This window comes from Mucilaginibacter sp. cycad4 (genome assembly GCF_034263275.1).
GTDB lineage: Bacteria > Bacteroidota > Bacteroidia > Sphingobacteriales > Sphingobacteriaceae > Mucilaginibacter.
In genome coordinates this window covers 6,573,381-6,631,051 of the sequence record NZ_CP139559.1, presented here as the reverse complement: position 1 = coordinate 6,631,051, position 57,671 = coordinate 6,573,381, and the positions used below count along the sequence as shown (strand labels likewise).

Genomic DNA, 57,671 nt, shown 5'->3' with positions numbered 1-57,671 from the left:
TTTTATAATTAACCTCTTTGCTGGCGTAAGTATATATATAGCTGAACGGCTTTTTAATATAAACGCTTTGCAAACGGTTAATGATCATAATACTATCGGGTGTTATTACTGCGCGGGCTGCTTCAATACCTAAAACCGCAGTGATAGAAACCCAGATCCGTTTATCTTTTGCAATCCTGATATTCAGGGTAACATCATTGCTGTTATTATTGATACTGAGCTTAGTTTTTGCCTTGCCTGCAAACGTTGTAAAATTTACCTGGCTTGCCCTTATGGCAGCCAGCTTACTGCCGATGTCATTCGGCCTTGCGGTCGAATCTGCTTTACGGGTAACCAAAACCTGTTTACGTGCCTTACAGCTTACCATTACCAGCAGGCAGCAAGCTATAAGTAAACTATTCGCTATATTTCTTTTCATTTATCTTACGATCTAAAACAGGTGACTGCTCACCAAAGCCTTTCGCCTTTTTCCAGTTAGTTACGGCAGCATCAGTATTCCCAAGGAAAAACAATATATCGCCATAATGTTCGTACTTAACCCCACTATTTTCTTTATCATGCGTCAGTGCCTTCTCCATCCATTCTTTTGCCTGCGCATACTTTTTTTGTTTAAACAGGATCCAGGCATAAGTATCTTCAAACGATGCTGTGTTAGGCTGCAACTCGTTAGAATGTGCCGACATTGTTGCCGCCTTTTCCAACTGCTCATTCCTTAACGATAAATAATAAGCATAATTGTTTAAAGTAAATGCATTATCCGGATTGTAGGTTAAAGCCTTCTCATAGCTTTCGTCAGAGCTTTTAATATTCTTTAATTCATGATAACAATCGCCCAATAATGAAAAACTTAACGAAAGTAGTTCCTTATCCTGAAGTTCTAATGAAGTAGCGTTTTTAAGATAACCAACCGCCTTATTGTTATCCTTTTTTTGCGCCCAGGCAACACCAACAAGATAATTCATCCAGGCCTGGTTCGGGAACAATGACAATGCGTTTTCACCATCTTTAATAGCGGCATCAAGGTCATTGTCGCCTAAATCCAGGCGCACCAACTGTTCCTGAACATTGTATACCTGGTTATTAAGCTGTGCCGATTTTTTTAGTACCGGTTTTGCCTCTTTGTATTTGGCATTCTGGATCAGCATATCGCCATAAATAGCATAAGCTTTAGCATCATTGGGATGGGCAACAGTTAAAATACGGCTCAATTCAAGTGCGCTGGCTTTGGCATTGGCCTCAGGGAACTTAGGGAAGTATCCCGATATAATATTAATTTTCTGATCGATGCCTATATCCGGAATGGCAAATCCTTGGGTAAGCTCATTAAAACTGGCTTCGTTGTTCTTTTTATCGCGATAGATATCAGCCAGCGCGAAGTGCGCCATGCCATTGCGCGGATCAAGCTTTTCGGCCTGCTGCAATACTTTAAGCGCCTTATCGGCAAACCCGTTCGAATTATAAACTTCGCCAAGGGCCAGGTAATAACGGATCTCCCCGGGATTAGCGGCTATCTGCTTTTCCAGTTCGGAAGTTGCCAGTTCAATTTTGCCCTGCTTTAGATAGATTTTTTGACGATTAGCTAAAACATCATCGCTCGGGCCGTTCAATTTTTCAATCTCGTCATACACCTTCAGGGCATCATCATACCTTTTCAGGATGGTAAAAGCATTGGCCTTGTCAAAATAATACGCTGATTTGTCCGGGTTAAGCCTGATCAGCTGGTTAAAAACATTTTCAAGCTTATCAATGGTGTTGGTTTTTTCATAGCTATCGGCCAATGCCGCCCAATACCATTCGTTATCCTTATTTATTGCTACAGCCTGCTCTAAAAGGGGCTGGGACGCTGCAAAATCATTTTGCTGCCTTTTAAGGTTGGCCAGTTCATATAAGGAAGCATCATTTGCAGGGTCGGCCTGTAAAACGCGCTCAAACATTTCGGTAGCAAGCTTATAGTTCTCAACCGTTTTTTCGCGCAGGGCCGAAAAGAAAAGCTGCTTAACCATAGCGCTGTCCTGGTAGCTCATTACTTTACCTGCCGATGCAAGTGTTTTATTATCGCCGCCCTTTTTACGCTGAGCCTGAGATTGTAGAGGCAAGACGGCAAGAAGCAAGATTTCAAGAGCCAGGAATAAAGAAGCAGGAAACAGAGCAGAAAAAAAATAAATTTTCCGTGAGCCGTTTAACCCAATATTGTTTCTATCTAACTTCATTCTTCTTGTGTCTTGACTCTAACAGTCTTGATTCTATCACTTTCTTGTCTCTTGACTCTAAAAGTCTTGATTCTAAACTCTACCTGTGTGCCCGTAACCGCCTTCGCCCCTTTGGGTTTCGTTCAGTACTTCTACCTGCTCCCAATTAACACGCTCGTGTTTGGCAACTACCATCTGCGCTATCCTGTCGCCGGTGTTGATCTCAAAATCATCCGACGAGAAATTGATCAGCAATACTTTGATCTCTCCGCGATAATCGGCGTCAATAGTACCCGGCGAGTTAACGATGCCAATACCATGCTTAAATGCCAGGCCGCTTCGCGGGCGGATCTGCGCTTCAAAGCCTTCGGGCAATTCGATATACAAACCTGTTGGAATGAGTTTACGTTCCATTGGTTTAAGCACTACAGCAGTTTCCACATCAGCACGCAGGTCCATACCTGCCGCATGCGCGGTTTCATAAGCCGGCAAAGTATTTTTTGATTTGTTAATTACACGGATGATCATCGTTTAAATATAGCTTTTAACTCCTTGCGTTCAAAGTAATACGCCCCGGCCGCAAATAAAAGTAAAAGCCCGTTACCAACAAAAATATTACGTTTAAATACCGTGAACGACAAGAAAACAAACAATACCGAGACAATTATATACGCGAGGTTCTTTTTTAAGTTGTACGGAATAGGATAGTTTTTTTGCCCCCACAGATACGACAGTACCATCATGGTAGCATAGGCCGCAAACGAAATCCACGCCGAAGCCATATAGCTGTATTTAGGGATAAGCAGCCAGTTTAAAATAATGGTTAATACCGCCCCTATACCAGAAATATATAAGCCATACCTGGTTTGGTCAGACAATTTATACCACACCGAAAGGTTCATATAAATACCAAGGCTCAGGTAACCGAACAGCAAGGGCGGTACAACGCCAAGGCCCTGCCAAAACGGATTGTAAACTATTTGATGTTTCACCTCATGAGTTTCCTTCCCTACTATAAAAGTGGCCAGGATATCAACATTTGCAATAAGCGCAACGCATATAATGGCCACCATAATTACAAAGTATGTCATGATGCGGGCATAGGTTTCGCCCGAGTTTTTGTTTTTTGCATGGCTGAAGAAAAAGGGTTCGGCGCCTAACCTGAAAGCCTGCACAAAAAGGCTCAGGAATAATGCTATTTTGGCGCAGGTGCCATAAACACCCACATGCCTGTCGGCAATACTTTGGGGCAGCATCTGTTTCAGCATCACTTTATCTAATGACTCATTGATGATGAATGATATGTTGGCGATCAATACAGGCCAGCTGTATGCAAACATTTCGCTTAACATGGTGCTGTCAAACTTCAATTTCAGCTGTAATACTTCGGGCAATAGCAATAGTATGGTAAGCCCGCTCGCTATGGCGTTAGCTAAAAATACATACCCTACCCAATTGGGCCTGTACCAACCGGCCATCCAGATGCCGCCGGGTAAATGATGACTTATTATATACGGAACGCCAAACAGAAAAAACAAGTTGAGCGTCATTACAAGACCGATATTTGAGCATTTAATAATGGCGTATTTTATCGGGCGGCCTTCTGCCCTGATGCGGGCAAAGGGGATCACGCAAAAAGCATCCAGCACTAAAATCACAAGGAAGCATTTTACGTAAAAAGTATAGTCGGCATGATCTTTAGCGACACCGGCCTGCATGTAATTGACAATAGGATTTAAAAACAGCACACAAAAAACCAGAAATATTATTGATACCATTATAACAACGCCAAACGCGTTATTATAAACCTGCTGTTTGTTGTCTGAACGTTTTTGCAGATACCTGAAATAAGTAGTTTCCATACCAAAAGCCAAAATGGCATTAATGATAGAAGCACTTCCATATACAGTTGTAAAAACACCATTGGCATTAACCGGTAAAGTACGGGTATAAATCGGCGTTAAAACAAAGTAGATCATTCGGGAAATGATAGTACTTAAACCATATATAGCAGTTTGCCCGGCGAATTTTTTTATAGTAGACAATGGAGATATTCGATTTAATGGGTCTGTATTTAATTACAGACGTCTTTTAACAACCTCAAAATTACGATAGTTTTTCAATTCGCCTTCATGGCTTTCAATGAAAGTTACCTCTGCATCTTCAGGGCCTTCGTTACACCAGTCAATGAACATATCAAGAAATGTGTCATCAGCTTCGGCTTCAATATACACATCGCCATTGGGTTCATTCAATACAAAACCGCGTACGCCAAGCTGATCGGCAACTGCTTTGGTTGATTTACGAAAAAAAACGCCCTGCACTTTGCCTTTAACTGTAATATTAAGATGTTTTATCATCAGTTTTATTGGATATTAAATAGAAGCTGTAAAGCGGAATGCCCAAAGCCTAAAGCTGATAGCCTGATTATTAATATTGTTTAATTGAATTATATGAAAACAATTAACGACCTCCACATAAACACCGCAAAGTTAACTTTTTTCCGGCTAAGCAACCTGTTTTACTTAACAAGCGTAATTACTAAAAAACGCATCACAGTTTAATTGATTGATATAACACTAAAAATCTATTTTATGAAAAAAATTATTTTTTCTGCCCTGATCATTGCTCTTACCACCTTTTCGGCATTCGCTATTTTTGGCAACTGGAAAGTTAAGGGCGATGAAGCCCAGGTAACTTTTGAAGGCCACAGGGTAAGCGGTTCATTCAGCGGTTTAAAAGCCGATATAACATTTGATAAAGACCATCCCGAACAAGCTAAAATTTCGGCAACTATTGATGTTACAACCGCGGCAACCGGTTTTTTTATTAAAACCAGCCACGTAAAATCGGCCCTTGGCGCTGATGATTATCCAACCATCAGGTTCGAATCAACCTCGGTATCAAAAAGCGGTAATGGCTATGTAGCCAGCGGCAAGCTAACCATGAAAGGTAAAACTAACCCCGAATCGATCCATTTTACGTTTGATGAAAAAGGGAGCGAAGGAACTTTTAAAGGAGATTTTAAAGTACAGCCTCCAAAATATGGTATTGACAGGAGCGGTACGCCGCCCGAAGTCACTATCCATTTGACAGTGCCGGTGAGTAAAGGATAATATAATAATCTCACACCCGTTCGTCATGTTGAACTTGTTTCAACACCCCATAGGATAGAGGTATAAGATTTGATTAGCGGGCGGCTTAGCAATTGAGGTGTTGAAACAAGTTCAACATGACGGTATTTTTTACGTCGGTAACTATTCAACTAAAAAAGAAAAACCGGCAGCGCTGTCGGTTTTTCTTTTTTATATCAGTTTCTTTACTTTGGTTTCGGGAGTAATCTTAAATCCATCGAGGCCGCTGATCAGGTTCAGGCCCGGGGTTTTGCCTGCCTCAAGCGTGCCTTTTTCATCGTCGATACCCAGGTACTGGGCACCGTTACGGGTGCCCCATTCCACCAGGCGGGGTAAGCTTATGGAAGGGAACTTTTGCTGAATAGCGCGCATCTCGCTCAGTAAGCATAATTTGCTGTTTGATGCAAGGCTATCGGTACCAAGGGTAATATTAAAACCCTGGTCAACAAAAAGATCAATTTTAGGTAAACGCCCTTCAATATAAAGGTTTGCGTTAGGGCAAAAGCACCAGTTTATCTTCCTGTCAAACCGTTTGATGAAGTAAATATCTTTTAAATTGGTACAAGTATTATGTACCAGCAAAACCTTTTGCTTGTTAGAGAGCAGCGGGATAATAGATTGTACCGAGTTACGGGCCTGTGGCTTAAAATAGGATATATCCATACCAAAATGCTCGTACAACTCTAAAAAAGCACCAAGTTTATACCGGTAAAATTTATTCTCATCCTCGCACTCCTGGTTATGGATACTGAGCAGGTTCTCATCGTCGGTATCGCTGTGCTTTTTAATCAGCTTAAATAATTCTTTTGATACCGAATATGGCGCATGCGGGGTTACAGAACATGAGCCGGGTTTAAATTCGTTGAGCAGGGCCAGCGCTTTTTCAAAAACTTCGGTAGCCTTTTCGGGCAAAAAACCAAAAGTTTCAACAAAGGTATGATAGTATAGCTTGCTTTGCCTTTTCATCGCAACACTGTTATTAGTATTGGAGATATCGCCAACGGCTACAATGCCGTTATCATACATTTCCTGATCGGCTTTGGCAATTGCATCAAGAACCTCCTGCTGATCGGTATTGCGTAAGGATTGTACGTCTTTTATAAAATTTACCAGGCCGCCTTTCGGCTTTACTTTATCTTTTAAGTGAGAAAGTTCGGTATGACAGTGGGTATTAATAAATCCGGGACAAATAACACCGCTTACCTGCTGTATTTGCCCGCCAGGGGACTTATTACTATCGGTAACAGCTATGATCTTACCCTGATCATCAACAGTCACTATTCCATTTTTAATCGGATCGGCATAAACAGGAAAAACGTAATCGGCTCTAAAACTTTTCATTAAAATTTAAACTTGGTATCGTAACACATAACGTTTTTCAAAACAATCTGTCCTGCAAAATAAGTACAATTAACTTTTAGTTATTGTTTTTTATTAGCCAAAAAGAATGACTTTAAAAAAAGATAGATTTTTTTAAATTTAAGTACTTTTGCACTGTGAACAATACAAAAGATAAAATTGACATCCGCAGCCTGAGCCTGAATGCTTTACAGGAGCATTTTATCCGTATGGATGAAAAAGGCTTCAGGGCAAAACAGGTGTATGAATGGCTTTGGAAAAAATCTTGCTTTTCTTTCAACGAGATGAGCAATATTTCAAAAGAACTCCGTGCTAAACTGGATGCAAATTTTGTAATTAATAATGTAAAAATTAATTCTTCACAGGTTAGTGCTGATAAAACTATAAAAAATTCTTTTATTTTACATGATAACCACTTAATTGAGGGCGTTTTAATTCCAACTCCCGGCCGTATGACAGCCTGTGTATCATCACAGGTGGGTTGCAGCCTTACCTGTAAATTTTGTGCCACCGGTTATATGGAGCGCAAAAGGAACCTAAACCCCGACGAAATTTACGACCAGGTGGTTTTAATTGATCAGCAGGCGCGCGAAAACTACAATCAGCCTTTATCAAATATTGTTTATATGGGCATGGGCGAGCCATTGCTTAACTATGCCAACATGATGAAGTCGATAGAGCGCATCACCTCCGAGGACGGGCTTAATATGGCTGCCAAACGCATTACCGTATCAACAGCCGGCATCGCCAAAATGATCAAAAAACTGGGCGATGACCAGGTGAAATTTAATCTTGCTCTTTCCCTGCATGCGGCAAACGATGAAAAGCGCAATACCATTATGCCCATCAACGAGCAAAACTCGTTAAAAGCATTGGCCGAAGCGCTGAAATACTATTACGCTAAAACCAAAAACCCGGTAACTTATGAGTATATTATTTTTGACGGTGTAAACGATGGCATCCAGGACGCTATAGAACTGGCCAAATTTTGCAAACATCTGCCCTGCAAGGTTAACATCATTGAATATAACCCGATTGCCTTTGCCAGCTATATCAACGCCGGCGAAGATAAAGTTGAAGCATTTGCCGATTATCTCACTAAACAGGGCATTAATACACACCTTCGCCGGAGCCGCGGCAAGGACATCGACGCTGCTTGCGGACAGCTTGCCATCAAAGAAAAAGATAAACTGGCCGAAGTTTAAAAAATCCGTATTAAATTGAGGGCATGAAATTATTGCGTGCCTACCTTGCCGATTTTGCCGCCCTGCTGTTCCCGGAACTTTGCCCGGCCTGCCAGGCCATCTTAGTAACAGGTGAGCATATTATTTGCAGCGATTGCCGTTTTAATTTACCTTTTACCAATTTCCACCAGCAGCCTGCCAACATTGTAGCACAGCAATTTTGGGGCAAGGTTAATGTCGAAGCAGCCTACGCGCTTTATTATTTCCATAAAGGAGGAAAGATCCAAAACCTTATGCACCATTTTAAATACAAAGGTATGCACCAGATTGGCAATTTGCTGGGCAATATAGCGGGGGCACAGCTGGTTGCAAATGACATTTTTAATACGGTAGATGTAATTATTCCCGTTCCGTTGCATAAACGCCGCCTGCGCGAACGCGGCTATAACCAAAGTGCCTGCTTTGCTTATGGTGTTGCCGAAAAATTAAAAGCGGTTGTTGATGAGCAGAGCCTTATACGTACGGTGGCTACCAAAACGCAAACCCAGCGGTCGCGCTTTGCCCGGTTTGAGAATATGCAGAATGTATTCGCCGTTAAAGATCCGGCTGCACTTGAAGGTAAACACGTTTTATTAGTTGACGATATAGTAACCACCGGCTCAACCCTTGAAGCCTGCGGCGCGGAGTTGTTGAAAGTTCCTGGGTTGAAGTTGAGCATAGCTGCGATAGCTTATGCGGTGTAGAAGGCCCCCTCTAAATCTCCCCCGGAAGGGGAGACTTTTTCTTTTCACCTGAATCTTTCTTTTCAAAGCCCTCCCTTCCGGGGAGGGTTGGGTGGGACTGTTTCCCTCCAGCGGGTTAGGGTTAGGGTTACTGCTGCTGGTACCTGCTTAATTTATCGTACAGAACCCTCGGGTCGAAGGGTTTAAGAATGTAATCATTCATTCCGGCATCGTTAATCTCACCCATTTGATTGCTGAGCATAGAGGCCGTAAGGGCAATGATTGGTAATTGCTGGAAATAAGTTTCTGTTTTAGCGCGGATAATGCCTGTGGCTTCCAAACCACCCATTTCGGGCATGTGGATATCCATCAGCACCACGTTGTAGCTGCGGTTGGCTTCAACCTTTTCAATAGCTTCAATCCCGTTTTCGGCAAAATCGGCATTGGCGCCCCATTTCTTTAATATTTTATTAATGAGCAGGCGGTTTATCTGGTTATCATCAACTACTAAAACATTTATTTTAAGTCCTTCTTCCACGTTATTACTATTTCTGTTTAACTGGTAATCTCCTTTTTTAAAACCTATGGTAAACCAAAATGTTGATCCCTGCCCCGGTACGCTGTCAACATTTATACGCGAGTCATGCAGTTCAATTAACCGCTTGCTGATTGCAAGGCCAAGGCCGGTACCACCAAACTTGCGTGTAGTATCAAGTTCGGCCTGCTTAAACTGCTCAAATATAGTACCCAGTTTATTTGCGGCAATGCCTATGCCGGTGTCAATTACGGCAAACCTGATGCGCACATCCTGTTCTGTTTCCTGTATCACTCTCAGATCGATGGTAACACCACCTTTTTCGGTAAATTTAATGGCATTACCAGCCAGGTTTAATAATATCTGGATCAGCCGGGTGCGATCGCCCAGAATTACTTTGGGGATAGCCTCATCAATGCTTTTGCTAATATATATATTTTTTTCGGCGGCTTTATATTGCATGGAGCTTGTTATACTTTGAACAAGCTCGGTTAAATTAACCCGCTCCTTTTCCAGCTCAACATTGCCGGTTTCAATCTTGGCAAAATCAAGCACATCGTTGATCAGGGTCATCAGGTTTTCGGCCGAGAATTTCAGGATATTAAGGTTCTCCTTTTGCCCATCGAGCGGATTATCCTCCAGTAACAAATGTGACATACCAATTACGGCATTCAGCGGTGTGCGGATTTCATGGCTCATTACCGATATAAACATATCCTTAGCGCGGCTCAACTGCACGGCTTCCTCACGGGCATTGATCAGTTCAATTTCGGCTTTTTTCTTAGCTGTTATATCAATGATAACCTCTATATATTTATCAACCTCGCCCTTACTGTTAATGATCACCGAGTTGATCACCGAGATCCACAAAGGCTGCCTGTCTTTGCGGTAAACCAGCAGGTCAACCTCGAATGACTGCTTATTGCGGGACAGCTCGCGTGCCTTTTGAATGATAGATACGTCTGTAAGCTCGCCTTTAAGCACGTCACCAAGGTGGTTGTCTTTTACATCAAGTAAACTATAGCCGGTTATTTGCTCAAAGGCTTTATTTACCCATTCAACCTTACCATCGCTGTTGTTAATTACCACGCCACTTGCGGTACTGCTGGCCACTAACGACAGCATGGTTACCTGCTCTTCTGTTTTCTTGCGTTCGGTAATGTCAACCATGACAGCTATCTGCCGTTCAACACTGCCTATTTCATTAAATAAAGGGCTATTTGACAAAAAGATCCAGATGGGAGTTTTGTCCTTTTTATAAACTTTTATTTCAACCTCATATCCCCGTTTCTCTTCTACAGCCTTTACTGCCGCCTTAAATACGTTAAGGTCGGTATCTTCGCCAACCAGCATAGTGCCAAACATTTTACCACGCATTTCATCAAGCGTATAACCTGTTATATTCTCCAGGGCTTCATTCATCCAGATCACCTCGCCCGTATTACTGCGGATCAGGATGCCGCTTGGCGATTTACGGGCCGCGAAAGACAGGATCCCCAGTTCCTGCTCTATCTTTTTACGCTGGGTTATGTCAATAATAACCCTGATGAATTTATCTGTTTGCCCGGCGCTATCGCGGATTACCGAGTTAAATACCGAGATCCATACCGGTTCGCCATCTTTCTTATCAATCAGCAAATCTACTTCGTAGGATATCTGGTTGCGGATGGCTTCATCCAGCCGTTTTACAGCTTCGGCATCCAGTGGTGCGCCTTTAAGCACATCGCGCAAACGTCGGTTCTCCACATCGGCCTGGCTGTAGCCTGTTATCTGCTCAAAAGCTTCGTTGGTCCATATTACCTCATCTGCCGCGTTGCTGATCACTACACCACTGGTAACTTTACTTGCTACCAATGATAGTAATGCCAGGTCATCAGCTACTTTTTTTTGATAGCTGATATCGCGCCCGCTGGCAAACCATTTATCACTTTTAAAAGTCACCGACCAGCTAATGCATTTAATATCGCCCGATGGTGTTATAATATTTGCTTCTATTTCAAAATGGCGTTGCTGCCTGCCTAACCCTTTTTTCAGGACCGACAGCGATTTTGCCTGTTCTTCTTCAAGGAAAAAACTCCAGATGGGCTTGCCGATAACCTCAGCAGCTAAATAACCCAAAACCGGTTTGGCAGAGCGGTTGATTTGCTCGATGTTAAAATCCCTGTCCATGATGCAATGGATATCGGGCGAGCTATCAAAAAGGTCATGAAATTCCTGGTGGCTTTTCAGGTTTCGCTCCAGTTCAAGCTTCTGTTTTCGGAGCAGCAGGTGCGACATGACCTCATCGGCCAGCGTACGCAGCGCATCACGCTGTTCGGCCGTGAGCTTACGCGGCTTGGTATCAATCACGCATAATGAGCCAAGCCTGTGGCCATCCGGATCAATCAATGGGGCGCCGGCATAAAAGCGTACGCCCATTTCATTGGCTATGGGGTTATCCTTAAACTCCTCATCGGCTTTAGAGTCGGTTATTTCAAGAAGCGTGTCGGACTGGATAGTGCGGTTGCAAAAAGCGTCGGCGCGGGGTGTTTCCCCCACGTCGACGCCGTATGTTGATTTAAACCACTGCCTTTCGGCATCAAGCAGCGATATCAGCGCTACCGGTACCTGGCATATATAGGAAGCCAAACGCGTAATTGCGTCGTATTCCTTCTCGGGCATGGTATCCAAAACATTGTATGATCTAAGCGCGGCTAAACGCTTATCTTCTATGCTTGATGGATCTTCCTGCCTTAGTGTCATTTTTATTCCGAATCCTTATCTCTGTACAACGGGAAGTCGTACATTAACTTGTGAACCCTTTTACGGATTTTCTTGATAGAATGTTCATTTTCAGGATCAGAAATTACGGCATCTATCAATTCAACAATATGTTCCATATGTTTTTCCTTCATCCCGCGGGTGGTGATAGCCGCAGTACCTACGCGGATACCTGAAGTTACAAATGGAGATTTATCATCATATGGCACCATGTTTTTATTCACGGTGATATCGGCAGTTACCAAAGCATTTTCAGCAGCTTTACCTGTAATATTTTTATTACGAAGATCGATCAGCATTAAGTGGTTATCCGTACCGCCTGATATAATCTGGTAGCCAAGTTTCACAAATGCTTCGGCCATAGCTTCGGCATTCTTTTTAACCTGTACTATATATTTCATGTAGTTTTCGCTCAAAGCTTCACCAAAAGCTACTGCTTTAGCAGCAATGATGTGCTCAAGCGGACCACCTTGCGTACCCGGGAATACAGCCATATCCAACAATGACGACATCATCCTGATTTCGCCTTTTGGAGTTTTAATGCCAAATGGGTTTTCAAAATCCTTACCCATCATAATTAAACCACCGCGCGGACCACGCAAAGTTTTGTGGGTAGTGGTAGTAACGATGTGGCAATGCGGAAGCGGATCGGTCAATAAACCGCGGGCAATTAAGCCTGCCGGATGTGAAATATCGGCCAGTACCAAAGCACCAACCTCATCAGCTACCTTACGGATAAACTCATAATCCCAATCACGCGAGTATGCCGAAGCACCGGCAATGATCAGTTTCGGTTTTTCGCGCAGTGCTACTTCTTTAAGCTGGTCATAATCAACCAAGCCGGTTTCTTTTTTAACCCCATAAAAATGAGGCTCATATAATTTACCCGAAAAGTTAACCGGCGAACCGTGTGTTAAGTGACCACCATGTGAAAGATCAAACCCTAATATTTTATCGCCCGGCTGCAGTATTGCAAGCATCACCGCCGCGTTTGCCTGTGCACCAGAATGCGGTTGTACATTAACCCACTCGGCGTTAAACAATTGCTTAGCGCGTTCAATAGCTATGGTTTCAATTTCGTCAACCACCTGGCAGCCGCCATAATAGCGCTTGCCCGGTAAACCTTCGGCATATTTGTTAGTTGCAACAGAACCTGCAGCTTCCATAACCTGCCTGCTTACAAAATTCTCAGATGCTATAAGCTCAATGCCCTCTTCCTGGCGTTGCTGCTCTTCATCCAATAGCTTAAATATCAGTTTGTCTCTTTTCATTGTGTGTTTTTAACGGCGCTAAGTTAGCGAAAAAGATAGATTTGAGATGTGAGATATTAGATTTGAGATGTAAGCAATGGTAGATTTTACTTAATTAAAAGTAAACACAATATTATTTGCCGCTCAGGCGCTTATGGCAAATAAATTATCAGAAAGCTTTATCCAAACACAATGATCGTAAACCACTTACGAATTGTGGGTGAGATTATTCAGAAAACGGGATTTTATTTTAGCCATCACTTCTTTGTGAGGAGTACCTTCGCCCTGATCGAGCTGATTTTTTGCTTTATCAATAGCTTGTTGAACCGGCATTGGGAGGTCTGACCAAAAATCATTTTCGGACAGACCCAATAATGACTTTATTTCATTGCAGCGCAATAAAACCTCTTTAACCAGAATAAGTAAAGGTCACAAATGGTGATAACGGCAAATCAATACGATAAGCATAATTATTCAACCATTTTTCGCATAATGACGTAGGCCAATGGGCAGGTTATTAAAAAAACAGGCAATGATCACCAATTTTAAAGTAGGACTCAGCATAGGTTAAAGCATTGACAAAAAAATGCGATACAATAACCGATATCCGCTGCCAATAAATTAAGTAATAAATAATGTTATTATTTAAAGCCGAGTGTTAAATGTTCAAATCAGTCAAAATACAACGACACCTTATAAATATATTATCTTAAAACAGTCAGGTAACCAGCAAACTTATTTGCTGTTCCATCATTAGGGTTAATAACGTAATAATAGCTACCTGTCGGCACTGGTTTTCCTTTGTAAGTACCATCCCAGGGATGACTGTAGCCTCTTGAAAAATATATTTGCAACCCATAACGGTTAAAAATATCTACTGTACAATTTGAGTAGTATTGCAAATCGTTAATAATCCACTGATCGTTAACCCCATCACCATTAGGGGTAAAGGTGTTATATATTTTAATGTCTTTCGACGATAAAAAAACTGTCAGTTCACCGGGAATATAACTGATAATATAATCATCTGATTGGGCACCACTAACTATTATTGGGTATTTACCAGGGTTTGAACTGGTTTCGGCGGTTGTACTAATTACAGGTTGTTGTATTATTTGCGCAGGCCCGTCATTATTAACAAAACCTGTATAGGTTACTGTTAAAGTTGGATTAGATTTGAGGAACGCCTTCGATAAATCGTCAGCTTTAATGGTTAGGGGCGCTTTATTGATCGTTATTGCACCAGGAACATACTGTATTATGTAATTATCCGGGTTAAAAGTGCCTCCGGTAGCCCCCGACGGGGTTATTGATAAATCATAAACACCGGTATGCGCAGCAGCGTTACCTCCTTCACCGTAGTTAAGCGTGACACTGTTAATAGTTTCTCCGTTTTTAAGCCCTATCTCATCAAAATTAGCAGAACTACCATTAACTAATTTTTCCCCATAAATTTTAAGAACCGGTATTGCTTTAACAACGAGCGGAGCGGGTGTGACGTTGCCAATAACCGGTATTACAAGATCCTGTGCGCCCGCAGAACTCGCGTTCAAATTACTGGTATGATTACCAGCCGTGGCATCTGAAGTTAACCTGATATAAACCATTGAAGAAGCTGAACCGCCTACCGGCGACAGCGTAACAGAGTTATTAAAAATATTATTATCGTTGCTTACCTGGAAACCTGACGGCGCTGTTACGATAATATTACCCGTAAGATTAGAGCCTGAAATATCGATACCCTGCGCCATTGAAGCTGTACCATATACCGTTTGAAGTGTTACCTGCTGCCCCGCATAAGATATAGACGGTGCCGGCGGACCAACAGTTAAATCGGCGGGTAAATATGTTATTGTGTAATTATCCGGCGAGAACGTGCCGCCACCCGCATTATAAGGTATAACCGAACCCGAGTAAAAGCCCTGCGCTGCTGTTGCCTGTGCACCATCGCTATATTTTATAGCGATGGTGCCTACCGTTTCATTATTTTTTAACCCCAAAACTGTAAAATTGCTTGTCGACGGGATATTGGCAAGTGTGGTGCCATAAGGCTTGGTTACATTGATAACGGTTATAGTAAGCGGGGCCGGAATAACCGTACCTACCACATGTGCGGTTAAACTTGTTCCGGCTGTAGTAAATATTACGTTACTATCATAGGTTTGTTTAACCTGTGCGGTAGGCATTAACCTGATATAAATGGTGGCCCCCGGTATAGCTCCGGAAGCATTTGGTGATAATTGAACCGTTTTGCCGAAGTTTCTGTCATCAAGGCTAATAATAAATCCATCCGGTGCGTTTACAATAACATTATCAGTAAGATACTCGCCCGAGACACGTATTTTGGCAGACGACGACCCGACACCATCGCCATAAACGATTTGCATAGTGTATAATTGCCCAAGGTCGTGCAATATTGGGCCTGTCGGCAGTACTTTTAAATCGGCAGACTGATAAGTAATATCATAATTGCCGGGCAAAAATGTTCCGCCTCCGGCACCGATTGGAATGACGGAAAGTGGATAAGTGCCTACCGCGGCCGAAGCTTCAGCACCAGCACCATAATGCATGGTTACATTGCCTATGTTTTCAAAATTCTTTAATCCGACAGAACTGAACCCATCCGATTTTGGCCCATCGCTGAGCGTTGTACCATAGGCTTTAGTTACTTCGGTAGCCGTAATAGTGAGCGGAGCCGGAACGATATTCATTTGATTTGTTCCATTATAATGGATATCATAATTGCTGGCTAAAAATCCATTTTCGCCCTGAAAGTCGGACAACGAAACCTTATCCGAGTAATCGCCGACCGGATCGGTAGCAGCCCGGCCTCCACTAAAAGTAAATTTGATGGATTTGGCGGTGTTGCCATTTTGTAAACCGGGCATATTGGTAATAAACCCCGGATCACCCTTGGAGAATAAAACAGTTACCGGAAATTCATCGCCATATACTTTAACAACCTTTCCCCATACATTTAATTGGGTCGGCACAACCGTACCCCGCGATATATTTACAACCTGGTCTTGCGCCCCTGCTGTAGCCAATGTAAAATTACCATTGTATTGGCCTACATTAACTTTTCCCGATAGTCTGATATATACGGTAGCAGATACCGAACCGGCGGCTCCCACGGCAATGCTATTTGTAAAATTAATGTTATCAACACTTACCTCAAACCCATTAGCTGCAGTAACAGTAATGCCGCCCTGCAAATTACTACCGGTTACAGTAATGCTGGTTGAAGCGGATGGAATGCCATATGATGTGCTAACCGTAAAGAAATTACCAGAATACTGCACTTGAGGAGCCGCAGCATTTGTGCGGATTGCGGAAAGTACATCTGGAACCCGTTTATTGCTGCTGACATTAATTTTTGAAGCGACATTAACTGTAGTTTTTTGAGTTTGGTTAACGGTACTACAATTCTGGCAGGCGCCAAAAATCTGAATAGAGGTAGAAGCGGGTTTTATTTGTGCGTATAGTACTTGAATTTGTGACAAAAAAAAGCTTAAAACACCAATTATAAATATTTTGAAGTGCATGGTTCAGGTGCAATAGTTTAAAGTTTTAAAGATAATTCTTTTTTGCAAAAACGAGTTTGCAACTTACTATATCTTTATTGACTGAAAACCCACAACCAAAGGTTTAAAACTTTTAATGTATCCTCGAAAAACGCTGGGCTTTCGGCCTTTAGCTTTCTGCCGTAATATCTGCCTTCGGCGAGATCCAAAAGTTATTATACCCCAATCCTATCTGGATATCTATCAGGTCCTGCTGCAGCATTTCAAGCACGGCCAAAAAGTTATATACAAAATGAACCTTGTTTTCAGATTCTTTGGCGATGGCTTTAAAATCGAGCATTTTATTGATCCTGAGCAGATCGGCAACCGCTTTTTTTTGTTTTTCGATGGTGTAAGGATATTGTACTACTGTATGCTTTACTTCCTCGCTGCGCCTGCTGAAATTGCGGACCATTCGCTCATAAACAACCATGAGGCGATAAAGGGTTAGCTCAGATAATTCTTCGCCGGGGACAGCCACTTTTTCAACCTGCTCAAGGTCATGTTTGATATTACCCCGCTTTTCCTGTTTAAAACGCTCTTCCTCCATCGGCCTTATCTCTTCACACACCTCCTTGAATTTTTTGTATTCAATAAGTTTCCTGATCAGGTTTTCTTTGGTATCAGGATCATCGCCTGCTTCCTCGGTGCCATAGCGCGGCAACAGCATTTTGGCCTTAATACGCATAAGTGTTGCCGCCACGAAAATAAATTCGCTGGCAATTTCCATATTGAGGCTCGACATCTGGTGCAGGTAGTTCAAAAAATCATCGGCAATTTTTGCTATCGGGATATCGTGGATATCCAGCTCATCGCGTTCAATGAAAAACAGCAGCAGGTCAAACGGGCCTTCAAACTGGGGTAACCTAATGGCAAAACTATCGTCGGTCATAAAATCCGGTCAAAAATAAACATTTCGGCCGGATTCAACACAGCAAGAATTAAGCTGCAAAACACAGGCTTTCAGAATTAAAAACAAACAATTCGATGTTTTTATGTGCCATTATAATATGCCTTAGCTTGTCATTTTGTTTGGCATATCTTGTTTGTTAAGTAATTTAATATCTTTATATACCCTTACTTTAACAATAATTACCTTATTTTGCAGGTTAAATATCCTTACGAATGTCAATGCAGGTACCGGCCGGGAATTTATTACAAAAAATAAATTATCCATCTGATTTAAAGCTACTTAATGAAAACGAGCTTGAACAGGTATGCAAGGAATTACGCCAGTATATTATTGACGTAGTATCAGTTAACGGCGGCCATTTTGCCGCCAGCCTGGGTGTGGTTGAACTCACCGTAGCCCTACAATATGTGCTTAATACACCTTACGACCAGTTGGTTTGGGACGTTGGCCACCAGGCTTACGGACATAAAATACTTACCGGCCGCCGTGACGAGTTTCATACCAACCGCATCCACGGCGGTATCAGCGGCTTCCCAAAACGTTCAGAAAGTGAATATGATACTTTTGGCGTAGGCCACTCATCAACCTCGATATCAGCCGCGCTGGGCATGGCGGTTGCTTCCCATTATAAAGGAGAAACAGACAGGCAGCACGTAGCCGTTATTGGCGATGGGGCCATGACCGCGGGTATGGCTTTTGAAGCCCTGAACCATGCCGGTATCGAAAACTCCAACTTATTGGTAATCCTCAATGACAATAACATGTCTATTGATCCCAACGTTGGTGCATTGAAAGAATATTTAACCGATATCACCACCTCAAAACCGTATAACCGTTTCAGGGATGATATTGCACATGTACTTGCCAAACTGTCGTCAATTGGCCCGGATGCATTTAAAATAGCCCAAAAGCTTGAAAAAAGCATTAAAGGAACCCTGCTTAAACGCAGCAACTTTTTTGAAGCGCTTAAGTTCAGGTACTTTGGCCCTATTGACGGGCATGATGTAAACCACCTGGTAAAAGTATTGAAGGACCTGCGTGATATCCCAGGCCCTAAATTACTGCATTGCATCACGGTAAAAGGTAAAGGATATGCTTTAGCCGAAAAAGACCAGACCAAGTGGCATGCCCCGGGTTTGTTTGATAAAATTACCGGCGAGATAAAAAAAGCCAAATACGATAAGCCACAACCTCCTAAATATCAGGATGTGTTTGGGCATAGCATAATTGAACTGGCCGAGCAAAACCCTAAGATCATGGGGATTACGCCGGCTATGCCATCAGGCTGTTCATTAAACCTGATGATGAAAGCCATGCCAAACCGCGCGTTTGACGTGGGTATTGCCGAACAGCATGCGGTAACTTTCTCCGCAGGCTTAGCCACTCAGGGACTTGTTCCGTTCTGTAACATTTACTCCAGCTTTATGCAGCGGGCTTATGACCAGGTGGTCCATGATGTTGCCATACAAAAGCTCAACGTAGTATTTTGCCTTGATCGTGCCGGTTTTGCCGGAGCCGACGGAGCTACACATCATGGGGCTTATGACCTGGCCTTTATGCGTTGTATCCCCAATATGGTGGTATCGGCACCAATGAATGAGGAAGAGCTGCGCAACCTGATGTATACTGCCCAGCAGCAAAACATGGGGCCGTTTGTAATCAGGTACCCACGCGGTAACGGTGTTATGGTTGACTGGCAGCGCCCGTTCAAAGCTATCCCCGTAGGCAAAGGCCGTAAGGTTTGCGATGGCGACGATGTGGCTATCCTGTCTATTGGCGCTATCGGCAACGAAGTTGTTAAAGCTACTGCCGACCTTAATGCCGAAGGTTATAATCCGGCACATTACGATTTGCGTTTTGTAAAGCCGCTTGATGAGGCTTTACTGCATGACGTATTCCAAAAGTTTAATAAAGTAATTACCGTTGAGGACGGCTGCATAGAAGGCGGCATGGGCAGCGCGGTACTTGAATTTATGATTGATAACGGCTACACAAATATCCAGGTAAAACGCTTAGGTATTCCTGACAAGTTCATTGAACATGGCGACCAACCCGAGCTTTGGGCCGAATGTGGTTTCGATGCCAATGCCATAGCACAACAGGTACGCAACATGGCCGAAAAGCGGAATGTAAATACGATAGCATCATAAACGTTCATTCACAGTACAAACAAATTTACCATTAAATCATTTTTCGATAGATGAACGGGATACTTTATGTTGAAAATTTCATTAAAGAGCCTATCGAATTATTCGATTTTCTAACTGTAAACACCTACTGGGATGAACGAATGGCTGCGCGTAAAACGGCCAGTTATGGAGAGGCTTATAACTATTCGCAAATAAGTTATCCTTACAAACCGTTGCTGCCCCAATTAGAGGTTATAATCAGTAAATTAGCTCCTATCATTAATTTCACGGCAAATAACTGTCTTATCAATTATTATTTAGATGGCAGGGCTAAAATGGGTTTCCACTCCGACCAAACAGATATTTTGTATCCTGACACCGGAGTCGCAATTGTTTCTGTCGGCGAGCCCCGTACATTAAGGTTCCGGAATATCGAAAATAAGGATGAATTTGTGAATTATAAGCTTACTCCAGGTAGCCTGATATATATGACACAAGAAGTTCAAACGCAATGGCAACACACCATACCTCCATCGGATACTGAGAACGGGAGAATAAGCCTAACATTTCGAAAAATTAGGAATAACCTGGGCCAGTAGTTAAGCAAGCTTATTTTATTTATGTTAAAAGCTTGATAAGCGCACTTGAAACTTTCGTGAAGCTTGTTCGTTTTAATGTTCCGACTGTGCGTATGATTATTTTTTTATCAGCAGTAAAAATACGTGATGGGCGAATATTTGAGGCCACCGGCAAAGATCCGCTTGCAAAGTCAGTCTGATCAATAGCAATAGCATACATATCTTTGCTTTGCTGACTCGTTATCTGGCATAATATAATGTCATCGCCTTGTAAGTGGGCTAACACCAAAGCGGGCCTCTTCTTACTACCAGATAAGTCAGAAAAAGGAAATGGAATAACTACAATATCTCCCTTTACAAATCCTGCCATGCCTCATCTTCTGCTGTTGTTAACCAACTTTTAGCTAAAACTGCTTCGGTAGCAAAATGAGTTGTGATATTGTCCATACTCTCGGTAGCGCTATCGGCTTCTTCAATGGTAAAAGCAATAACCTCCACTTGTTTACCAACAAATTCTTCCGGTAAATTAATTGATATGTTACGATTACTTGGCTTCACCACTGTCCTGATCATACCCAAATATACTAAAAGTAAAATTCATTCTTACAGGTATAAGATTGATTATATCATCAATGCGCTTTATAGCTCGCCAGGTCGTTATAAATACTACGGAATGAGCTGCGGATACCAAAAGTCAGCATGGATGTTTTATCATTAAACTGGCTGTTCTTATCGCGGCGTACCAGGCCGCCAAGCTCAAACCTCAAGTTATATTTAGGATTAATTAAATATGCTACTTTACCTTCCAGGTAAACCATGTTGGTGGTTAGCCCCTGCCCTGTGTAGTTGCCATATAGCCTTGCCGGATCGCGATAACCCTGAAAAGGGTCTTTACCATAGTTCAAGCCATTAACATCAAGCCCATAATGCCCATAGTCGAGTTCGCCTGAAAAATCAAATCTTTTGTATGAATAATTAAGCAAGCCAACCACTTCACGGAAATTAGCGCCCCAGGGATGTCCTATTGGCTCACCATTTTCGGTATAATTGATTACCGATGAACGTTCTGAATAGGTATATGGCTTAACATTGTTTGTTTCAAGCAAATAGTTTAAGCCTTTAACATTAAACAGGTTTGCACCTCTTATACCCAATTGAAACCCGTATTTATTACGTGAGCTCCCTTTACTTGAAAAGAAGCTTGAAGACTCAAATTCGTCAAGTGCAAACTGGCCATAAGCGGTAATGCCATCTGTTAACTTATACTTAGCAGTAAACCCTATCAAAGCGTTATCGGGTGAACCATTTGAAGCTTCAACCGGCCTTAAAAATATCACCGGGTTGATGTAAGTAAAATCAAACCCGCGTTTATGGCCCAAATCATCTTTCGCTGCCCATACTACTGCATCAAAGAAGCCGAGCGATAACCTGTTGGATACGTTCCAGTCTAAATAGTGAAATACGCCAAATTTTTTCCTGTCCCCATTATCTACTTTTACCGAAAGCGGGTCATCAAAATAAGTCCACATTGCCATATAACGCACATTGCCCAGTGTAGCCGTTAATTTAAAAAATGGGTAGGGTGACGCATAATCAGATAATAATAACGACCGGTAGCCATCGCCAACAAAAGTTTTATCGCGGCCCGCGCTGATATTCAAAAACTTTATCGGTGTATAAGAAACATTAGCTGTGATATATGACCAGCGGTATTCATTACCGTAAATACCAGCATATGCCTGCCCCGGGGCTATGCCAACCTGGTTAACGTAGGTCTGTAAATAATCAGGTAATACCGCGCGGTTTTCATAACCAGCCACATTATATGAAAAGTTTTTACCAAAAGTACCGCCCAGCTGGATCCCAAGCGTACCAAAATTGGTATTCTTTTTGCCGGAGAAATCTCGGCTCAGATTAAAGTCGGGCAACAGATCGGCATAGAAGGTGGAGTTGCTGCTTTTAACATCAATTTGATGCTCGTTAAAAAAACGCCCTTTTAGATCGTTTAAGTTCATCAACGAATCATAGCGAACTTTCAAAAGTGAATCATCAACCATAAATGGCCTTAATGAACTATGCACCCTTGTTTTGGTAGAATAAACATCCTCATTTAGTTTCTGGTAAAACTGGTAATTGTAAGGTTGATATATCGACTGTGCCTTCGCAAGCCCGCTTATCAAAAGCAGTAAAATAATGCTTGTAAATATTCTCTTCATATATGGTTTATATGGTTTTATCCTTGGTTATTCAAAATAATTAAGTGTGTTAAACCCGCCTTTTTTCAGGTATTCGTCTTTTTTTACCAGGTGCAGATCTGCGAGTACCATATCAGTCACCAGTGCCTGCAGGTCGTATTTTGGTTTCCAGCCCAGTTTAGTATACGCTTTGGTCGCATCTCCAATTAACAGATCAACCTCTGTCGGCCTGAAATACCGGGGATCAACCTTTACAACCGTTTGCCCAAACCTCAAAGCCTCCAGGTTCAATCCAAGCACAATGGCCCTTTCCTCATCAATATCAATGATCACTCCGCGCTCGTTCTCATCCTTCCCGCTAAATTCAACTTCGATACCCAGCTCCATGAACGCCATCCTGATAAAATCGCGCACGGTAGTGGTTACACCGGTTGCTATTACAAAGTCTTCGGCGGTTTCCTGCTGCAGCATCAGCCACATTGCCTCAATATAATCTTTGGCATGCCCCCAATCGCGCTGAGCCGAAAGATTACCTACATACAAACAGTTTTGCGAGCCCAGGGCTATTTTTGATGTTGCCCGGGTAATTTTCCGGGTAACAAAAGTTTCGCCCCTTACCGGACTTTCATGGTTAAACAAAATCCCGTTGCAAGCATACATACCATAGGCTTCGCGATAATTAACTACAATCCAGTAGCCATATAGTTTTGCAACAGCATAAGGTGAGCGAGGATAAAATGGTGTAGTTTCACTTTGCGGCACCGCCTGGACCAAACCATAAAGCTCGGATGTGGAGGCCTGATAGATGCGTGTTTTTTGGGTTAGATCAAGAAGCCTTACTGCCTCAAGGATGCGCAGCACACCAACCCCATCAGCATTGGCTGTATACTCGGGTGTTTCAAAGCTCACTTTTACATGGCTTTGAGCCGCCAGGTTATAAATTTCATCGGGCTGAACTTCCTGGATTAGCCTGATGAGGTTAGTTGAATCGGTGAGATCGCCATAATGCAGGCTGAATTTAGCGCCAGTATCATGTGGATCATGGTATAAATGATCTATCCTGTCGGTATTTAATAATGATGAACGGCGTTTAACCCCATGTACCTCATAACCTTTATTCAGCAAAAACTCTGCTAAATAAGCGCCATCCTGACCCGTTATTCCTGTTATTAAAGCCTTTTTCATTAATAATCCGCGTACATAAATTGTACAGTACAATAATATCCAATTTTATTGTAATTACTTCCATAACGCTCAACATATAGGCGCCAACTATGTTTACGCTACTATTAAATAACCGGCAAAATAGGTAAAGACGGCTGTTTGAAAATTAGATCCCGGCTACGGTATCTTCCAGTTCCCGATACCAGTCGGCGCCGTATTTGCGGATGAGCGGGCCCTTCAAAAACTCATGGACACGTACTTTTAACTCGTCCCCAAATGAACATGCAGGGCTGCAGATATTCCATCGATCATAATTTAAAACATCAAACTCGGGATAAGATGTTATGCGGATAGGATATAAATGGCATGAGATGGGTTTTTTCCAATTAACGGCACCTTCCTCATAAGCTTTTTCAATTCCACATTTAGTAATGCCGTTTTCCCATATTACATAGGCGCATTCTTTGTTGGTATCAACACAGGGCGTGGTATAATCGCCTTCAAAATCGGTAACATACACACCGTCCTTTTCAATGGTTTTGATCCCTTTTGCGGTAAGATAAGGTTTTACCTTGGGGTAGATCTCTTTCAGGATATCAAGTTCATCGGCATTAAGTGGCGCGCCCGAATCACCTTCAAGACAGCAGGCACCTTTGCATTTATTTAAATTACATACAAAATTTTCTTTTACTACATCCTCGTGCAGTAATACATTGCCAACCTCAATCATTATCTTTTTAAAATCAATCTTTAATAGGGTTCAAAGGATATTTAAGTCCGGTAGCCGATTTAAGGTCCATTGTTACGCTGCCTATCAGCACCTCAACATGAGCCTTTACCGGGATCCTGTTCTTATCGTTGGTAACCCAAAGGTACAACTTGCTGTTCTTTCGAAAAATCCTCCCCGGAATAATAGCCGGGCTAAATTTAAGACAATTAAACTTACCAAGCGAACATTCAACCGTTTCGGTACCAACATAGGTTATCTGCATACTGTGAAAACCATCCTCCAGAAAGTATTGCAGATCAAAAACATCGCCCTGGTGCAGTTTTGAAACATCAATAGCCCGGGCAAAATAATAGGCTGATACAAAGTCGAAGGATTCCCCTTTATATTCAAATGTTCCTTTATTTGCCATTACCTTTTTGTCTTTCTGATCAAAGGTAACATTGTCCGTATGCCTGTACTTGCCTTCGCGCCTGTTTTCGGTATAAAAATAGGGCATCAGCGTTGCTTGATCCACGTATGATTCGTAGCGGTTACGCACCTTGTAAAACAGGTCGAAAGAGCCGGCGGTTTTTCCTTCGGCAACAAGATGAAATGCAGGGCGGTCATTAAACTTTTTATCGCTTGCCTCTACCTTTATGGTAGCTTCGGCAGCGGTAAAAAAGCCATATTTCATCTTGTAGTCCAGTTGTTCGCCTGCTTTAAAGATCGGCTCATTGATCTTTTTCAACTCCTGGGCAAATCCGCCCGGGCAGCAGGCTATAAAAAGCAGTACAGTAAAAAAATATTTATTTATCGGCAGTTTCTTCATTGATTAATAGCCCTTTTTAGCAGGGCTTGTGATATGACAACTGCTATTATAAATGGTTTAAACTTGTTTTTATTGCGTACTGCTGCTTAAATACTTAGTCCTTACGCTTATAGATAGGCACTGTTGAACAAGGCTCGCCAAACATGAGGCTTTTAACCACAGCACTTAGTTTTTTAGTCAGTTCAACATAAGCAGATACCGGTACTTCAGTATCACCGCAACCTTTCAGCACAATCCGCTGCCCGCGGTATTGTTCAAAATCGGCTTTAGCTATCTCTTTTTCAAAAAGTACGGTCTCCAATACCTCTTTATCGCCAAACACAATTTCGCGGGCATAAGGGGCCATCCGGTTAGCCAGCAGCATATATGCCCAGGCAGGTACAATAGCATCGGCAGTGCAGGTGATACCTACATTTTTGCCCTCATATTGCGCCCAGTCATGTTCTTTTATAAAGTCCCTGAAATCCTTTTCGCGTAGAATCAGGCCATGGAACAGGTTATCTTTTATATCATAAATAACACGGTCGCCGGCAGGGTAAAAAGAAGCCGGGTCTAAGGTAACAAGGCCGCTTTGAGCTACCTTATTTATTATGTTTTCCTGGATATCCATATCATCTTCTATATGAAAGCTAATAGCAGAATGCACAAAGCTTAAAGCTATAGCCTGATTACTAATATTATTTAAAACAAAAAAATCCGGGAACGGCTTAATGCCACTCCCGGATACAAATTTACTTTAAATTTTGTTTAGAAAAATTTAGCCCTGTTATCTTTTACAATTGCATTATCTTTTAATGCATCCAGCACCTGGCCTTGTGAGCGTTGTAAAAGCGCCTGGTTAATTTGTTCTTTTTGTTTAATAGCGTTGGTAAGTGCCGGCGGGTTAGTGAAACCGTTAACCACAAATACATAAACGCCTTGTGCACCGTCAACAGGTTTTGAAACTTTGTTGACAGGCGAACCAAATATTGAACCGATAACTTTATACTCTGCAGATTGACCGGGGATAATAGGATTAGCAAACACAATATTTTCAACCGGAACTACCTTGCTGCCTACTTTTTGAGCAACCTGGTCAATTGAAGCACCGCCGCCAAGGGCCGAGTCAAATTTCTCTTTTAGCTGTTTAGCCTTAACCTCGTTACGTACCATTGGCTCAATTTGCTTTTTAACAGCCTCAAGTGCCAATGTACCTTTAGGTTTAATTTCGGTAAGGCGGGTTATTATATATTGATCGCCTACGGTAAATACTTTATCAGTAATATCGCCTTTTTCGGCTTTGTAAGCCCATCTAACTACGTCACGTGCGTTATCTAAGCCCGGCAGACCAGAAGCTATAGCAGTAACATCTTCGGCAGTACGGGGTTTTAAACCTTCTTTTTTAGCTTCGGCTTCAAAATTATCGGATGTTAATGCGCCTAAAAATGCCTGGGCTTTGCTGTAAGCTACTGTTTGAGTTTTGCTGCTTGCGGTTAAAGGTTTATCAACCACACCAACTTTAACCAATTTTACAGAGCCTTTTTGATCCTCAACCTGGATAACGTGGTAGCCAAATTGTGATTTTACAACAAGGATTTCACCTTTACTTGCTTTAAAAGCAGCATTGGTATATTCAGGAACTAAATTACCCTGCCCGGCACCCATTGAGCCATTAGCATCAAATGAAGGAATTTCACCGCCTTTTACAGCACTGCCTTTATCGGCAGAAAAAGTAGTGGCCAGCTCGGCAAATGATTTACCGCCCTGGATCAGTTTTTTAATTGAATCGGCTTTGGCTTTAGCTTTTTCTTCACCGCCTGCAGACGCAAGATCGATCAGGATATGCCTGGTTTTAACCGAATCGAAAGTAGTTTTGGTATCAACCAGTTTGGCTACTTTGTAGCTGCCGTTTTCAAGGTAAGGGCCGTAAACAAATCCCTTAGCTGCGCTAAACATGGTAGTATCCAGTTTAGGGTCAAGGCTGCCTTTACGCTGGTAAGCTAAAGGCGCTTTGGTTTCGGCATTGATCTGCACAAAAAGCGAATCGTTAGGAGTAGTTTTGAATTCATTCGCTAATTTCTCTGCCTGTTCTTTAACTGCCGCTGAATCTTCTTTTGAAGGAGCCGCGTTGAAGCTAACGTATTCAAAATTCCTCAACTCCTGCGGAGTTTTAAACAAAGCTTTATGAGCATCGTAATATGCGTTGTAATCGGCATCGGTTAAAGTAACTTTAGCATCAGGGATTGAAGCATAATCAAGCGATACATATTTAAAGTTAGCCAGCTTGTTTTTTGCTTCGTAATCATCTGTAGCTTCAAGCGAGTTTACATAAAGACCGTTGGTAACCAAAGTCATGTATTTAGTAGCTTTTTTAGCTTCTATCAGGTCGATAACAAAATCGCTCCAGGCTTTTTTCTGGGCTGGATCAGCTTTACCTGATTGTAGGTAGGCTTTAAACTGATCATACTTGCTGCGGTCAAACTGGCCGGTTTGCTGATCGGCAAACTGGCGGGCTATCTGCGGATCGGGATTGTTATCGCCGATCATTACGTTCATTTCATCATCACCAACGGTGAGACCAATCCTTTCAATCTCCTTGCCTATCAGCAGCTGACTTAAATACTGGTTCCAGGTAGTTTCCTGCAGATAGCTTGCTATTTGCGGAGAGATACTTTGTCCCTGTTGTTTAAATTGTGCGGAGTTTTGCTCCAGCTTTTCGTTGAATTTGTCATAGGGCACTTTTTCGCCATTAACAAGGGCAAGCTCGTTACTATCGCTACTGAAAAAGGAACCGCCCGATCTTACAACTTCGCTCACAATAAATGCAAGCAGCGCGAAACCAATAAAGAATGCGAGAATCTTTCCCATCCTTTCGCGCAAAAAACCCATTATACCCATATTACATTTATAATTATTCTATTCTTTTTAAGAGGGCGCAAGATACAATTTTTAACAAAATTCTATAACACAAAATTTCCGTTAAAAAAAGTCATTATTGTGTCGCTTTTTCATCTACATGAAATAAGCCCGTGCTGCTTTTAAAGGTAGGGTTTAAAAGCTTATCATCACTTTCAAAGGTATTGCCGTTCATAACATTACCGCCGCTAAGTGTGGCCTGAACAGGTTTATTAGAGTAAACCCGCTTGGTTACCTGGTCCCAAAATAATTCGTTTGATTTAAAGGTTTCGCCCTTGGCATTGGTTGCAACCACATTGCCATGAAATTCGATAAGCTTTTCCTGCTCCCGGTTAATACCGGTATCGGCAATAATGTCACCAGCAAACTGACCTGTGCCGCGGTCATAATAATCGATCTTTACACCTTTAGGCATAATTTTATAAGGCTTCTTGATCTGGTATTCGATCATCAGGGGAGCAGTAAGATGGATCTCCACCCTGGCCGAATCGCTCATGATCAAATCAAGCCCTGTAGTACGCTGGGCTACGGTATCAACTTCATTCGCTGATATTTCCCTTACCTTTTTCAGATCGTTTTCGCACGATGATACGAAAGCCGCCAATGGCAACAGTAACAGGCATAAAGCCGGTATGTTAACTGCAGGGCGGCTCATGACAGCGAATTAGTCAAATTTATACCTGGTAAACCACTTATCATTAAGGGTAAAGCCAAGGTGGATATTAACGTAGTTTTCTTTAACTAAACCATTAACCAACGAACCGCGCTGACCTATCTCTGCCGCGATATTGATTTTATAGTAGCTGCCGTTATTTGAACGTAAAGGAAGGCCTAAACCAATAGTACCGGCATACCTTTTAATTGTAGTACCGTTAATGTGCATATAGGTTTGATCATATATGGCACCTATGCGGTAATCAACAGTGGCAAGGTAATTTCTGATAGTTGCGATGTTTGGGGTATATGAACCACCTATATTGAAAGTTTTACTATCCTGTAAGCCCTGGTTTACACCGGCAATTGATAAGTCGGACCATTTACCCATCGAGTAATCGGCACCGACAAGAAATTTGCCATCGCTTTGGAAAGAGATCCCGAACCTGTTGATCTGTGGTAATTTCAGTTTTGATTTAGGCCCGGTTGTACTAACCACGCTATCGGCGGCTATGTCCTGGTTTCCGTTTGCATCGTTAAAATACTGGCTAACAATAAAGCTGCTTTGCGTATGCAGCTTTGTACCTGCCGATGCCGAGTAACCAAATACAAGGTGCTTGGTTTCGGAAAGATCAAATGAATACTGCAAGCCGTAATCGTAATTTATACCACCTATGGCATTACTCGTTTCAATTTTTGAATTGATAGCGCCTGCCAGATCAGGGATCTCGGTAGTGGCAATATCTTTAATGTTACCAAATATGTAGGATACGTTTGCACCTAATAACAAATGCTTACCTATGCCAAAGCCATATCCAAAATATGCTTTTGATAAGCTGCCATCACCGCTGTAGCTATAATTTGTCACGTTGGTATCGGCAGGCGAACCCGATGTTCCTAATTTACTTACTGATTTTTTATAATTGTAACCACGCTCGCTATAAGGTAATAAACCAAAGCTCAAAGCCGAACGTTTTGAAGTGGGAATAGCGAACGCGATATGGTTAAGCCTGAAATTGCTGTTTTTTTGACTTGCCGAACCGGTTTGCGACAGGTTTAAAAAGTTTGCATACAAACCAACATCGATAGTTGTAAGATTAACGGCTCCATATGAAGCCGGGTTTATAACGTTGATATTGTTAAAAAAGCCTATCTTATTGGTAGCTACAGCTATACCCCCCATACCTATGTTTTGGCCCATCAGTTGAGGATCAATATCGCCGATACCGTAACGTGAATATGGAGAGCTTGAAGTTGCCGTTGATTGTGCATGTGCTGAAAAAGCGGCAACAGCCAATAAAAGTGTTATAAAAAACCGGGTATATTTAATCATTATGCTTTTGTATAGCTGCGTTTAATCCTTTTAAAACCAAATATGGTTCAATTTTTATGTAGCGGGCAAAGATGCTATTTTTCAATAGAGTATCAAAAAAAATGCTGTCGCCCCCGCTTAGTATAATGTTCAGTTGCCCGTTCCCGGTTTTATAACTTTCGATAAAACCGGCAAGCTCATATTTTATTCCGTTTTGTACTCCCGAACGGATAGCGGTTGTTGTATTGTTTCCGTATGGTGCATCAAAACCGGCATCGGCTTCAACGAGCGGCAAACCCGCCGTATAATTGTTCAAAGCCTTATAACGCATATTTAAGCCCGGCGATATGCTGCCGCCAAAATAATTTCCCGCAGCGTCAACACCATCATAAGTGATAGCCGTACCCCCGGTTATTACCAGGCTGTTTTGATCGGGGAACATGTGATATGCACCAATAACAGCTGCCAGCCTGTCGGGCCCAAGGGTTTCCGGGGTTAAATAATGGTTATTTATTTCGCTGGTCATTAAAGTATTAAAATGTATCAGCGAAATTTTTTGCCCCAGCCCGGCCTGCCATGCTTCCGTATGTTTTTTTACCGACGATATGATTGCCTTTACAGGATTGTATTTGCTAAGCAAAGCATCCAATACCGGCATATCAATGGTTTCATATTGGCTAACCTCAAGTATTTCATCCAGTTTAAAAACTGCGATTTTGATGAGCGTATTACCAATATCGATAACCAGGCTGGTCATCAGGCCCTAACTATTGATAATATTGATTCAAAAATAGCTAAACCATCCTCATTGGCTAACAAACCATCGGCAGCACGTTCAGGATGCGGCATTAGGCCAAATACATTCCTGCTTAGGTTTGTAACACCTGCAATGTTTTCCAATGATCCGTTAGGGTTTGAATCGGCGGTGATATTACCGGCCTCATCGCAATACCTGAACATTACCTGGTCATTATCGTTAAGGGCTTTTATTACATCGGCATCAGCAAAGTAGTTGCCTTCACCATGTGCAATCGGGATCCTTAAAGGCTGCTGAGGATCAAGCTGAGCAGTAAGTAACGATTGTGTTGTTTGCGGTTTTAAGTAAATGTTGCGGCAAATAAATTTGCGGTTGGTGTTGTGCAATAAAGCGCCGGGCAACAAACCAGCTTCAGTCAATATTTGGAAGCCATTGCAAATACCCATTACATAACCACCTTTTGCAGCAAACTGGATAACCTCCTGCATAATTGGCGAAAAACGGGAAATAGCGCCCGAACGCAGGTAATCGCCAAATGAAAACCCTCCGGGTAAAACAACAAAGTCAACACCTTGTAAGTCATGATCTTTATGCCATAACCTTACCACTTGCTGACCCATTACTTTTTCTAATACATATATGATATCCTCATCACAATTAGAACCGGGAAATATAACTACTCCAAACTTCATCAGAATTATTTTTTAAATTGAGGTTGAACCTAAATAGCTTATTATTATAGTTTCAGGCTACAAAACTAACATAACCGCCGAAATAAGGACGAATGTAAAAGTTAAAATTTGTTAAACTGAAAGTAAATGATGCTGATAAACAACAACAAATACAGTATTTCGTAAAACCAGCGCTTTGTTGCATACAAAAAATAATAGGCAAAAAACACGGTTACCGGCACTGCACAAAGCAAAAAATGGCTCAGGCGAAACTCCGAATTAAGATAAAATGAAAGTGCGGTGATCAAAAAAATAAAAAACAACAGCTGAAACGTTTTACGGATCTGCACGTAACTTTTAAAGAAATTTTGCTGCAGCTTAAAAAAACAAAGTACCAATATTACAATAACCGGCGCCAGCAACAGGTAGTTATAGGAATTTATGCTGATATGATCGGGGAATTTTTTTCCTAAGGGCGACCAGATATGGCTAAACCGGGGCAGCATGTCATTCATAAAATAAATAACCGCCAGGAAGAAAAACACGGTTACGTAACCCAATATGGAAATAACCCATTCGCGCCAGTTAAACGGCCTGAATATCATAAGCGCTATCCAAATAACCAGGAACAAATAGATAAACGGAAAATAAATAAGCGAACCCACCGCTACAATCAAGCCCAGGTCATAAGTTGTTGATTTAACGTCCTCCCCTTTATACAGGTTAAATAATTTAAACAACATCCATATGAGCAGAAAATTACAAATGAGCGGGGCGCTTAACGTTAAAAAGGGGGTAAACAAGCCCGAAAGCGTGATATACATTAACGCAGGCAAAAAAGTTGGTTTGCCTAATAAATTATGGTGATTAATTAACGAATTAAGCAATAAAGCCTGTACAAATACGAGCCCGCCTGCCAGTATTACATTAAGCAGCGGCGAAAACGCGTATTCATATTTTACGGGTACCAGCAACCGGGCAAAGGGTTCCACAAAAATAAATTCAACCTTTTCGGGGATCTGCGCCATGAAACCTATCCGCAGCACGAACAGCAAAATAGCCAGCCATATAATATTGAGGGGATTATAGTTCCTGAAAAGATTGATCATATGCGGCCGTATTTGCGGCTGTAAAATTAGCAGAAAAACCGCTTACAGTGCAATGCTTAATGCCTTGCATATTGCTTTACCAATTTATCAACTATAGCGGCTGTTTCATCCGGAAAATCGACTACAATTTTTTTGGTATCGTTGATCCAGTTATTTAAATGGCCGTTAAACTTGTCATTTATTTCACTCACCACCGGAACACCCAACCTGGAGGCCGAAAGCGCGTTACATTGCTGCTCATATTGCCCTTTCATAGGGATCATCATTACCTTTTTCTGTAAAAACAGGGCTTCGGCAGGGCCTTCAAAACCGCCGCCCGTGAGCAGACCGGTGCAGCTGGCCAGGCTTTTGTTAAAAGCCTCATTATTTACCGGAAAGATCTCCACGTTTCCTGATTGATAGGCCTGCTTTTGCCGTTTTGAAAACACCTGCCATTTAACATCTTTTTGGGCGCTTAAATACTTCAGCAGGGTTTTATCATCATAAGCCGGCAGATAAACGGTATAATGCCCCAGATCAGAGGTTTCCAGTTGCCTGATCTCGCTGCGGATCACAGGCGTATTGATAAAACTATCATAGCGCTCAAAATGAAAGCCTACATGATAGGTAGTTGGCGAATAGTTTTTTAAAAGCCACTGAGCAAAAGGGTCTTTTTTTTCGGGGCGTGGTGTTTTTGGCGATACAAACGAACACTGGTGACTTAGGGATACCGACGGTACACCCCGCAATTTACAAGCCCAGGCACTTACAGGTTCAAAATCATTGATGATGAGGTTATATTGTTTCAAGGGCAGGCTCCGCAGATCGCGCTGAAACCGGCGAAGGTTCATGATTTTCCAGGTAGCCCAATTATCTACCCCGCCATTAGTGCCAAATACAAAACTTACGCCATGAAAGCGATATTTCAGGGGCTGCGATAGTGACACTTCGGCTTCGGTGCCGCTCACCAGCAAATCAACCTCGCCGTATTGCTGCAGCAGGGGGACAATTTCCCTTGCCCGGCTTATATGCCCGTTACCTGTTCCCTGTATACCAAACAGTATCTTCATTAAAATAAATTCTTTTCAAAAAGGATGATGATTGTGCGATGCAGGTACAATGCTTACACTGGTTTACCCAGCACCAATATTTACGGGGGTAATTTAGTAAAGAAAAATGTTTTCGGTAAGTAATTTAATCGTGTTCGTGTTTAAAGCGCTCCAACAAGTTTTTCACATCAAGCATTGCGTTCAAATCTTCCGAATCGGTTTTGTCATCTTCATCCGCGTCTGTATTGAAATCATCGGGTTTGTACTTAAACACTTCCCATTTGCCGTTGTGATATTCCAGCGAACTCAAACTTTCCACCCAATCGCCCGAGTTAAGGTAAAGTACCGAGCCCGTGTTTTGGGTTGATGTAATTTCCCTGATCTCGGCGTGATGAATATGACCGCAGATCACATAGCCGTATTGCTTATCCACAGCCAGGTCGGCCGCAGTTTGTTCAAACTGGTTGATGAATTTTACCGCCTCCTTAAAGCTGGCCTTTACTTTTTGCGAAAAGCTCATTTTTTGCCTGCCAATGGCGGTAAGGAACCAGTTTACAAAACTGTTGATCAAAATCAAAGTATCATAGCCCACAGCGCCGAGTTTAGCCAGCCATTTGGAGTGCTGCATAGTAACGTCAAACACATCGCCATGAAAAATCCAGGCTTTTTTACCATCGATATTTAACACGAGCTTATCAAGTAACTGAAAAGTGCCCATGTTAAAATCGGTAAACTTGCGCAGCATTTCGTCGTGGTTACCGGTTAAATAATAAACCGGGATGCCATCGGTAACAAACTTCAGGATGCGGCGCACTACCTTCATGTGCGCTTCGGGCCAGTACGATTTACTAAATTGCCAAATATCAATAATATCGCCGTTAAGGATAAGGATTTTGGGCTTGATGCTTTTTAAATATTTAAGCAATTCTTTTGCGTGACAGCCGTAAGTACCAAGGTGCACATCAGATATTACTACAATATCAACTTCGCGTTTTGCCATTAAATTAAGGGGCTATTTTACAGGCCGGCAAGATATGCCGGAAAACAACATTTTTATTAATAACGCAACGACTACTCGTCGTCCTCATCTTCGTTAACAGTCAATTCATATGGACTTGCATAGAAGCAGCCGACCAGGATCAGCAAACCTATAACTACCAAATAAGCATACTCAAAATTCATTACAAAGATTTTTACAAATGTCTGAAATTTAACATTATCCTACTGTTAAGACTACATTAAATATAAAAGGTTACTTTGCTGTATTAAATTTATTTTTGATCCTGTTAAGTTGTTTTAAATGGTGCTGTAAATGGATGCGGATAAACTTAAACCATTGTTTGGCGTTCAGCATCCCCATGCGCGGGTGTTTGTATCTATTGGCCGGTGAAGAAGTGGCAATGAGGGGCATGGTAGTATCAACCCGTTTGCGGCATTTGATGATCAGATTTTTGGCATCCTCCTTACTGATCTTATTGGCAGCCATTTTATCACTTACCGCATTGGGGACTGTTGTTTTAACCGGCGGAAATTTACCTAACAACAGCAGGATCCGGCCTTCCCAGTTAATGCCTTTTTTAGTTGGCTCGCAATTGCCATGGGTACAACGTTCAAGCGCTATGGATGAGCCCAGTGTAGCTTGCATAATATGGCTGTAAACCTCGGCAAACGACCAGCCGCCGTCCGCCGGAGTAACATCAAACAACTCATCGGGGATAACATCCAGTTGTTTGCGGTATTCATCAAGGGCCGCATCAATGGCTTTACGTTCTTTGGCGATACTCATAAAAGTAAAGTTAACTCTTTTAAATGAGCAATCTGCACCGGCACATCATGAGGTTTTGCTGCATTAAAAGGGTTAAAATAAATAGCATCCATACCAAAGTTAAGCGCCCCGCGGATATCAGCTTCAACGCTGTCCCCAATCATCACACTTTCTTCTTTCGACGCTCCGGCCAAATCAAGCGCGTGTTGAAATATCGCTTTATCAGGCTTGTTAACACCTACATCTTCGGAGATGATAATGTTTTGAAAATATTTGGCCAGATCAGTTCCGGCTATTTTAATCTGGGTTGAATCTTTAAACCCGTTCGAGATCAGGTGCAGGGTATATTTTGATTGCAGGTATTGCAGTGTTTCATGCGCGTGGGGGAACAGGTTGGTTTTGGTAGGGCAAAGTTTTACATAAGCATCCTCAAAATCAAGCGGCATCAAATCCGGGTGTAAGCCAAGATCAGTGAAAGTTGATTTGAAACGGGCCCCGCGCAGCTCATCTTTAGTGATCTCGCCGATATGGTACTGTGCCCAAAGGCGGTGATTATTGCGGGTATATGTTTCAATGAACAACTCGGCAGATTGCAGACCTATTTCACCCAATTGGTGAATAACATATAGCTCATGCAGGGCCTCTTCGGCATTTTTATCAAAATCCCAGATAGTATGGTCAAGATCAAAGAAGATGTGTTTGTACTTTATATCGGATTTCGGATGTTCGATCATTTTAATGTCGGATTTCGGATGTTCGATTTCGGAATTATTTAATTCCCTGATAAAAATTCAAAATTAAGAAATTCAATCTTACTAAATCCGAAATCAAACAGCTTAAACTAATCCTCTCAAGATTCTTGCAGTTAGTATATCTTTCTGTGGTTTGGTTAACACGATACTGTTTTCAATGATCACTTTAATATCCATCCGGACCAACTCTTTAATGTCCTCAAGTTCAATATCAAACATATTAATTACCCTATAAAAAACGGCAGGCAATAAAGTTTTGGCTATAACTTTTTTTAAAACTGTTATAAGTTGCTCATCATTTTTCACCATAAGTAAATTGAGTATGGCCTGAACTTTTAGCAAATCGCTTTTATTGTGTTGTAAAGCGTGCCTATTTAACCTTTCAAAATCATTTTTAGGTATATGTTTAAAAAAATAACGCAGCCAATCTAAACATAGTAGCTTCGCATCGTCATCCAGGTTTGACAAAAGATGCTTCTCAATAACATGCAAATGGGGTAATTTAAAATAGTCAAGGGCAATACTCAACTCAATAGCATCTTCGAGGGCTTCTGACTTGCTGCCATCAATATACTTACCTATAAAAGCAATATAAAACTCATTATTGCCATCGGTTTTAAAACCCTGGTAGTCCCAGATAAATGCACTCCTATCTAACGCATTATCGAAAATGCATATTAATTCTGCGGTAGAAATATTATAATCAGAGGTCCCCATTATTAACCGTTCTTTTACAATACCTCCCTACGCTTTCTCTCCAAAAGCCAGGTCACCCGCATCGCCCAAACCCGGTACGATATAAGCTTTGCTGGTCATTTCATCATCCACCGCGCAAAGCCAGAGTTTGGCTTTTGGCAGGTTGGCTTTTACATGCGCCACACCTTCGGTACTGGCAATTACTGCGGCAATGTGCAGCTCTTTTATTTTATATTGTGCCATCAGTTCTTTACAAACCGATACTATACTTTGCCCGGTGGCCAGCATGGTATCGCACAAAATAAAGATCTTATCGTCAAGGTTTGGGGTGGAGATATGGTCAACCTGGATCAAAAAGCTGCCGTTGCGTTTCACTTTGCGATAAGCTGTAATAAATGCAGAGGATGATTGATCAAAAAACTGCATAAAACCCTGGTGAAAAGGCAGCCCAGCCCGCAAAATGATCCCCAGCACCGGTTCATCGGCTGGCATATTAACACTGGCGGTCCCCAGCGGAGTTTGAATTTCTTTGGTTTCGTAATGTAATGATTTGCTGAGCTCATAAGCCAGTATAGCACCCAGCTTTTCCTGGTTCCGCCTAAAACGTGCCTTATCCTGCTGAATAACGGCATCCCGCAATTCGGCAAGAAACTGGTTGGCAATAGTATCGGTTTTATTGAGAATGAAAATCATGCTTAAAATTAAGCGTTTTTTGAGCAATAGCATTACTATTTGTTGATTAAATGTCATACTGTATCATAGAAAACAGAATAAATTTTGAATTTATGTAGTCAACTACGTAGATTTGTACATAAATATTAAAGTCATGGACACTACGCCTGTTATCAGCTCACTCAACAATACTTATTGCCAGCAGATCATTGATATCATTTTACCAATTCAGCAAATAGAATTCAATGTGCCTATAACGCTTGAAGCCCAGCCCGACCTGCTTGATATTGAAACAAACTATCATCAAACCGGCGGCAATTTTTGGGGAGCTACATACAATGAGCAGCTTGTTGGCACCATAGCCCTTATTGCTTTTGGTAATAATGCAGCCGCCATACGCAAAATGTTTGTGCTTAAAGAATATCGCGGCAAAGAGCTGGGCATTGCGCAATTACTGCTGGATAATCTTATTGCCTATTGCAGGCAAAACAACATTGCCGACATTTATTTAGGCACCGTTGAGATGCTGAAAGCTGCCCATCGCTTTTATGAAAAAAATGGATTTACACGCCTGGCCAAACATGAGCTGCCAAAATCATTCCCTCTTATGGCTGCAGATACTATTTTTTATGAGTTACATTTGAAAAACTAACAGCAGGATAATGAATGTTATTGACGAATCGGGAATTTTAGCAATTTCAACAAGATTGCAGCGCCTGGCCGAGCAGTTACGCAAAGAGGGCGTGCTCATATACAAAGCCCACAATATTGAATTTGAGCCCAAGTGGTTCCCGGTGATTTATACTTTGCATTTTAAGCCCGTTTTAAGTGTGGTGGAAATTGCCGCCGAAATTGGTTACACTCACCCATCAACGATAAGCCTGTTAAAGGAGCTGGAAAAAGAAAAACTCATCCGCTCAAAAAAAGACAAGGCCGATGAAAGGAAGCGCCTTATCATGTTAACCACAAAAGGCCAGGAACTTATTGTGCGCATGAAACCTATCTGGGAAATTATGAAAGCCGCCGCCGCGGAAATTGCCGATACCCAAAACAACCTGATGAAGGCTATAACCGAAGCAGAAGAAAAATTAAAGCAACAAAGCTTTCTTGAACGTGCCTTGCGTTTAAAAACTGAAATGTAGCTGATTTTAGCTTAAAGTTGGTATTACTTCCATCGATATTTAGAAGAAATAAAAAAAGGCCGCCGCCGCTCGGCTCCGGCCGAGTGGCAGCTATTCCCCGGCCTCTGGCCGTATACGCCAGACTCCAGCATTCGATCAAGCAGATATTGCAGCTCAATGGTCATGGTTTAAGCATAACATATGAGCTTTAAACGCATTCGGCGGCCGGAGGCCGTGAAATAGGCGCCACTCGGCCGGAGCCGAGCGGCGGCGTAGGTTAAATACTTAAATTAACGGCTATGGTGATAACACCAACCGCTGGCTTAAAGTATAATGCAGGCGAACGTTTATAATTATTGCTCCCGTCACAACAATGCTGACATACGGTTGTCATTACCATGTACTTATTTTGATTTGCAGACCCTGTTTCTGGATTATTTGTATTTTTACATAACAACATGGATTTTCAATTAACATCTCAATATAAACCAACCGGCGATCAGCCCGAAGCTATAAGGCAGCTGGTTGAAGGAATAAACAACGGTGACCCGTACCAAACCCTCTTAGGGGTTACCGGGTCGGGCAAAACATTTACCGTGGCCAACATGATTCAGCAAACGCAAAAGCCAACGCTGATCCTGAGCCACAACAAAACATTAGCAGCTCAGCTTTATGGTGAGTTTAAGCAGTTCTTCCCCGAAAACGCGGTGAACTACTTTGTTTCGTACTATGACTATTACCAGCCGGAAGCATTTATCCCGACTACCAATACCTACATTGAAAAGGACCTGCAGATAAACGAGGAGATAGAAAAACTTCGTTTACGTACTACGTCTGCTTTAATGTCGGGCAGGCGCGATGTGATCGTGGTATCGTCTATATCCTGCATTTATGGTATGGGTAACCCCGACGATTTTGCCGATTCGGTTTTCAAGTTTGCCGTAGGTACCCGCATCAGCAGGAATGCTTTTTTACACCGCCTGGTCGAAATTTTATACGCCCGCACCACTGCCGATTTTAAACGCGGTACATTCAGGGTGAAGGGCGATACTGTTGATATTTTTCCGGCCTACCTGGATTATGCTTACCGCATCTCCTTTTTTGGCGATGATATTGAGGAGCTAAGCGCCTTTGACATCGGAACCGGAAAAACCATCGAAAAAATGACGCACATGGTGGTATATCCCGCCAACCTGTACGTTGCCCCGCGCGAACGCTTTTTGCAATCCATCTGGGCCATACAGGAAGAGCTGGAAATGCGTAAAAAGCAATTTATTGATGACGGTCGTTTCCTGGAAGCCAAACGTTTGGAGGAAAGGGTTAATTACGACCTGGAAATGATCCGCGAGTTGGGTTACTGTTCGGGCATCGAGAACTACTCCCGCTTTTTTGATGGGCGCAAACCCGGTGCAAGGCCGTTCTGCTTGCTTGATTATTTCCCGGATGATTACCTGATGGTGATTGACGAAAGCCACGTAACTGTTCCGCAGATCAGGGCTATGTATGGTGGTGACCGTTCGCGCAAGATCTCGCTGGTTGATTATGGTTTCCGCCTGCCGGCTGCATTAGATAACCGCCCGCTTAATTTCCAGGAGTTTGAAAACCTGGCGCCGCAAACCGTTTATGTAAGCGCTACGCCAGGCGATTTTGAGCTGGAAAAATCAGGCGGTGTAGTGGTTGAACAGGTGATCCGCCCAACCGGGCTGCTTGACCCGGTTATTGATGTACGTCCTGTGATAAACCAGGTTGATGACCTGCTTGATGAAGTAGATAAAACCATTAAAAAAGGCGACCGTGTACTGGTAACCACGCTCACCAAACGCATGGCCGAAGAGCTGGCTAAATACATGGACAGGCTGGGTATTAAGTGCCGGTACATCCACTCGGAAGTTAAGACCCTGCAACGCGTTGAAATATTACGTGGTTTACGCCTTGGTGAATTTGATGTACTGATAGGTATCAATCTGCTGCGTGAAGGATTGGATTTACCTGAAGTATCATTAGTAGCTATTTTAGATGCCGATAAAGAAGGTTTCCTGCGTTCGGAACGTTCGCTGATCCAAACCATCGGCCGTGCTGCCCGTAATGACAGGGGCCGGGTGATCATGTATGCCGATAAAATAACCGATTCGATGCAGATCACGATGGACGAAACCAACCGGCGCCGCGAAATCCAGATTGCCTATAACACAGAGCACGGCATTACACCGCTAACCGTGGGTAAATCGCGCGAGGAAATCATGGAACAAACATCGGTGGTCGACTTTAAAGGCGGCGTACAGCAAGCTTATGTAGAAACTGACACCCTGACCCTTGCCGCCGACCCTATTGTTCAATACATGACCAAAGCCGATCTGAAAAAATCAATCGACAATACCAAAAAAGATATGCTCGCCGCCGCTAAAAACATGGATTTCCTGCTGGCTGCCAAGCTACGCGACGAAATGTTTGCTTTGGAAAAAATGATGGAGGAGAAGTTTTAATTTGAAAATTTATTGATTTGAAGATTTGAAAACAACAGTCTTCACATCTTCAAATTGCTTTATTTTCAAATTAAAGCAGCATCAGCTGTCCTTAAATCATAATAAAACATTTTTAACGTTATATACCTTATATTTGTAAGCTCAAAATTAACAGTATGATTCTCATTCGTTTCCTGATCATATCTATTTGTATATTATACATTATCCGCAGCCTGGTACGTTACCTGCTGCCATTTCTGTTTGAAAGTGTTGTAAACAAAGCTCAACAGCAATATCAGCAACAACAACATAATTATAACGAAGGCCCAAAGCCTGATGGAAAAATCAGGATTGATCATGTTCCACAGCCCAAAAAAGGCAGTGTGCCTGACAGCGAAGGTGAGTTTATTGATTACGAAGAAGTAAAATAAATCAATAAATATGGACACCAACCCGGTATTTAGAAGGCGCCAAAACCATAACAACACACCCGAATCTATTACGCTGATTATTACCAATGTCATCGTATTTATAGTTGCTACTCAAATTTTTGCCAATTGCACTAAGATCAGTACTTTTTACTGGGTAGTTTTGGGTGCCCTTGGCATTTACAACTTTTTCAGCATCCGCAAATACCGCGAAGACTATGGCAGGGTGCAGGTTATTGCTTATGTAATATCTATTATTGTGCTGATAGCCATGTTTTTCCTGTTGCGCAGCCGTGCGCAAACTTGTTAAGTTATTCCTTAACAAAACTTATAATTCCTATTCTCATTGTAATTTCTATTTTTGAGGAATATAATATCCATTTCAAAAAACTTAAATGAATAACTGGTTTAAGCGTAACGGCATTCATTTTGCCATAGCTGCAATTTTTTTAGTGATCTGCTTTATATTTTTAACCCCGGCATTCCAGGGTAAAACTTTAGGCGGCAATGACGTTACAAGGGCTCAATCAACCCAAAAAGAAATCAACGAATATAAGGCCAAAGACACCACAATATTATGGACCAACCAGATCTATGGCGGTATGCCTACCTACCAGATATGGGCGCCTTATAAAGCTAACTTAACATCATGGATTGTAACCGGTGTAAACTACACTTTCCCTACTCCGGTCGGTACGGTATTGTTATTTTTATTGGGCACCTACTTTTTATTTATAGTGTTAAAGGTTAACCCATGGCTTGCAGCGGCAGGTGCAGTAGCGTTTACCTTTTCATCATACAATATTATCCTGCTAACTGCGGGGCATGCCAACCAGGCTTTCGCTATAGCATTTTTCGGGCCGATACTTGCCGGTATCATCCTTACCCTTCGGGGCAAGTATTTATTAGGTTTTTCTGTAACAGCTTTATTTCTTGCATTGGAGATCAGGGCTAATCACGTGCAGATGACCTACTACCTGATGCTGGCCTTATTGATCATGGTTGGCATTGAACTTTACCATGCCATCAAAAACAAAACCTTAAATTCCTTTTTAAAATCGTTAGGTTATATTGCCGGCGCAGTTCTATTGAGCATAGCAGTGAACGCCTCTATCCTTTGGAGCACGGCCGACTATGGCAACGAAACTATTCGCGGCAAATCAAATCTTACCCAGCATACTACCGAGCCAAGCAACGGCTTACCTAAGGATTATGCCTATGAGTGGAGCCAGGGTGTTGGTGAGTGTATCACCTTCCTGATCCCTAACGCTTATGGTGGCGGTGAGCAAGGCTCCACCGATCCTGATTCGCATGTAATTAAAGCCTTAAATGCAAGTGGTGCCGATCCAAACCAGGTTACAGGTATTTCAGCTAATTATCTGCCGCTTTATTGGGGCAATAAACCATTTACTGCCGGTCCGTTTTATTTTGGTGCTGTAATTTGCCTGTTATTTGTATGGGGCATAATGATAGTTAAAAACCGTATTAAATGGTGGCTGCTTGGTGCTGTTGTTTTAACCATGCTGTTATCCTTCGGCCGGAACTGGCCTTATGTATCCGATCTGTTCTTTAACTACTTCCCGCTTTACAATAAGTTCCGTGCTGTTGAATCAATCTTGGCGGTCGCAGGTTTTTGCTTCCCAATCCTTGCTGTATTAGCGGTTAATGAGGCCATAACAAATGAGGACAAAGCAAACTTGTTTAAAAAATTAAAAATTGCATTATATATAACCGGAGGCATTGTATTAATTGTAGCTGCGGTGCCTTCCCTCCTTTTGTCTTTCAGTGTGAGCGAACAGCAGGCAGGTGTTATTGCACAAATAGGCCAGGCACTTAAAACCGATAGCTCAGCCATTACCCGCGCCTTAATTGCCGACAGGGAATCAATAGCGCAGGCGGATGCCATTCGCTCGCTTATCTTCATAGCTGTTGCATTTGGTCTTGCCTGGGCCTTCCTTAAAAAGAAGATCAATCCAACCGTTGCATCACTTGCTTTCTTAGCACTGATCCTGGTTGACCTTTGGGGTATCGACAAACGTTACTTGAATCATGACAGCTTTGCACCAAAACAAGATAATGAAACACCGCAGCCGCGCGAGGTTGATCAATTTATCATGAAAGATAAAGACCCTGATTTTAGGGTATTTGACGTTACACAATCAATCAAGGGCGACGGTTTAACACCATTCTTTTATAAATCATTGGGCGGATACTCTGCAGCAAGGTTAAAGCGCTGGGAAGAACTTGTAGATAACCAGCTAAGCAAAAGCATTAACCAGGATGTATTGGATATGATGAATGTTAAATACATTATAACATCCGACCCTAAAACACAAAACGTGGGTATGCAGAAAAACGAGACTGCCTGTGGTCATGCCTGGTTTGTAAAAAGTATCAAGTATGCCGATAATGCCGACCAGGAAATGGTAGCCATCAGCAGCTTTACTCCAAAAGACGAAGCCATTGTTGATAAACAATACAAGAGTGTTATAGATGAAAAAACCTTAGGCGCAGGCGCCGGTGAAGGTAAAATTGAGCTTACCAGCTACTCACCCGATCATATGGTTTATCAAAGCGGTTCTACTGCATCACAGATTGCCGTATTCTCTGAGGTATACTATAACAAAGGCTGGAAAATGTATATCGACGGTGTTGAAAAACCTTACTTCCGCGCCGATTATCTTTTGCGTGCAGCTCAGATCCCAATTGGCAACCACAAAATTGAGTTTATATTCCACCCTGCATCATATTACACAGGTGAGAATATTTCGTTAGCGGGATCAATCCTGCTGGTGCTTGCTTTAGGTGGGGCCGCGTATACCGAAAACAAAAAGAAAGCTCCGGCTGCAAAACCGGCGGATAAGAAGAAAGCGTAATTAGCTTTATATTTAAAGAAAAGCGATGGGTTGATACTCATCGCTTTTTTTGTGGGATATTAATTGATGAATGTGTTTGCCAGCTAAGTAATAATCATACTGCAAATACTGAAAAGATTGTACCTTAGATGTGAAATAAACCTATCACAAAAAAATGATACCATTAATACAGCAAAACAAATTTGATGAGCTCAAATACGCCTTGCAAAATTCGGATAGTGGATTAAAAATACACCATGTCCTTTTGCGGGTTTTAAATGGCAACTATTTGGAAGAAGCCGATTATGGCTTTGAAGCAAATATGTACCAGCAGGAATTTCTGGAAGGCTTTAATTTGTATAAAGCATTAAACAAATCAGCAATTTCAAAAGTCCAGCTTCAAGAGTATAAAATTGCATTAACATTCCTGGTATTTAAAATGGGAGGATTTATAAAACTTTTGGCTGATACAACCATGCAAAAAGGAGTATATCTCTCCCAAGCAAAAGACGTATATGAAGTTGATATATCGTTAAGAAGCAAATTACAAGCATTTATTGATCTGTTAAAAGAAACCGATGATGTACAGGCAATTGCAAACGTCTCTGCCGCAAAAGCGCAAATCAGTTTATCTATAGGTGACCTCCTTAAAAAGCATGAGATAGGGCAAGATATGTTACAATTTGCCAGTGGATATGAAAATGCAGGGTTAAAAGATCAGGCAGCCCGTATTTACCAAAATATACTATCAGATTTTGAATGCGAATCAGTACAATTATCAAGTAATTTGATCCCTGAGATCGCCCACGTTGATACACGTACCGATGAAGAAATAGAAGTTTTTGAAACGGCTAAAAAACACTTTGAGACAATTACAGGCATCAATGTGCCCGAAATAAAAAGGGTTAGACCAGACGCTGATGCTAATGCCCAAAAATTAGTTGAGAAGATAGACGAGCATGAAATACAATTAAAAGGGCAAGACAAAGAAAGTCATCCCGTTAATTTCTGGGGCAGATTTAAAAGATTTTTCAACTGATCATGTGAAGAATCAAATTTTAACGCAAATCTTAAGCAGAGAGGCGTGCGGTTGCTGACTTGTACTTTCCGATACATAGGGCATTCAACTTCAGCCAGTTTTTTTAATTAATCATCAATCGAATTATCTTCAATTACAGGATCACAAGGTGACAACAACGTATCTTCCTGCTCAGTGATCAGGCCTCTCGCTAATCTAAAAACTCTATATTTATTCCAGGAGACTTCATCATCTGGAAATCTCACATACAACAATCCAAAGCTTGATGGAGCTAATTCTGCTATTTTTTCATAAATTTCAATCACAGATTCGAGGTAGTTCAATCTATGGTTATGGGCGCCGCCAATGAAATAAACAAATAACCCATTCATTCGCCTAAGCTCGATAAACTGGTTGTCCATACTAAAACCGACTATTAAAGGCTTCATTGTCTCTTCGAATTGCTTCAAATCGCCCCCCATAGAGCCGCCTTCAAAAACAGAATCTAATCCTACAGAGATCCATCCATTAAATTCAATCATTTAATTAATATTTTCTTTCTACTATTGGTGCAAGTATAACGAGCCGGAAAAGCGGGTTAAGGCTAAAAGTGCCACTTATTCCTCCCCTGCTCTATCGAAATAATATTTCTTTATTAAGGTCCTTCAATCATTCGTCCTTCTGTTCTTCAACCAATACCAGCCTAAATTAAAGGCAATAACAAAATGGTTAAAAACAGTTGGGATCAATCCGTAATTCCGTTTCATAATATCAAAGCGCTCCACCAAACTTTGGCGGTGCTTTTTCTTTGACATTCCTCCTACCAGGTATTTGGCCACATAACGGTTAACATTAACTATTTTTCGGGTCTTTTTTGCCGCGCGGATTATCCAGTCGATATCCGAGCTCAATTGATAGCGGCGATCATAAGGATCGGCTAATGAACGCCTGATATAAATTGCCTGGTGGCTGATGCTCATGCCGTATTTAAAACCCTTCCAGGTAAACCTTGCAGGTGCTTTATGCCGTCGTTGCCCTAAACTGCTGCCATCATCGGCAATCATTTCGGTTTCTCCATAGTAAATATCTGCGTCATCGGCCGAGGCAAAAACCGCCGCTACTGTTTCATTATCATAAAACTCATCGCCCGAATTCATAAATATCACGTAATCGCCGGAAGCCAAAGCGAGTCCTTTGTTCATGGCATCGTAAATACCTTCATCTTTCTCGCTGATGAGTTTAGCTATATGATCTTTATATTTATCGATCACCTGCAGGGTGCCATCATTCGATAAACCATCGATAATCACATATTCAATATTGGCATAGGATTGGTTAATCACCGAACGAATGGTACGCTCAATATCCCTAACGTTATTGTAAACAATGGTGATAACGCTTAACCGCGGATTAAACATTGCTACCTCCCTTGCTCAATAACTTTTGATATACCTCAATATGTTTTTTAGCGATCACCTCTTCCGAAAACCTATCCATAATAGTTTGCCGGGCTTGCTGGTTCAACTCGTCTCTTTCCGGATGCTTAATGATCCATTCCATACCATCGGTAAAACTTTCGGACGAGCGATAGGTAGCGAGGTAGCCACTATGCTGGTGCTGTACCATATCAGGGATTCCTCCCGTGGTAAAAGCAATTACGGGTGTACCACAGGCCAGACTTTCCATCACAGTGTAAGGCAAATTATCCTCGAGCGAGGGGATTAAAAAAGCGTCGGCGGCAGCATAATGCAGGGCCAGCTTTTCATCATTATTGATGGTTCCCAAAAAACTGGTTTTAAAAGGAAAATCGAGTAGGCTTTCTGTACCGCGGTTTCCAAACACAACCAGTTCGATCTGATCTGTATCCGCACCTAAGCGTTGCTTGAGCAGCTCCATGCTCTCTAATAGATATTGAGTACCTTTATGCAGATCTTTACGCGATGGCATAAAGCCACTTAAAAAGATAAATTTATCTGTCGGTAAGCCCGCTTTCGCTTTCGCTTCCTTTTTGTCTATCGGCTTAAAAACATCTGTTTCCAGCGTATTTGGAATATTGTTTGCGGCCTTCCCTTGCATCAAACTGCTTTTCCTTACGGACGCCTGCATCCATAAACTTGGTGCTATGATGTTAAAGCCCAGCTGCTGGTAAGCTTTGTTTTTTTGCTGCCAGATGCGGTGCGAAATATCATCATTTCCAGCGTTGATCAACAATGGGCAGTTGCCGCATTGCTGCTGGTAATGATCGCAGGTATAGCGCACATGACAGCCGCCGGTAAAGGCGTTACTGTCATGAAAAGTCCACACCACCGGCTTGCCCAGCTTTTTAATTTCCGCTATATGCCTGGGATCCAAAAATCCATGGTTGATCCAGTGCAGGTGAATGATATCGGCATTTTTAACATCAGGATGTTTAATTACCGAACGGCCAAACCAGGTAAAGGAAAACGGTGTACGGCTATCAGGTTTTAGAAACCGTTTAGCTAAAATTCGCTCTAATATGATGGTCGCCGCCGTGTATGATTTTTGGATAATATTACCGTTAAAAGTCTTGATATCAGGATTATTTCCAAATTTATAATGTACAATAATTTTAGAATCGATATTTTGGCTAAGTAATGCCCGGTTAAGGCGCATGCAGGCCCTGCCCGCGCCGCCATTGCCGTCATAAGTATTGAGGTGCACCACTTTTAACATGGCTCAAAAATACATTTATTCATAAAACTTAAACCATATGAAGAAACTATACATCGTATTGTTTTTGGCAGCCTTGTGCCAAACAAACCTTAAAGCCCAAACAACCGGAAGCTATTTTACATCTAACCCAACCCTAACGCCCGATGGCAAAACCGTAATTTTCAGTTACGAAGGCGACCTTTGGAAAGCCGACATCAACAGCCAGGCAGCCACAAGGCTAACCGCCATGCAGGGCGAAGAAAGTAACCCGCGCGTATCGCCCGACGGGCAATGGCTTGCTTTTTCATCTAATCAGTTTGGCAATAACGATGTATACGTAATGCCCATTACCGGCGGCGATATCAAGCAGCTTACCTATAACGATGCCGGCGATAATGTGGATTCCTGGACCTGGGATTCAAAATCTATCTACTTTAACTCATCCCGTTATAATGGTTTCAGCGAATATAAAGTAGCGGCTACAGGCGGTACGCCCACCAGGATATTCGGTCACTATTTCAATACCATACATGGTGTTGTTGAACACCCGCAAACCGGCGAGCTGTTTTTCAACAATACCTGGGAAAGTATCTATTTCCCAACCCGCAAACATTATAAAGGTGCTTATAATCCCGATATCCAATCATACAATCCAAAAACCAAAGCGTATAAAAAATACACCGACTGGCAGGGTAAGGATTTCTGGACTACCATTGATCAAAAAGGGAACATCTATTTCGTATCCGACGAGGGCAACGAAGAGTATAACCTGTACACCTTTATCGATGGTAAAAAAACCGCATTAACCCAGTTCCCAACATCTATTAAACGCTCCCAGGTAAGTGCCGATGGCAGCAAGGTGGTGTTTGAAAAAGATTACCTGATTTTTGTTTATGACGTAGCATCGAAACAAACACAGAAACTAACCTTAAACCTGTTTCGCAATAATGTACTGCCTAAAGACCAATCGTTTGAAACAAGCGGCAAAATTGAGGCTGCAGCTTTATCGCCCGATGGCAAAAAGCTCGCTTTCATATCCCGCGGCGAATTGTTTGTAAGCGATGTCGAAGGGAAGTTCATCAAAAAGCTGGAGCGTAATACCAGCGAACGGGTTACCGAAGTAAGCTGGATGAGCGATAACAAAACCCTTATTTTCGGCCAAACCTTAGGCGGCTTCCCTAATTGGTACACCATAGCAGCCGATGGCACCGGTACCGAAAAGCAGCTTACTACTGATAAAGGCAGTAACCGCCTGTTAAGCATGAATAAAGACCGCACACAGGCCATTTATTTGAGCGGCCGTAATGAGCTGAAACTTTTGGATACGAAAACACTCATATCAAAAACGATTGTTACCGATGAGTTTTGGGGATTTTACAACCCTCCTCCACGCTTTTCGCCCAATGGTGAGTACGTGGTATACAATGCTTACCGCAATTTTGAGATGGATGTTTTTGTTTACGAGATAAAAACCGGGAAGATCCTAAACCTCACCAACAGTGGTGTTACCGAAGCCGCGCCATATTGGTCGCCGGATGGCAAGTATATCTATTTCGCATCGTCACGTACGCAGCCAGAGTATCCTTACGGCTCAAAGGACGCGCACATTTACAGGATGCCGCTGCAAAAGTATGACGATCCTTTTAAGATGGATAAGTTTACGGCCCTGTTTAAAGAGGAGAAAAAAGACGACGATAAAAACAAAAAGGATAAAGACAAGAAAACATCCGCCAAGAAGAAACCTTTATCAGAGCAGCCAACACCTAAACCGCCAGCCGATATTGTGATAGATACAGAAGAACTGATGAAAAGGCTGGAACGCATCAGTCCGGAGTTTGGTCAGGCGCAGGGACCTTATGTGATTCAAAAAGGAGATAAAACATTGGTATACTATGCCTCAAACCATAGCGAGGGTAAAGGGGCGCTTTACCGTACCACACTCGAAGCTTTTGAAAACCCCAAAACTGAAAAAGTCGGCGGCGGCGACTTTGGCAACTACGACATTTTTGGCAACGGCGATAAATATTTTGTACTGGCCGGAGGTAATATTTATACACTGAATATTGATGCCAACAAAGTGGATAAGGTAGATATTAATTACAGCTTTACCCGCAACATGGCCGGTGAGTTTGCACAAATGTTTGACGAAACCTGGGCCGGGCTGGATGAAAATTATTATGATGGCAACTTTCACGGGGCCGACTGGAAAAAGGTTCACGACAGCTACAAAGCCTTTGTGCCTTACATTAATAACCGCTCGGATCTTCGCCTGCTTCTTAATGATATGCTTGGCGAGCTAAACTCATCGCACCAGGGATTTTACTCAAACGGCAGCGAAGAAAAGAAAACCCTCTCCTACCGTACCATGGAAACCGGGATCATTTTTGATAATGATTCGCCATACAAAGTTAGCGGCATAGCTACCCGGAGTAATGCTGATAAAGCGGGCGTTGATGTAAAACCGGGCGATATACTGAAAGCTGTGAACGGCGTTACCGTTGATGAAAAGCAAGACCGTAATTATTATTTCAGCAAGCCATCGCTCGATAAAGAAATTGAATTGACCTTTAACCGTGCAGGCAAAGATATTAAAGTGAAGCTACACCCCGAATCAACCGGCGATCTATCAGGTAACCTTTATGACGATTGGATTGAGGCCAACGCTAAAACAGTTGCCGAAAAAAGTAAAGGCCGTATAGCGTACTCCTATATGAAAAACATGGGACAAGGCGCTTTGGAAGATTTCCTGGAAGATATGGTTGATGATGCCTATAAAAAAGATGCCCTCATTCTCGACTTAAGATATAACACAGGTGGTAACGTACATGATGATGTACTTAAATTCTTGTCGCAAAAGCCATACCTGCAGTGGGCTTACCGCGACGGCAAAAAAACACCCCAACCCAATTTTGCACCGGCGGCCAAACCGATTGTCCTGCTCATGAACGAGCAAACCCTGAGCGATGGTGAAATGACTTCTCAAGGCTTTAAACAACTGGGCTTGGGCAAAATCATCGGCACCGAAACCTACCGCTGGATCATTTTCACCAGCGGTAAAGGCCTGGTTGATGGCTCGTTTTACCGTATCCCGGCCTGGGGCTGTTATACCCTTGATGGTAAAGACATCGAGAAAACAGGTGTAACACCGAATATCTATGTAAAAACAGACTTTACCGACAGGATTGAAAATAAAGATCCGCAGTTGGATAGGGCCATTGAGGAGATTCTGAAACAGTTGCCGCCCCCTAACCCCCTAAAGGGGGAAAAATAGCGGTTAGCTGTTTTTTCGATTTATTTTTAACTTTAAATTGGCTGGCCCGCTTTATAAGGGCTGGCCAATTTTATTAACTAAACCATCACCAAATGTCTGAAGTAACAAACATCGAACTAAGTGCCGAAGAGCCCGAAAACATCGATCTTTTTCCGAAAGCAGCCTACCCAAACATAACATCTGTTGTAAAGTTCTTTTTCGTGTATCTTGTTTTTCTGATCATCGTTACAATAATCGCCAGCATTATTTTTATGAATACACCAAAAGAATTTCCGGCGGTTAGATCGATATTCAAACTATTAATGAATTCTGCTCCTGTGCTGATGGCAATACAATATACTTTAAAAAGAGGCGAAAAACAACAAGGTTATCCATCAACCATAAATTATGGTAAAATTAACGGGTGGCTTATCCCGGTATTGATCATAGCGGCAGTAGCATTCTCAATCGTTTTAGAACGAATTTCAGTATTGCTACCAATGCCGCCGAAGGTTCGAGAGATATTTGAGAGGATGTTCACCAAAGATTTATTCTCTTTCACGAGTGTTGTTATTATAGCTCCAATCGTCGAGGAAATTTTGTGCAGGGGCATTATCTTAAAAGGTTTATTGAAAAATTATTCACCTACTAAGGCCATATTCATCTCTGCAGTACTTTTTAGCGTACTGCATTTAAATCCATGGCAGGCTATTCCTGCTTTTTTCGGAGGTTTATTTTTAGGTTGGATCTATTATAAAACGCAATCTGTAATTCCTGGAATGATTTTTCATGCAGCCATAAATACTACTGGATTTGCATTTTTGTTTTTAGGAAACGCCAAACAAGATCTGCCTGATATTTTTGGAGGGATGTATTATCCTGTGTTATTAATTTCGATAATTGTTTTCGTAGCGATGTGCATATTGATCCATAAAAAAGCAAGAGTTACTCCCGCCACTTACCCAATCTCTAACCACTAACCTCCAATCACTTATTTAGAACATATCCAAATAACATTTGTATAATACACTAACAGCTTTCAAATGTTATTTTTTGTAAATTCGCCGTCCTAAGACCGGATAACGGGCTTAACGTCAATTTCTTTTACTTTTCACCTAAAAAATCAAATACAAATGGCTTTTGATTTAGATATGATCAAAAAGGTTTACGACCGCTACAGCACCCGTGTTGAGGCTGCCCGTAAAGCGACCGGTAAACCTCTAACTTTAACCGAAAAGATTTTATATGCCCACCTTAGCGAAGGCGATGCCCAAAAAGCATTCGGCCGCGGGGTTGATTATGTTGATTTTGCTCCAGACCGTGTAGCTATGCAGGATGCTACTGCGCAGATGGCCCTTTTGCAGTTCATGCAAGCTGGTCGCCCGCAGGTTGCTGTTCCGTCTACAGTACATTGCGATCACCTGATCCAGGCTAAAATTGGCGCTGTTGAAGATTTAAGTACAGCTGTTGACGTTAACCGTGAAGTTTACGATTTCCTGGCTTCAGTATCTGATAAATATGGCATTGGTTTCTGGAAAGCCGGTGCGGGTATCATTCACCAGGTAGTGTTGGAAAACTATGCTTTCCCGGGCGGTATGATGATCGGTACCGACTCACATACACCTAACGCAGGTGGTTTAGGTATGATAGCTATTGGTGTTGGTGGCGCTGACGCCTGCGACGTAATGGCCGGCCTACCATGGGAGCTTAAATTTCCTAAACTGATCGGTGTTAAATTAACCGGTAAACTTTCTGGCTGGACTTCAGCAAAAGACGTAATCTTACGTGTTGCTGGTATCCTTACTGTAAAAGGCGGTACCGGTGCCATTGTTGAATACTTTGGCGAAGGTGCACGTTCAATGTCGGCAACCGGTAAAGGTACTATCTGTAACATGGGTGCCGAGATCGGTGCTACTACCTCTATCTTTGGTTACGACGAAAAAGCTGCTGCTTACCTTAAAGGTACTCAACGCAGTGATATCGCCGATCTGGCTGACGCTATTGCTGAACACTTAACCGGCGACGAAGAAGTTTACGCAAACCCTGAGCAATATTTTGACCAGGTTATCGAAATTAACCTGAGCGAGCTTGAGCCGCACGTAAACGGTCCGTTCACTCCGGATTTGGCATGGCCTATCTCTAAATTTGCTACCGCTGTTAAAGAAAACGGCTGGCCTACCAAATTAGAGGTTGGTTTGATTGGTTCATGTACCAACTCATCTTACGAAGACATTACCCGTTCAGCTTCTATCGCTAAACAGGCTATCGATAAAAAATTAAAAACTCAGGCCGAATTTACCATCACTCCGGGTTCTGAGCAGGTACGTTATACTGTTGATCGTGACGGTTACCTTGCTACTTTTGCCGAAATGGGCGGTGTGGTATTGGCTAACGCCTGCGGACCATGTATTGGCCAGTGGGCCCGTCATACTGACGATCCTACCCGCAAAAACTCTATCATCACTTCGTTTAACCGTAACTTCGCTAAACGCCAGGATGGTAACCCTAACACTCACGCATTCGTAGCTTCTCCGGAAATTGTTACTGCTTTCGCTATCGCGGGCGATTTAACTTTCAACCCCCTTACCGATACGTTAACTAACGAAGCGGGCGAGCAGGTTAAATTTGACGAGCCTCAAGGTATCGAATTACCGGTAAAAGGTTTCGCGGTTGAAGATGCAGGCTACCAGGCACCAGCCGAAGATGGCAGCAAAGTTGAAGTTATTGTTTCTCCAACTTCATCACGCTTACAATTGCTTGAGCCATTTAAAGCCTGGGAAGGTACCGACATTACAGGCCTGAAACTGTTGATCAAAGCTAAAGGAAAATGTACTACTGACCACATTTCAATGGCCGGCCCATGGTTGAAATTCCGTGGTCACCTGGATAACATTTCAAACAACATGCTGATTGGTGCTATCAATTACTTTAACCTCACTGCCGATAGCGTTAAAAACGAATTAACCGGCGAATACGGTCCTGTACCAGCTACCCAGCGCGCTTACAAAGCAGCAGGTATCGGTTCGATAGTAGTGGGCGATGAAAACTATGGCGAAGGCTCATCACGTGAGCACGCAGCTATGGAACCACGGCACCTTGGTGTACGTGCCATACTGGTAAAATCATTTGCCCGTATCCACGAAACCAACCTTAAAAAACAAGGTATGCTGGGTATCACTTTCGCTGATAATAACGATTACGATAGGATCCAGGAAGATGATACCATCGATATCACCGGCTTAACTACTTTTGCCCCAGGCAAACAGTTAACCGTTGTATTGCACCATAAAGATGGTTCAACCGAATCATTCCCTGTAAACCACACTTACAATGCGCAGCAAATTGAGTGGTTTAAAGCAGGCGGTGCGCTGAACATCATCCGCAAGCAAATGGCATCTTAATTTCGGGTATCGGAATTTGATTTCGGATTTAATATTTGAAAAGCCTTCCCAAATGGGGAGGCTTTTTTGTTGGATAAAGATCGTTCGCGAGGACACGAACGATGGGGATGAAAGATAATATTTCCCGTTGGCCGTGTCCCCACGCCAATTATATTCAATAAAAAAGCGCCCGTGGGGACACGAGCGCCGGGGAAAGCGTCATTGATCTATGAACTATCAACTATGATCCATGGACTAAATGATCCATGAATCAAAAAATTAGAATTTATACCTAACAAACGCTTCCATAGCCTCATATTCAGCCAAGCCGAGGCGGTCATAGCGTTGGGCTGTATCGCGGGTGCGGTCTTCTGCACGTACCCAAAACTCCCTTGCATCATCACCCGGGAATACCGGTGTATCTTTCTGCGACTGGTGTTTGAAGATCGCATTACGTTTGCGGATCACCTCCTGTGGTGACAATGGTACCGCCATCTCTATCTCATAAGTTTCAAACTCGTGCCATGCACCGCGGTACATCCACAGCCAGCAGTCTTCTACCCAGGCTTCCTTGCCTTTTAACCTGTCAAGTGTTGCTAAGATGATCTTGAAACACACCAGGTGGGTGCCGTTAGGATCTGCAAAATCACCGGCCGCGAAGATCTGCTGTGGTTTTACTTTTTGAAGCAGTTCGATGGTTAATTGAATATCTTCCTCACCTACCGAGTTCTTTTTGGTTTTGCCTGTTTCGTAAAACGGTAGCGCCATGAAGTGGATATGATCGTCCTGCAGTCCTGCATATCTTGCACCTGAAATTGCTTCCGTTTTCCTGATAAAGCCTTTTACATTCCTGATCTCCTGGGTATCAATTTCGTTTGGCTGTTTGTTCGGGAAGAAGGCACGCATATCTTCATAGGATTGTTTCAGGTGCGCGGTGTCTTCGCCAATACTTTTCGTAAAATCGATAGCGAATTCCATGTACCTCAATACATCGTCATCCCATACCGCGGTATTGCCCGAGGTTTGGTAAGCAACGTGCACATCATGCCCCTGGTCTACCAACCTGATAAACGTACCGCCCATCGAGATCACGTCATCATCCGGGTGAGGTGAAAAAATGATGGAACGTTTTTTGGCAGGCAGCGCCCTTTCCGGTCTTTGCGAATCGTCCGCATCCGGTTTGCCACCCGGCCAGCCGGTAATAGTATGCTGGATCTGGTTAAAAATATCGATGTTGATATTATATACCGGGCCCTGTTCTACGGCAAGCTGCGCCATGCCGTGGTTATTGTAATCTTCTTCAGTCAGTTTTAGTACCGGTTTGTTAACCTCATTAGCCAACCAGATCACAGCCTTTTTCTTTAACTGGTTATCCCATACGCAATCTTTTACCAACCATGGGGTATCAAACCTGGTCAGTTCTGAGGCGGCATCTGCATCAAGTACAAACTCTACATGTTGTGATAATTGCAGGTAGGTTGCCGGTACTTCGCCCGAGATCTCTCCTTCTACCGCTTTTTTGATGATCGGAGCTTTCTTCTTGTTCCAGGCCATCAATATGATTTCCCTTGCCTTGAAGATGGTGCCGATACCCATCGTGATTGCTTTCGTGGGTACATCAGCTTTACCACCAAAATCCCGCGCCGCATCACGCCTGGTCAGGTCGTCAAGCGTCACCATCCTGGTACCTGAGTTAGGTGCCGAGCCCGGCTCATTGAAGCCGATGTGGCCTGTACGACCGATACCTAAGATTTGAAGGTCTAATCCACCAAGCCCTTCAATCTGCTTTTCGTAGGCTAAACAGAACGCGACAACTTCATCTTTATCCAGTGTGCCGTCGGGAATATGAACGTTATTCTTTTCTATATCAATATGGCTAAACAAATTATCGTACATGAACGTCACATAGCTTTGTGCTGCTGTGGGTTTCATGGGGTAGTACTCATCCAGGTTAAAAGTGATCACATTTTTAAAGCTCAAGCCTGTTTCTTTGTGCTGCCTTACCAGTTCGGCATATACCCCTATCGGGGTTACACCTGTGGCAAGCCCTAATACCGCTTTTTCGCCTTTGGCCTGTTTTGTGCGGATCAGATCTGCTATCCGGTTCGCTACCGCCACCGAAGCTTCCTGTTGGTTACTGTATACGCTTACCGGTAACTTCTCGTAACGTGTCTCTTCCAATAAATTTAATCGTGCCATAATTTGTTCAGAACCTATATGTTATATGTTAAAGTTTAAAAAAGTCGTTATACAAAAAACCCCCGCCGGGGCGAGGATTTTTATCAAACCAATTAACAAAAATGTTTATCCTCACCGACATGAGGGTAAAGTAAAGTGCGTATAATAATAAGCTGTGCATTATCACTACAAACTTAATAAAACAAAATTTGAATTAAAAGAACTTTTTAAATTATTTTAATAAGTATTTTATCCCGTAAAGCATGGTTTAATGATTGTTTAGGTTAAAATTTGCACTTATGTCTATAATTCCGGATTGTAACGCCGCGGAATTGTGAAAGCTGAAGGAAATTGATTCAATAAAGTTTTACAGTTTGGAGTAAGGTTTATTTTATATACAAATAATTGATTTATAGGCAGCTAATGATGTCCAAATTAATATAAGATTACAAGAACATCGCCTTTAAAAATATGGGCGTTGCCTGCGGCCCGGGCTTTTCGTTCCAAGTCCTCGCCTTTCCTGCCCGCAAACCCTGCGCACACTGCGGACTTTCACTGCAATCCCTAACGCGCCCAACCCGCCATCGCTAATTACCCAAAGACAAGCCCAGAGTGTCATGCCGAACTTGTTTCGATACCTCACAGAACAAGTAGTCGATTTGCTTAGCGTGGGGCTTAGCAGGTGAGGTGTTGAAACAAGTTCAACATGACCGTTATTTTATCCTGTCATGGGTAGTATCAAAAATTCCCCAAAAAGGCAAAAGAGTTCCTGATGGGCAGGA

Annotated in this window: 48 protein-coding genes (1 of these 48 only partly in view); 15 read left to right on the top strand and 33 right to left on the bottom strand. The window is 42.4% G+C overall.

Going from position 1 to position 57,671, the window contains the following annotated elements; genetic code table 11:
- The 5 genes from SNE26_RS27425 to SNE26_RS27405 form a co-directional block, all read right to left on the bottom strand.
- Positions 1 to 418, bottom strand: the 5' portion of a protein-coding gene (locus SNE26_RS27425) for a DUF4292 domain-containing protein (RefSeq protein WP_321557020.1). The gene continues 368 nt to the left of window position 1, outside the view; the window shows 418 of its 786 coding nt (coding positions 1-418); it begins with the start codon at positions 416 to 418; its stop codon lies beyond the left edge, outside the window.
- On the bottom strand, positions 396 to 2,096 hold the full coding sequence (locus SNE26_RS27420; protein ID WP_321557019.1) for a tetratricopeptide repeat protein: 1,701 nt from the start codon (positions 2,094 to 2,096) through the stop codon (positions 396 to 398). Before SNE26_RS27420 ends, SNE26_RS27425 begins: the two co-directional genes overlap by 23 nt.
- 186 nt (positions 2,097 to 2,282) lie before the next feature.
- Positions 2,283 to 2,717: a dUTP diphosphatase gene (dut, locus tag SNE26_RS27415; RefSeq protein ID WP_321557018.1), complete on the bottom strand. Its 435-nt coding sequence runs from the start codon at positions 2,715 to 2,717 to the stop codon at positions 2,283 to 2,285.
- A complete protein-coding gene (locus SNE26_RS27410; protein WP_321557017.1) occupies positions 2,714 to 4,234 on the bottom strand; it encodes a polysaccharide biosynthesis C-terminal domain-containing protein in 1,521 nt (506 codons plus the stop codon). Before SNE26_RS27410 ends, dut begins: the two co-directional genes overlap by 4 nt.
- Before the next feature lie 33 nt (positions 4,235 to 4,267).
- A complete protein-coding gene (locus SNE26_RS27405) occupies positions 4,268 to 4,546 on the bottom strand; it encodes an acylphosphatase (protein WP_321560061.1) in 279 nt (92 codons plus the stop codon).
- Between the two features lie 237 nt (positions 4,547 to 4,783).
- Between SNE26_RS27405 and SNE26_RS27400 the strand changes: the two genes are divergently transcribed.
- Positions 4,784 to 5,305 carry a YceI family protein gene (locus SNE26_RS27400; protein ID WP_321557016.1) on the top strand — a complete coding sequence of 174 codons (522 nt, stop codon included), beginning with the start codon at positions 4,784 to 4,786 and terminating at the stop codon, positions 5,303 to 5,305.
- Positions 5,306 to 5,494: 189 nt separating this feature from the next.
- Here SNE26_RS27400 and SNE26_RS27395 read toward each other — a convergent pair whose 3' ends face one another.
- Positions 5,495 to 6,664: an amidohydrolase family protein gene (locus SNE26_RS27395; protein WP_321557015.1), complete on the bottom strand. Its 1,170-nt coding sequence runs from the start codon at positions 6,662 to 6,664 to the stop codon at positions 5,495 to 5,497.
- Positions 6,665 to 6,819: 155 nt separating this feature from the next.
- On the opposite strand from SNE26_RS27395, the gene rlmN reads away from it, so the two are divergent.
- On the top strand, positions 6,820 to 7,887 hold the full coding sequence (gene rlmN / locus SNE26_RS27390; RefSeq protein ID WP_091219047.1) for a 23S rRNA (adenine(2503)-C(2))-methyltransferase RlmN: 1,068 nt from the start codon (positions 6,820 to 6,822) through the stop codon (positions 7,885 to 7,887).
- Positions 7,888 to 7,910: 23 nt separating this feature from the next.
- Positions 7,911 to 8,609, top strand: a complete 699-nt coding sequence (locus tag SNE26_RS27385; protein WP_321557014.1) for a phosphoribosyltransferase family protein — start codon at positions 7,911 to 7,913, stop codon at positions 8,607 to 8,609.
- A gap of 127 nt (positions 8,610 to 8,736) precedes the next feature.
- On the opposite strand, the gene SNE26_RS27380 is transcribed toward SNE26_RS27385, so the two are convergent.
- From SNE26_RS27380 to SNE26_RS27365, 4 genes are all read right to left on the bottom strand, one after another.
- A complete protein-coding gene (locus tag SNE26_RS27380) occupies positions 8,737 to 11,865 on the bottom strand; it encodes a PAS domain S-box protein (RefSeq protein WP_321557013.1) in 3,129 nt (1,042 codons plus the stop codon).
- 2 nt (positions 11,866 to 11,867) lie between these two features.
- Complete coding sequence (gene glyA, locus SNE26_RS27375) at positions 11,868 to 13,154, bottom strand: serine hydroxymethyltransferase (protein WP_321557012.1); 1,287 nt, start codon at positions 13,152 to 13,154, stop codon at positions 11,868 to 11,870.
- A gap of 683 nt (positions 13,155 to 13,837) precedes the next feature.
- A complete protein-coding gene (locus SNE26_RS27370) occupies positions 13,838 to 16,636 on the bottom strand; it encodes an MBG domain-containing protein (RefSeq protein WP_321557011.1) in 2,799 nt (932 codons plus the stop codon).
- A 190-nt stretch (positions 16,637 to 16,826) separates the two neighbouring features.
- Positions 16,827 to 17,588: a segregation/condensation protein A gene (locus SNE26_RS27365; RefSeq protein WP_321557010.1), complete on the bottom strand. Its 762-nt coding sequence runs from the start codon at positions 17,586 to 17,588 to the stop codon at positions 16,827 to 16,829.
- A 239-nt stretch (positions 17,589 to 17,827) separates the two neighbouring features.
- Between SNE26_RS27365 and dxs the strand changes: the two genes are divergently transcribed.
- Both dxs and SNE26_RS27355 read left to right on the top strand, forming a co-directional pair.
- On the top strand, positions 17,828 to 19,759 hold the full coding sequence (gene dxs, locus SNE26_RS27360; RefSeq protein WP_321560060.1) for a 1-deoxy-D-xylulose-5-phosphate synthase: 1,932 nt from the start codon (positions 17,828 to 17,830) through the stop codon (positions 19,757 to 19,759).
- 50 nt (positions 19,760 to 19,809) lie between these two features.
- A complete protein-coding gene (locus SNE26_RS27355; RefSeq protein ID WP_321557009.1) occupies positions 19,810 to 20,337 on the top strand; it encodes an alpha-ketoglutarate-dependent dioxygenase AlkB in 528 nt (175 codons plus the stop codon).
- A gap of 19 nt (positions 20,338 to 20,356) precedes the next feature.
- On the opposite strand, the gene SNE26_RS27350 is transcribed toward SNE26_RS27355, so the two are convergent.
- From SNE26_RS27350 to upp, 19 genes are all read right to left on the bottom strand, one after another.
- Complete coding sequence (locus SNE26_RS27350) at positions 20,357 to 20,686, bottom strand: type II toxin-antitoxin system PemK/MazF family toxin (RefSeq protein WP_321557008.1); 330 nt, start codon at positions 20,684 to 20,686, stop codon at positions 20,357 to 20,359.
- Positions 20,671 to 20,889, bottom strand: a complete 219-nt coding sequence (locus SNE26_RS27345) for a hypothetical protein (RefSeq protein WP_321557007.1) — start codon at positions 20,887 to 20,889, stop codon at positions 20,671 to 20,673. The genes SNE26_RS27350 and SNE26_RS27345 overlap by 16 nt, the downstream gene beginning before the upstream one ends.
- A gap of 56 nt (positions 20,890 to 20,945) precedes the next feature.
- Entirely contained in the window at positions 20,946 to 22,532 is a 1,587-nt protein-coding gene (locus tag SNE26_RS27340; RefSeq protein WP_321557006.1) for a gliding motility protein RemB, read from the bottom strand.
- A gap of 27 nt (positions 22,533 to 22,559) precedes the next feature.
- Positions 22,560 to 23,696, bottom strand: a complete 1,137-nt coding sequence (gmd, locus tag SNE26_RS27335) for a GDP-mannose 4,6-dehydratase (RefSeq protein ID WP_321557005.1) — start codon at positions 23,694 to 23,696, stop codon at positions 22,560 to 22,562.
- Between the two features lie 145 nt (positions 23,697 to 23,841).
- Positions 23,842 to 24,405 (bottom strand): DUF3109 family protein, encoded by a 564-nt coding sequence (locus SNE26_RS27330; RefSeq protein ID WP_110586754.1) that lies wholly within the window; start codon positions 24,403 to 24,405, stop codon positions 23,842 to 23,844.
- Positions 24,406 to 24,418: 13 nt separating this feature from the next.
- Positions 24,419 to 25,213 (bottom strand): DUF3108 domain-containing protein, encoded by a 795-nt coding sequence (locus SNE26_RS27325; protein ID WP_321557004.1) that lies wholly within the window; start codon positions 25,211 to 25,213, stop codon positions 24,419 to 24,421.
- Positions 25,214 to 25,307: 94 nt separating this feature from the next.
- On the bottom strand, positions 25,308 to 25,823 hold the full coding sequence (locus SNE26_RS27320; protein WP_090534980.1) for a DUF2480 family protein: 516 nt from the start codon (positions 25,821 to 25,823) through the stop codon (positions 25,308 to 25,310).
- Between the two features lie 137 nt (positions 25,824 to 25,960).
- Entirely contained in the window at positions 25,961 to 28,081 is a 2,121-nt protein-coding gene (locus SNE26_RS27315; RefSeq protein WP_321560059.1) for a SurA N-terminal domain-containing protein, read from the bottom strand.
- Between the two features lie 103 nt (positions 28,082 to 28,184).
- Positions 28,185 to 28,763 (bottom strand): LPS export ABC transporter periplasmic protein LptC, encoded by a 579-nt coding sequence (lptC, locus tag SNE26_RS27310; protein ID WP_321557003.1) that lies wholly within the window; start codon positions 28,761 to 28,763, stop codon positions 28,185 to 28,187.
- Between the two features lie 9 nt (positions 28,764 to 28,772).
- Complete coding sequence (locus tag SNE26_RS27305; protein WP_321557002.1) at positions 28,773 to 30,095, bottom strand: hypothetical protein; 1,323 nt, start codon at positions 30,093 to 30,095, stop codon at positions 28,773 to 28,775.
- Positions 30,088 to 30,831 (bottom strand): type III pantothenate kinase, encoded by a 744-nt coding sequence (locus SNE26_RS27300; protein WP_321557001.1) that lies wholly within the window; start codon positions 30,829 to 30,831, stop codon positions 30,088 to 30,090. The genes SNE26_RS27305 and SNE26_RS27300 overlap by 8 nt, the downstream gene beginning before the upstream one ends.
- Complete coding sequence (purQ, locus tag SNE26_RS27295) at positions 30,831 to 31,523, bottom strand: phosphoribosylformylglycinamidine synthase subunit PurQ (protein ID WP_321557000.1); 693 nt, start codon at positions 31,521 to 31,523, stop codon at positions 30,831 to 30,833. The genes SNE26_RS27300 and purQ overlap by 1 nt, the downstream gene beginning before the upstream one ends.
- A gap of 101 nt (positions 31,524 to 31,624) precedes the next feature.
- Entirely contained in the window at positions 31,625 to 32,611 is a 987-nt protein-coding gene (locus SNE26_RS27290) for a DUF6427 family protein (protein WP_321556999.1), read from the bottom strand.
- Positions 32,612 to 32,667: 56 nt separating this feature from the next.
- Entirely contained in the window at positions 32,668 to 33,660 is a 993-nt protein-coding gene (locus SNE26_RS27285) for a glycosyltransferase family protein (RefSeq protein WP_321556998.1), read from the bottom strand.
- A gap of 124 nt (positions 33,661 to 33,784) precedes the next feature.
- Positions 33,785 to 34,639 carry a UDP-2,3-diacylglucosamine diphosphatase gene (locus SNE26_RS27280; protein ID WP_121234085.1) on the bottom strand — a complete coding sequence of 285 codons (855 nt, stop codon included), beginning with the start codon at positions 34,637 to 34,639 and terminating at the stop codon, positions 33,785 to 33,787.
- A 252-nt stretch (positions 34,640 to 34,891) separates the two neighbouring features.
- Complete coding sequence (locus SNE26_RS27275; RefSeq protein ID WP_321556997.1) at positions 34,892 to 35,425, bottom strand: DinB family protein; 534 nt, start codon at positions 35,423 to 35,425, stop codon at positions 34,892 to 34,894.
- Positions 35,422 to 36,138: a YjjG family noncanonical pyrimidine nucleotidase gene (locus SNE26_RS27270; protein WP_321556996.1), complete on the bottom strand. Its 717-nt coding sequence runs from the start codon at positions 36,136 to 36,138 to the stop codon at positions 35,422 to 35,424. The genes SNE26_RS27275 and SNE26_RS27270 overlap by 4 nt, the downstream gene beginning before the upstream one ends.
- A 102-nt stretch (positions 36,139 to 36,240) precedes the next feature.
- Entirely contained in the window at positions 36,241 to 36,873 is a 633-nt protein-coding gene (locus SNE26_RS27265; protein WP_321556995.1) for a hypothetical protein, read from the bottom strand.
- Positions 36,874 to 36,900: 27 nt separating this feature from the next.
- A complete protein-coding gene (gene upp / locus SNE26_RS27260) occupies positions 36,901 to 37,545 on the bottom strand; it encodes a uracil phosphoribosyltransferase (protein WP_321556994.1) in 645 nt (214 codons plus the stop codon).
- A 133-nt stretch (positions 37,546 to 37,678) separates the two neighbouring features.
- On the opposite strand from upp, the gene SNE26_RS27255 reads away from it, so the two are divergent.
- The 7 genes from SNE26_RS27255 to SNE26_RS27225 all read left to right on the top strand — a co-directional run bounded on the left by SNE26_RS27255 (position 37,679) and on the right by SNE26_RS27225 (position 45,429).
- Positions 37,679 to 38,176, top strand: a complete 498-nt coding sequence (locus SNE26_RS27255; protein WP_321556993.1) for a GNAT family N-acetyltransferase — start codon at positions 37,679 to 37,681, stop codon at positions 38,174 to 38,176.
- Positions 38,177 to 38,186: 10 nt separating this feature from the next.
- Entirely contained in the window at positions 38,187 to 38,666 is a 480-nt protein-coding gene (locus SNE26_RS27250; RefSeq protein ID WP_321556992.1) for a MarR family winged helix-turn-helix transcriptional regulator, read from the top strand.
- A 437-nt stretch (positions 38,667 to 39,103) separates the two neighbouring features.
- On the top strand, positions 39,104 to 41,128 hold the full coding sequence (gene uvrB / locus SNE26_RS27245; protein ID WP_321556991.1) for an excinuclease ABC subunit UvrB: 2,025 nt from the start codon (positions 39,104 to 39,106) through the stop codon (positions 41,126 to 41,128).
- 155 nt (positions 41,129 to 41,283) lie between these two features.
- Positions 41,284 to 41,538, top strand: coding sequence for a DUF4834 family protein (locus SNE26_RS27240; RefSeq protein ID WP_321556990.1), 255 nt, complete (start codon positions 41,284 to 41,286; stop codon positions 41,536 to 41,538).
- A 10-nt stretch (positions 41,539 to 41,548) separates the two neighbouring features.
- A complete protein-coding gene (locus SNE26_RS27235; protein ID WP_321556989.1) occupies positions 41,549 to 41,845 on the top strand; it encodes a hypothetical protein in 297 nt (98 codons plus the stop codon).
- An 85-nt stretch (positions 41,846 to 41,930) separates the two neighbouring features.
- Positions 41,931 to 44,411 carry a hypothetical protein gene (locus SNE26_RS27230; RefSeq protein WP_321556988.1) on the top strand — a complete coding sequence of 827 codons (2,481 nt, stop codon included), beginning with the start codon at positions 41,931 to 41,933 and terminating at the stop codon, positions 44,409 to 44,411.
- A gap of 154 nt (positions 44,412 to 44,565) precedes the next feature.
- On the top strand, positions 44,566 to 45,429 hold the full coding sequence (locus SNE26_RS27225) for a hypothetical protein (protein WP_321556987.1): 864 nt from the start codon (positions 44,566 to 44,568) through the stop codon (positions 45,427 to 45,429).
- 107 nt (positions 45,430 to 45,536) lie between these two features.
- On the opposite strand, the gene SNE26_RS27220 is transcribed toward SNE26_RS27225, so the two are convergent.
- The 3 genes from SNE26_RS27220 to SNE26_RS27210 all read right to left on the bottom strand — a co-directional run bounded on the left by SNE26_RS27220 (position 45,537) and on the right by SNE26_RS27210 (position 48,102).
- Positions 45,537 to 45,950: an Imm7 family immunity protein gene (locus tag SNE26_RS27220; protein ID WP_321556986.1), complete on the bottom strand. Its 414-nt coding sequence runs from the start codon at positions 45,948 to 45,950 to the stop codon at positions 45,537 to 45,539.
- A gap of 123 nt (positions 45,951 to 46,073) precedes the next feature.
- Positions 46,074 to 46,826, bottom strand: coding sequence for a glycosyltransferase family 2 protein (locus tag SNE26_RS27215; protein ID WP_321556985.1), 753 nt, complete (start codon positions 46,824 to 46,826; stop codon positions 46,074 to 46,076).
- Positions 46,819 to 48,102: a glycosyltransferase family 4 protein gene (locus tag SNE26_RS27210; RefSeq protein WP_321556984.1), complete on the bottom strand. Its 1,284-nt coding sequence runs from the start codon at positions 48,100 to 48,102 to the stop codon at positions 46,819 to 46,821. The genes SNE26_RS27215 and SNE26_RS27210 overlap by 8 nt, the downstream gene beginning before the upstream one ends.
- A 37-nt stretch (positions 48,103 to 48,139) precedes the next feature.
- Between SNE26_RS27210 and SNE26_RS27205 the strand changes: the two genes are divergently transcribed.
- The 3 genes from SNE26_RS27205 (at position 48,140) to SNE26_RS27195 (ending at position 54,732) form a co-directional block, all read left to right on the top strand.
- Positions 48,140 to 51,352: a S41 family peptidase gene (locus SNE26_RS27205; RefSeq protein WP_321556983.1), complete on the top strand. Its 3,213-nt coding sequence runs from the start codon at positions 48,140 to 48,142 to the stop codon at positions 51,350 to 51,352.
- Positions 51,353 to 51,444: 92 nt separating this feature from the next.
- A complete protein-coding gene (locus SNE26_RS27200; RefSeq protein WP_321556982.1) occupies positions 51,445 to 52,311 on the top strand; it encodes a CPBP family intramembrane glutamic endopeptidase in 867 nt (288 codons plus the stop codon).
- A 153-nt stretch (positions 52,312 to 52,464) separates the two neighbouring features.
- Complete coding sequence (locus SNE26_RS27195; protein ID WP_321556981.1) at positions 52,465 to 54,732, top strand: aconitate hydratase; 2,268 nt, start codon at positions 52,465 to 52,467, stop codon at positions 54,730 to 54,732.
- Positions 54,733 to 54,990: 258 nt separating this feature from the next.
- On the opposite strand, the gene nagB is transcribed toward SNE26_RS27195, so the two are convergent.
- On the bottom strand, positions 54,991 to 56,910 hold the full coding sequence (gene nagB, locus SNE26_RS27190; protein ID WP_321556980.1) for a glucosamine-6-phosphate deaminase: 1,920 nt from the start codon (positions 56,908 to 56,910) through the stop codon (positions 54,991 to 54,993).
- Between the last annotated feature and the right edge of the window lie 761 nt (positions 56,911 to 57,671).

Bases quoted from the DNA above. Each gene is read 5' to 3' on its own strand.
- dut (WP_321557018.1), bottom strand. From the start codon at position 2,717: ATGATCATCCGTGTAATTAACAAATCAAAAAATACTTTGCCGGCTTAT.
- SNE26_RS27400 (WP_321557016.1), top strand. From the start codon at position 4,784: ATGAAAAAAATTATTTTTTCTGCCCTGATCATTGCTCTTACCACCTTT.
- SNE26_RS27395 (WP_321557015.1), bottom strand. From the start codon at position 6,664: ATGAAAAGTTTTAGAGCCGATTACGTTTTTCCTGTTTATGCCGATCCG.
- SNE26_RS27385 (WP_321557014.1), top strand. From the start codon at position 7,911: ATGAAATTATTGCGTGCCTACCTTGCCGATTTTGCCGCCCTGCTGTTC.
- SNE26_RS27380 (WP_321557013.1), bottom strand. From the start codon at position 11,865: ATGACACTAAGGCAGGAAGATCCATCAAGCATAGAAGATAAGCGTTTA.
- glyA (WP_321557012.1), bottom strand. From the start codon at position 13,154: ATGAAAAGAGACAAACTGATATTTAAGCTATTGGATGAAGAGCAGCAA.
- SNE26_RS27365 (WP_321557010.1), bottom strand. From the start codon at position 17,588: ATGACCGACGATAGTTTTGCCATTAGGTTACCCCAGTTTGAAGGCCCG.
- dxs (WP_321560060.1), top strand. From the start codon at position 17,828: ATGCAGGTACCGGCCGGGAATTTATTACAAAAAATAAATTATCCATCT.
- SNE26_RS27355 (WP_321557009.1), top strand. From the start codon at position 19,810: ATGAACGGGATACTTTATGTTGAAAATTTCATTAAAGAGCCTATCGAA.
- SNE26_RS27350 (WP_321557008.1), bottom strand. From the start codon at position 20,686: ATGGCAGGATTTGTAAAGGGAGATATTGTAGTTATTCCATTTCCTTTT.
- SNE26_RS27345 (WP_321557007.1), bottom strand. From the start codon at position 20,889: ATGATCAGGACAGTGGTGAAGCCAAGTAATCGTAACATATCAATTAAT.
- SNE26_RS27340 (WP_321557006.1), bottom strand. From the start codon at position 22,532: ATGAAGAGAATATTTACAAGCATTATTTTACTGCTTTTGATAAGCGGG.
- gmd (WP_321557005.1), bottom strand. From the start codon at position 23,696: ATGAAAAAGGCTTTAATAACAGGAATAACGGGTCAGGATGGCGCTTAT.
- SNE26_RS27330 (WP_110586754.1), bottom strand. From the start codon at position 24,405: ATGATTGAGGTTGGCAATGTATTACTGCACGAGGATGTAGTAAAAGAA.
- SNE26_RS27325 (WP_321557004.1), bottom strand. From the start codon at position 25,213: ATGAAGAAACTGCCGATAAATAAATATTTTTTTACTGTACTGCTTTTT.
- SNE26_RS27320 (WP_090534980.1), bottom strand. From the start codon at position 25,823: ATGGATATCCAGGAAAACATAATAAATAAGGTAGCTCAAAGCGGCCTT.
- SNE26_RS27315 (WP_321560059.1), bottom strand. From the start codon at position 28,081: ATGGGTTTTTTGCGCGAAAGGATGGGAAAGATTCTCGCATTCTTTATT.
- lptC (WP_321557003.1), bottom strand. From the start codon at position 28,763: ATGAGCCGCCCTGCAGTTAACATACCGGCTTTATGCCTGTTACTGTTG.
- SNE26_RS27305 (WP_321557002.1), bottom strand. From the start codon at position 30,095: ATGATTAAATATACCCGGTTTTTTATAACACTTTTATTGGCTGTTGCC.
- SNE26_RS27300 (WP_321557001.1), bottom strand. From the start codon at position 30,831: ATGACCAGCCTGGTTATCGATATTGGTAATACGCTCATCAAAATCGCA.
- purQ (WP_321557000.1), bottom strand. From the start codon at position 31,523: ATGAAGTTTGGAGTAGTTATATTTCCCGGTTCTAATTGTGATGAGGAT.
- SNE26_RS27290 (WP_321556999.1), bottom strand. From the start codon at position 32,611: ATGATCAATCTTTTCAGGAACTATAATCCCCTCAATATTATATGGCTG.
- SNE26_RS27285 (WP_321556998.1), bottom strand. From the start codon at position 33,660: ATGAAGATACTGTTTGGTATACAGGGAACAGGTAACGGGCATATAAGC.
- SNE26_RS27280 (WP_121234085.1), bottom strand. From the start codon at position 34,639: ATGGCAAAACGCGAAGTTGATATTGTAGTAATATCTGATGTGCACCTT.
- SNE26_RS27275 (WP_321556997.1), bottom strand. From the start codon at position 35,425: ATGAGTATCGCCAAAGAACGTAAAGCCATTGATGCGGCCCTTGATGAA.
- SNE26_RS27270 (WP_321556996.1), bottom strand. From the start codon at position 36,138: ATGATCGAACATCCGAAATCCGATATAAAGTACAAACACATCTTCTTT.
- SNE26_RS27265 (WP_321556995.1), bottom strand. From the start codon at position 36,873: ATGGGGACCTCTGATTATAATATTTCTACCGCAGAATTAATATGCATT.
- upp (WP_321556994.1), bottom strand. From the start codon at position 37,545: ATGATTTTCATTCTCAATAAAACCGATACTATTGCCAACCAGTTTCTT.
- SNE26_RS27255 (WP_321556993.1), top strand. From the start codon at position 37,679: ATGGACACTACGCCTGTTATCAGCTCACTCAACAATACTTATTGCCAG.
- SNE26_RS27250 (WP_321556992.1), top strand. From the start codon at position 38,187: ATGAATGTTATTGACGAATCGGGAATTTTAGCAATTTCAACAAGATTG.
- uvrB (WP_321556991.1), top strand. From the start codon at position 39,104: ATGGATTTTCAATTAACATCTCAATATAAACCAACCGGCGATCAGCCC.
- SNE26_RS27240 (WP_321556990.1), top strand. From the start codon at position 41,284: ATGATTCTCATTCGTTTCCTGATCATATCTATTTGTATATTATACATT.
- SNE26_RS27235 (WP_321556989.1), top strand. From the start codon at position 41,549: ATGGACACCAACCCGGTATTTAGAAGGCGCCAAAACCATAACAACACA.
- SNE26_RS27230 (WP_321556988.1), top strand. From the start codon at position 41,931: ATGAATAACTGGTTTAAGCGTAACGGCATTCATTTTGCCATAGCTGCA.
- SNE26_RS27225 (WP_321556987.1), top strand. From the start codon at position 44,566: ATGATACCATTAATACAGCAAAACAAATTTGATGAGCTCAAATACGCC.
- SNE26_RS27220 (WP_321556986.1), bottom strand. From the start codon at position 45,950: ATGATTGAATTTAATGGATGGATCTCTGTAGGATTAGATTCTGTTTTT.
- SNE26_RS27215 (WP_321556985.1), bottom strand. From the start codon at position 46,826: ATGTTTAATCCGCGGTTAAGCGTTATCACCATTGTTTACAATAACGTT.
- SNE26_RS27210 (WP_321556984.1), bottom strand. From the start codon at position 48,102: ATGTTAAAAGTGGTGCACCTCAATACTTATGACGGCAATGGCGGCGCG.
- SNE26_RS27205 (WP_321556983.1), top strand. From the start codon at position 48,140: ATGAAGAAACTATACATCGTATTGTTTTTGGCAGCCTTGTGCCAAACA.
- SNE26_RS27200 (WP_321556982.1), top strand. From the start codon at position 51,445: ATGTCTGAAGTAACAAACATCGAACTAAGTGCCGAAGAGCCCGAAAAC.
- SNE26_RS27195 (WP_321556981.1), top strand. From the start codon at position 52,465: ATGGCTTTTGATTTAGATATGATCAAAAAGGTTTACGACCGCTACAGC.
- nagB (WP_321556980.1), bottom strand. From the start codon at position 56,910: ATGGCACGATTAAATTTATTGGAAGAGACACGTTACGAGAAGTTACCG.